This window comes from Superficieibacter electus (genome assembly GCF_002915575.1).
Taxonomy (GTDB): Bacteria; Pseudomonadota; Gammaproteobacteria; order Enterobacterales; family Enterobacteriaceae; genus Superficieibacter; species Superficieibacter electus.
The window spans coordinates 172,289-223,755 of record NZ_PQGD01000009.1; the positions used below are offsets into that span (position 1 = coordinate 172,289).

The 51,467-nt window shown below is 53.7% G+C and carries 53 protein-coding genes; 32 read left to right on the forward strand and 21 right to left on the reverse strand.

Annotation, left to right across the window (positions count from 1 at the left end; translation table 11 throughout):
* Positions 1-84: 84 nt before the first annotated feature.
* The 4 genes from lldP to trmL all read left to right on the forward strand — a co-directional run bounded on the left by lldP (position 85) and on the right by trmL (position 4,371).
* A complete protein-coding gene (lldP, locus tag CHU32_RS12895) occupies positions 85-1,740 on the forward strand; it encodes an L-lactate permease (RefSeq protein ID WP_103675925.1) in 1,656 nt (551 codons plus the stop codon).
* A complete protein-coding gene (lldR, locus tag CHU32_RS12900; protein ID WP_103750862.1) occupies positions 1,737-2,513 on the forward strand; it encodes a transcriptional regulator LldR in 777 nt (258 codons plus the stop codon). The genes lldP and lldR overlap by 4 nt, the downstream gene beginning before the upstream one ends.
* Complete coding sequence (lldD, locus tag CHU32_RS12905; RefSeq protein ID WP_103675927.1) at positions 2,510-3,700, forward strand: FMN-dependent L-lactate dehydrogenase LldD; 1,191 nt, start codon at positions 2,510-2,512, stop codon at positions 3,698-3,700. Before lldR ends, lldD begins: the two co-directional genes overlap by 4 nt.
* A gap of 197 nt (positions 3,701-3,897) precedes the next feature.
* On the forward strand, positions 3,898-4,371 hold the full coding sequence (trmL, locus tag CHU32_RS12910; protein ID WP_103675928.1) for a tRNA (uridine(34)/cytosine(34)/5-carboxymethylaminomethyluridine(34)-2'-O)-methyltransferase TrmL: 474 nt from the start codon (positions 3,898-3,900) through the stop codon (positions 4,369-4,371).
* A gap of 142 nt (positions 4,372-4,513) precedes the next feature.
* Here trmL and cysE read toward each other — a convergent pair whose 3' ends face one another.
* The 5 genes from cysE to CHU32_RS12935 all read right to left on the reverse strand — a co-directional run bounded on the left by cysE (position 4,514) and on the right by CHU32_RS12935 (position 7,681).
* Positions 4,514-5,332 carry a serine O-acetyltransferase gene (gene cysE, locus CHU32_RS12915; RefSeq protein WP_103675929.1) on the reverse strand — a complete coding sequence of 273 codons (819 nt, stop codon included), beginning with the start codon at positions 5,330-5,332 and terminating at the stop codon, positions 4,514-4,516.
* Positions 5,333-5,407: 75 nt separating this feature from the next.
* A complete protein-coding gene (gpsA, locus tag CHU32_RS12920) occupies positions 5,408-6,427 on the reverse strand; it encodes an NAD(P)H-dependent glycerol-3-phosphate dehydrogenase (RefSeq protein ID WP_103675930.1) in 1,020 nt (339 codons plus the stop codon).
* Positions 6,427-6,894: a protein-export chaperone SecB gene (secB, locus tag CHU32_RS12925; RefSeq protein ID WP_103675931.1), complete on the reverse strand. Its 468-nt coding sequence runs from the start codon at positions 6,892-6,894 to the stop codon at positions 6,427-6,429. Before secB ends, gpsA begins: the two co-directional genes overlap by 1 nt.
* A gap of 88 nt (positions 6,895-6,982) precedes the next feature.
* On the reverse strand, positions 6,983-7,234 hold the full coding sequence (gene grxC / locus CHU32_RS12930) for a glutaredoxin 3 (protein ID WP_103675932.1): 252 nt from the start codon (positions 7,232-7,234) through the stop codon (positions 6,983-6,985).
* 15 nt (positions 7,235-7,249) lie between these two features.
* Positions 7,250-7,681: a rhodanese-like domain-containing protein gene (locus tag CHU32_RS12935; RefSeq protein WP_103675933.1), complete on the reverse strand. Its 432-nt coding sequence runs from the start codon at positions 7,679-7,681 to the stop codon at positions 7,250-7,252.
* A 247-nt stretch (positions 7,682-7,928) separates the two neighbouring features.
* On the opposite strand from CHU32_RS12935, the gene gpmM reads away from it, so the two are divergent.
* The 3 genes from gpmM to CHU32_RS12950 are packed head-to-tail and all read left to right on the forward strand — an operon-like array spanning position 7,929 to position 11,702.
* Positions 7,929-9,476: a 2,3-bisphosphoglycerate-independent phosphoglycerate mutase gene (gpmM, locus tag CHU32_RS12940; RefSeq protein WP_103675934.1), complete on the forward strand. Its 1,548-nt coding sequence runs from the start codon at positions 7,929-7,931 to the stop codon at positions 9,474-9,476.
* A gap of 9 nt (positions 9,477-9,485) precedes the next feature.
* Positions 9,486-10,757, forward strand: coding sequence for a murein hydrolase activator EnvC (gene envC / locus CHU32_RS12945; protein WP_425444890.1), 1,272 nt, complete (start codon positions 9,486-9,488; stop codon positions 10,755-10,757).
* 3 nt (positions 10,758-10,760) lie between these two features.
* Positions 10,761-11,702, forward strand: coding sequence for a divergent polysaccharide deacetylase family protein (locus CHU32_RS12950; protein ID WP_425444891.1), 942 nt, complete (start codon positions 10,761-10,763; stop codon positions 11,700-11,702).
* A gap of 10 nt (positions 11,703-11,712) precedes the next feature.
* On the opposite strand, the gene CHU32_RS12955 is transcribed toward CHU32_RS12950, so the two are convergent.
* Positions 11,713-12,744 (reverse strand): glycosyltransferase, encoded by a 1,032-nt coding sequence (locus CHU32_RS12955; protein WP_281258329.1) that lies wholly within the window; start codon positions 12,742-12,744, stop codon positions 11,713-11,715.
* Positions 12,745-12,980: 236 nt separating this feature from the next.
* Here CHU32_RS12955 and CHU32_RS12960 point away from each other — a divergent pair, with 236 nt between their 5' ends.
* Positions 12,981-13,682, forward strand: coding sequence for a lipopolysaccharide core heptose(II) kinase RfaY (locus CHU32_RS12960; RefSeq protein WP_103675938.1), 702 nt, complete (start codon positions 12,981-12,983; stop codon positions 13,680-13,682).
* 175 nt (positions 13,683-13,857) lie between these two features.
* Here CHU32_RS12960 and tdh read toward each other — a convergent pair whose 3' ends face one another.
* Together tdh and kbl are read right to left on the reverse strand one after the other, a co-directional pair.
* Complete coding sequence (gene tdh, locus CHU32_RS12965) at positions 13,858-14,883, reverse strand: L-threonine 3-dehydrogenase (RefSeq protein ID WP_103675939.1); 1,026 nt, start codon at positions 14,881-14,883, stop codon at positions 13,858-13,860.
* 9 nt (positions 14,884-14,892) lie between these two features.
* Complete coding sequence (kbl, locus tag CHU32_RS12970) at positions 14,893-16,089, reverse strand: glycine C-acetyltransferase (RefSeq protein WP_103675940.1); 1,197 nt, start codon at positions 16,087-16,089, stop codon at positions 14,893-14,895.
* A 212-nt stretch (positions 16,090-16,301) separates the two neighbouring features.
* On the opposite strand from kbl, the gene rfaD reads away from it, so the two are divergent.
* The 6 genes from rfaD (at position 16,302) to CHU32_RS13000 (ending at position 22,755) form a co-directional block, all read left to right on the forward strand.
* The gene (gene rfaD, locus CHU32_RS12975) at positions 16,302-17,282 is read left to right on the forward strand and encodes an ADP-glyceromanno-heptose 6-epimerase (protein WP_103675941.1); all 981 of its coding nucleotides are present in this window, start codon (positions 16,302-16,304) and stop codon (positions 17,280-17,282) included.
* Between the two features lie 79 nt (positions 17,283-17,361).
* Positions 17,362-18,408, forward strand: a complete 1,047-nt coding sequence (rfaF, locus tag CHU32_RS12980) for an ADP-heptose--LPS heptosyltransferase RfaF (protein ID WP_103675942.1) — start codon at positions 17,362-17,364, stop codon at positions 18,406-18,408.
* A 3-nt stretch (positions 18,409-18,411) separates the two neighbouring features.
* Positions 18,412-19,377 carry a lipopolysaccharide heptosyltransferase RfaC gene (gene rfaC / locus CHU32_RS12985; RefSeq protein WP_103675943.1) on the forward strand — a complete coding sequence of 322 codons (966 nt, stop codon included), beginning with the start codon at positions 18,412-18,414 and terminating at the stop codon, positions 19,375-19,377.
* Position 19,378: 1 nt separating this feature from the next.
* A complete protein-coding gene (locus CHU32_RS12990; protein WP_103675944.1) occupies positions 19,379-20,638 on the forward strand; it encodes an O-antigen ligase family protein in 1,260 nt (419 codons plus the stop codon).
* A complete protein-coding gene (locus tag CHU32_RS12995; protein WP_176691649.1) occupies positions 20,613-21,596 on the forward strand; it encodes a glycosyltransferase family 2 protein in 984 nt (327 codons plus the stop codon). Before CHU32_RS12990 ends, CHU32_RS12995 begins: the two co-directional genes overlap by 26 nt.
* A gap of 148 nt (positions 21,597-21,744) precedes the next feature.
* Positions 21,745-22,755, forward strand: a complete 1,011-nt coding sequence (locus CHU32_RS13000) for a glycosyltransferase family 8 protein (protein WP_103675946.1) — start codon at positions 21,745-21,747, stop codon at positions 22,753-22,755.
* Between the two features lie 42 nt (positions 22,756-22,797).
* On the opposite strand, the gene CHU32_RS13005 is transcribed toward CHU32_RS13000, so the two are convergent.
* The 4 genes from CHU32_RS13005 to CHU32_RS13020 form a co-directional block, all read right to left on the reverse strand.
* Positions 22,798-23,736, reverse strand: a complete 939-nt coding sequence (locus CHU32_RS13005; RefSeq protein ID WP_103675947.1) for a glycosyltransferase family 8 protein — start codon at positions 23,734-23,736, stop codon at positions 22,798-22,800.
* 4 nt (positions 23,737-23,740) lie between these two features.
* Positions 23,741-24,538 (reverse strand): lipopolysaccharide core heptose(I) kinase RfaP, encoded by a 798-nt coding sequence (gene rfaP, locus CHU32_RS13010; protein ID WP_103675980.1) that lies wholly within the window; start codon positions 24,536-24,538, stop codon positions 23,741-23,743.
* A gap of 11 nt (positions 24,539-24,549) precedes the next feature.
* Entirely contained in the window at positions 24,550-25,623 is a 1,074-nt protein-coding gene (rfaQ, locus tag CHU32_RS13015; protein WP_176691650.1) for a lipopolysaccharide core heptosyltransferase RfaQ, read from the reverse strand.
* Positions 25,624-25,689: 66 nt separating this feature from the next.
* Positions 25,690-26,802: a glycosyltransferase family 4 protein gene (locus CHU32_RS13020; protein WP_103675949.1), complete on the reverse strand. Its 1,113-nt coding sequence runs from the start codon at positions 26,800-26,802 to the stop codon at positions 25,690-25,692.
* 448 nt (positions 26,803-27,250) lie between these two features.
* Here CHU32_RS13020 and waaA point away from each other — a divergent pair, with 448 nt between their 5' ends.
* Positions 27,251-28,528 carry a lipid IV(A) 3-deoxy-D-manno-octulosonic acid transferase gene (gene waaA, locus CHU32_RS13025; RefSeq protein WP_103675950.1) on the forward strand — a complete coding sequence of 426 codons (1,278 nt, stop codon included), beginning with the start codon at positions 27,251-27,253 and terminating at the stop codon, positions 28,526-28,528.
* Positions 28,529-28,536: 8 nt separating this feature from the next.
* Positions 28,537-29,016 (forward strand): pantetheine-phosphate adenylyltransferase, encoded by a 480-nt coding sequence (coaD, locus tag CHU32_RS13030; RefSeq protein WP_103675951.1) that lies wholly within the window; start codon positions 28,537-28,539, stop codon positions 29,014-29,016.
* A 1-nt stretch (position 29,017) separates the two neighbouring features.
* Here coaD and mutM read toward each other — a convergent pair whose 3' ends face one another.
* From mutM to radC, 4 genes are all read right to left on the reverse strand, one after another.
* Positions 29,018-29,827, reverse strand: coding sequence for a bifunctional DNA-formamidopyrimidine glycosylase/DNA-(apurinic or apyrimidinic site) lyase (mutM, locus tag CHU32_RS13035; protein ID WP_103675952.1), 810 nt, complete (start codon positions 29,825-29,827; stop codon positions 29,018-29,020).
* A 69-nt stretch (positions 29,828-29,896) separates the two neighbouring features.
* A complete protein-coding gene (gene rpmG / locus CHU32_RS13040; protein ID WP_003024094.1) occupies positions 29,897-30,064 on the reverse strand; it encodes a 50S ribosomal protein L33 in 168 nt (55 codons plus the stop codon).
* A gap of 20 nt (positions 30,065-30,084) precedes the next feature.
* A complete protein-coding gene (gene rpmB / locus CHU32_RS13045; RefSeq protein ID WP_002436699.1) occupies positions 30,085-30,321 on the reverse strand; it encodes a 50S ribosomal protein L28 in 237 nt (78 codons plus the stop codon).
* A 216-nt stretch (positions 30,322-30,537) separates the two neighbouring features.
* Positions 30,538-31,212, reverse strand: coding sequence for a RadC family protein (gene radC / locus CHU32_RS13050; protein WP_103675953.1), 675 nt, complete (start codon positions 31,210-31,212; stop codon positions 30,538-30,540).
* Between the two features lie 174 nt (positions 31,213-31,386).
* Here radC and coaBC point away from each other — a divergent pair, with 174 nt between their 5' ends.
* From coaBC to CHU32_RS13070, 4 genes are all read left to right on the forward strand, one after another.
* Positions 31,387-32,598: a bifunctional phosphopantothenoylcysteine decarboxylase/phosphopantothenate--cysteine ligase CoaBC gene (gene coaBC, locus CHU32_RS13055; RefSeq protein WP_103675982.1), complete on the forward strand. Its 1,212-nt coding sequence runs from the start codon at positions 31,387-31,389 to the stop codon at positions 32,596-32,598.
* Complete coding sequence (gene dut, locus CHU32_RS13060; protein WP_176691651.1) at positions 32,576-33,034, forward strand: dUTP diphosphatase; 459 nt, start codon at positions 32,576-32,578, stop codon at positions 33,032-33,034. The genes coaBC and dut overlap by 23 nt, the downstream gene beginning before the upstream one ends.
* A gap of 115 nt (positions 33,035-33,149) precedes the next feature.
* Positions 33,150-33,746, forward strand: a complete 597-nt coding sequence (slmA, locus tag CHU32_RS13065; protein ID WP_103675954.1) for a nucleoid occlusion factor SlmA — start codon at positions 33,150-33,152, stop codon at positions 33,744-33,746.
* A gap of 148 nt (positions 33,747-33,894) precedes the next feature.
* A complete protein-coding gene (locus tag CHU32_RS13070) occupies positions 33,895-34,911 on the forward strand; it encodes an SMP-30/gluconolactonase/LRE family protein (RefSeq protein WP_103675955.1) in 1,017 nt (338 codons plus the stop codon).
* Positions 34,912-34,945: 34 nt separating this feature from the next.
* Here the strand turns inward: CHU32_RS13070 and pyrE are convergent, their stop codons facing one another.
* Both pyrE and rph read right to left on the reverse strand, forming a co-directional pair.
* Positions 34,946-35,587, reverse strand: a complete 642-nt coding sequence (pyrE, locus tag CHU32_RS13075) for an orotate phosphoribosyltransferase (protein ID WP_103675956.1) — start codon at positions 35,585-35,587, stop codon at positions 34,946-34,948.
* Between the two features lie 64 nt (positions 35,588-35,651).
* Positions 35,652-36,368 carry a ribonuclease PH gene (rph, locus tag CHU32_RS13080; protein ID WP_103750863.1) on the reverse strand — a complete coding sequence of 239 codons (717 nt, stop codon included), beginning with the start codon at positions 36,366-36,368 and terminating at the stop codon, positions 35,652-35,654.
* Between the two features lie 124 nt (positions 36,369-36,492).
* Between rph and CHU32_RS13085 the strand changes: the two genes are divergently transcribed.
* Positions 36,493-37,356 carry a YicC/YloC family endoribonuclease gene (locus CHU32_RS13085; RefSeq protein WP_103675958.1) on the forward strand — a complete coding sequence of 288 codons (864 nt, stop codon included), beginning with the start codon at positions 36,493-36,495 and terminating at the stop codon, positions 37,354-37,356.
* Positions 37,357-37,565: 209 nt separating this feature from the next.
* Positions 37,566-38,183, forward strand: a complete 618-nt coding sequence (locus tag CHU32_RS13090; protein ID WP_103675959.1) for a trimeric intracellular cation channel family protein — start codon at positions 37,566-37,568, stop codon at positions 38,181-38,183.
* Between the two features lie 2 nt (positions 38,184-38,185).
* Here CHU32_RS13090 and ligB read toward each other — a convergent pair whose 3' ends face one another.
* The gene (ligB, locus tag CHU32_RS13095; RefSeq protein WP_133159243.1) at positions 38,186-39,847 is read right to left on the reverse strand and encodes an NAD-dependent DNA ligase LigB; all 1,662 of its coding nucleotides are present in this window, start codon (positions 39,845-39,847) and stop codon (positions 38,186-38,188) included.
* Between the two features lie 266 nt (positions 39,848-40,113).
* Between ligB and gmk the strand changes: the two genes are divergently transcribed.
* The 6 genes from gmk (at position 40,114) to CHU32_RS28030 (ending at position 46,488) form a co-directional block, all read left to right on the forward strand.
* Positions 40,114-40,737 (forward strand): guanylate kinase, encoded by a 624-nt coding sequence (gene gmk / locus CHU32_RS13105; protein WP_103675961.1) that lies wholly within the window; start codon positions 40,114-40,116, stop codon positions 40,735-40,737.
* A 53-nt stretch (positions 40,738-40,790) separates the two neighbouring features.
* Positions 40,791-41,066 carry a DNA-directed RNA polymerase subunit omega gene (gene rpoZ, locus CHU32_RS13110; RefSeq protein WP_031523238.1) on the forward strand — a complete coding sequence of 92 codons (276 nt, stop codon included), beginning with the start codon at positions 40,791-40,793 and terminating at the stop codon, positions 41,064-41,066.
* Between the two features lie 18 nt (positions 41,067-41,084).
* Positions 41,085-43,190 carry a bifunctional GTP diphosphokinase/guanosine-3',5'-bis pyrophosphate 3'-pyrophosphohydrolase gene (spoT, locus tag CHU32_RS13115; protein ID WP_103675962.1) on the forward strand — a complete coding sequence of 702 codons (2,106 nt, stop codon included), beginning with the start codon at positions 41,085-41,087 and terminating at the stop codon, positions 43,188-43,190.
* Between the two features lie 124 nt (positions 43,191-43,314).
* Positions 43,315-44,004, forward strand: coding sequence for a tRNA (guanosine(18)-2'-O)-methyltransferase TrmH (gene trmH / locus CHU32_RS13120; protein ID WP_103675963.1), 690 nt, complete (start codon positions 43,315-43,317; stop codon positions 44,002-44,004).
* Positions 44,005-44,007: 3 nt separating this feature from the next.
* Entirely contained in the window at positions 44,008-46,089 is a 2,082-nt protein-coding gene (gene recG, locus CHU32_RS13125; RefSeq protein ID WP_103675964.1) for an ATP-dependent DNA helicase RecG, read from the forward strand.
* A 15-nt stretch (positions 46,090-46,104) separates the two neighbouring features.
* A complete protein-coding gene (locus CHU32_RS28030; protein WP_133159242.1) occupies positions 46,105-46,488 on the forward strand; it encodes a hypothetical protein in 384 nt (127 codons plus the stop codon).
* Here CHU32_RS28030 and CHU32_RS13130 read toward each other — a convergent pair.
* A complete protein-coding gene (locus tag CHU32_RS13130; protein WP_103675983.1) occupies positions 46,442-47,290 on the reverse strand; it encodes a hypothetical protein in 849 nt (282 codons plus the stop codon). The two genes, CHU32_RS28030 and CHU32_RS13130, sit on opposite strands and share 47 nt — an antisense overlap.
* A 111-nt stretch (positions 47,291-47,401) precedes the next feature.
* Between CHU32_RS13130 and glpX the strand changes: the two genes are divergently transcribed.
* Together glpX and fpr are read left to right on the forward strand one after the other, a co-directional pair.
* Positions 47,402-48,412, forward strand: coding sequence for a class II fructose-bisphosphatase (gene glpX, locus CHU32_RS13135; RefSeq protein ID WP_103675965.1), 1,011 nt, complete (start codon positions 47,402-47,404; stop codon positions 48,410-48,412).
* Positions 48,413-48,507: 95 nt separating this feature from the next.
* On the forward strand, positions 48,508-49,254 hold the full coding sequence (fpr, locus tag CHU32_RS13140; RefSeq protein ID WP_103675966.1) for a ferredoxin--NADP(+) reductase: 747 nt from the start codon (positions 48,508-48,510) through the stop codon (positions 49,252-49,254).
* Here the strand turns inward: fpr and CHU32_RS13145 are convergent, their stop codons facing one another.
* Positions 49,255-49,674, reverse strand: coding sequence for a DUF805 domain-containing protein (locus CHU32_RS13145; protein ID WP_103675967.1), 420 nt, complete (start codon positions 49,672-49,674; stop codon positions 49,255-49,257).
* 113 nt (positions 49,675-49,787) lie between these two features.
* Between CHU32_RS13145 and CHU32_RS13150 the strand changes: the two genes are divergently transcribed.
* Positions 49,788-50,384, forward strand: coding sequence for a DUF1454 family protein (locus CHU32_RS13150; protein WP_103675968.1), 597 nt, complete (start codon positions 49,788-49,790; stop codon positions 50,382-50,384).
* Positions 50,385-50,491: 107 nt separating this feature from the next.
* Positions 50,492-51,259 (forward strand): triose-phosphate isomerase, encoded by a 768-nt coding sequence (tpiA, locus tag CHU32_RS13155; protein WP_103675969.1) that lies wholly within the window; start codon positions 50,492-50,494, stop codon positions 51,257-51,259.
* The last annotated feature ends 208 nt before the right edge of the window (positions 51,260-51,467 follow it).

A 51,467-nucleotide genomic window follows, 5' to 3' on the forward strand; every position in this document is an offset into this window, starting at 1 on the left:
GCAGGACCACTTTTACACAGAATGTGACGCAGCAATGAGCGCAGACTCACTGCGCTGGGTAGCGGTGGGCCTCAGGAGACCTGCATGAATCTTTGGCAACAAAATTACGATCCGGCCGGTAACATCTGGCTATCGAGCCTGATCGCCTCGCTTCCGATTCTCTTTTTCTTCTTTGCGCTGATAAAGCTCAAACTGAAAGGCTACATCGCCGCCACCTATACAGTGATTATTGCCCTGCTGGTGGCGTTATTCTTTTATAAAATGCCAGTCGATCGCGCGCTGGCGTCGGTGGTGTACGGCTTCTTCTACGGTCTGTGGCCCATTGCCTGGATCATCATCGCTGCGGTGTTTGTTTATAAGATTTCGGTGAAAACCGGCCAGTTCGACATTATCCGCTCGTCGATTCTATCGATTACCCCGGACCAGCGCCTGCAAATGCTGATCGTAGGGTTTTCATTCGGCGCGTTTCTCGAGGGGGCGGCGGGCTTTGGCGCACCGGTAGCCATCACCGCCGCACTGCTGGTCGGTCTCGGCTTTAATCCGCTGTACGCTGCCGGGCTGTGCCTGATAGTCAACACCGCACCGGTGGCGTTCGGGGCAATGGGTATTCCGATTCTGGTTGCCGGGCAGGTCACGGGGCTGGATAGCTTTGAGATTGGGCAGATGGTGGGCCGTCAGTTACCGTTCCTGACCATCATTGTGCTGTTCTGGATCATGGCGATTATGGACGGCTGGCGCGGCGTGAAAGAGACGTGGCCTGCGGTAATGGTGGCGGGCGGCTCGTTTGCAATCGCCCAGTATTTAAGCTCCAACTTTATTGGACCGGAGCTGCCGGACATCATCTCGTCACTGGTGTCGCTGGTGTGCCTGACGCTGTTCCTGAAGCGCTGGAAGCCCGTGCGTATTTTCCGCTTTGGCGACATGGGCGCGGCACAGGTCGATCCTTCTGTTGACCGTGTCCGTTATACGTCAGGGCAGATCCTGCGAGCCTGGTCGCCGTTCCTGTTCCTGACCGCAACGGTGACGCTGTGGAGCATCCCACCGTTTAAAGCCCTCTTCGCGCCCGGCGGCGCGATGTATGACTGGGTGATCAACGTTCCGGTGCCGTTCCTCGACAAGCTGGTCGCTCGTATGCCGCCTGTCGTCCACGAGGCAACCGCCTATGCCGCGGTCTATAAGTTTGACTGGTTCTCCGCCACCGGCACGGCGATCCTGTTTGCCGCATTGTTGTCTATCCTTTGGTTAAAGATGAAGCCGGGCGCGGCGCTGCACACATTCGGCAGCACGCTGAAAGAACTGGCATTGCCGATTTACTCAATTGGGATGGTGCTGGCTTTCGCGTTTATTTCCAACTACTCCGGGTTGTCGTCGACGCTGGCGCTGGCGCTGGCGCACACCGGCCACGCGTTTACCTTCTTCTCGCCGTTCCTCGGCTGGCTGGGGGTATTCCTGACCGGTTCGGATACCTCATCAAACGCGCTGTTTGCCGCGCTTCAGGCCACTGCCGCGCAACAAATCGGCGTCTCGGACATCCTGCTGGTTGCAGCGAACACCACCGGTGGCGTGACCGGCAAGATGATTTCTCCGCAGTCCATCGCCATTGCCTGTGCTGCGGTAGGGCTGGTCGGCAAGGAGTCGGATCTGTTCCGCTTTACCGTCAAACACAGCCTGATTTTCACCTGTATGGTGGGCGTGATCACCACGCTTCAGGCCTATGTTTTAACCTGGATGATACCGTGATAGTGATGCCAAAACGCCTGGCGGACCATGTTGCCGACCGTCTGCGGGCGATGATTGAAGAACAGCAACTGGAGGCGGGCATGCGTTTGCCCGCTGAACGCCAGCTCGCCGTACAGCTTGGGGTATCGCGCAATTCCCTGCGCGAAGCGATTGCCCGGCTTAACAGCGAAGGGCTGCTGTTAAGCCGTCGCGGTGGCGGGACGTTTGTCCGCTGGCAACATGAAAGCTGGTCTGAGCAAAATATCGTTCAGCCGTTAAAAACGCTACTGGCGGACGATCCGGATTACAGTTTCGACATTCTGGAAGCCCGCCACGCCATTGAGGCCAGCACCGCGGGGCACGCGGCGCTGCGTGCCACGACGGCGGACAAAGAGAAGATCAGGCTCTGCTTTGACGCCACGCTGGGCGAAGACCCGGATCTGGCCTCGCAGGCGGATGTCCGTTTTCATCTCGCGATTGCCGAGGCTTCCCATAACGTTGTGCTGCTGCAAACCATGCGCGGCTTCTTTGACTTGCTGCAGTCCTCGGTCAAACAGAGCCGCCAGCGCATGTATCTGGTGCCACCCGTTTTTGCCTGCCTGACCGAACAGCACCAGGCGGTGATGGACGCCATCCTCGCTGGTGACGCCGACGGCGCACGCAAGGCGATGATGGCGCACCTCAAATTCGTCCACACCACGATTAAACGCTTCGATGAAGATCAGGCCCGTCAGGCGCGAATTACCCGCCTGCCCGGCGATCAGAACGATAATACAAGGGAGACTAAATCATGATTATTTCCGCCGCCAGCGACTATCGCGCCGCCGCGCAACGCATCCTGCCGCCGTTCTTGTTTCATTATATCGACGGCGGCGCTTATGCCGAATATACCCTGCGCCGCAATGTGGAAGATCTGTCGCAAATTGCCCTGCGCCAGCGCGTGCTGAAAAATATGTCCGATCTGAGCCTTGAAACCACGCTGTTTAACGAAAAACTCTCTATGCCGGTGGCGCTGGCCCCGGTTGGCCTGTGCGGAATGTACGCCCGTCGAGGGGAAGTTCAGGCCGCGGCAGCAGCGGACGCGAAAGGCATTCCGTTTACCCTCTCCACCGTGTCCGTGTGTCCGATTGAAGAGGTCGCGCCAACCCTCAAACGCCCTATGTGGTTCCAGCTCTACGTCCTGCGCGATCGTGGGTTTATGCGTAATGCGCTGGAGCGGGCGAAGGCGGCGGGCTGCTCCACGCTGGTGTTTACCGTCGATATGCCGACGCCGGGCGCGCGCTATCGTGACGCCCACTCCGGTATGAGCGGTGCCAATGCCGCGCTGCGCCGCTACTGGCAGGCGGTAACTCACCCGCAGTGGGCGTGGGACGTTGGCGTTAATGGCCGCCCGCACGATTTGGGCAATATCTCGACCTATCTTGGCAAGCCGACCGGGCTTGAAGATTATATCGGCTGGCTGGCGAACAACTTCGATCCGTCTATCTCCTGGAAAGACCTCGAATGGATTCGCGAATTCTGGGACGGGCCGATGGTGATCAAGGGGATACTCGATCCGGACGACGCCCGCGACGCGGTACGCTTTGGCGCGGACGGGATCGTGGTTTCCAACCACGGCGGCCGTCAGCTTGACGGCGTGCTTTCCTCTGCACGCGCCCTGCCCGCCATTGCCGACGCGGTGAAAGGCGACATCGCTATTCTCGCCGACAGCGGCATTCGTAACGGCCTCGACGTGGTGCGGATGATCGCACTGGGTGCAGATACCGTACTGCTTGGTCGTGCGTATCTTTATGCGCTGGCGACGCACGGGCAGGCTGGGGTCGCCAATCTGCTGAATCTGATTGAGAAAGAAATGCGGGTAGCAATGACGCTGACCGGGGCGAAATCGATTCAGGAGATCACTGAGGATTCGCTGGTGCGCGAGCTGGGAAAAGACCTGCCCAACGCGCTTGCGCCACTGACGCACGGCGATGCGGCGTAATTCCCCTCACCCAGCCCTCTCCCTCAGGGAGAGGGAGCCGTCCGTATCCTGTACGCTGAAACGTCGCTCAACGTGGCCGGAAAATGCGCGATAGAAGAGTTCATAAAGAGGATATTCCGGCCAGCAATAAAAGGCGTATCTGGCTGCGGAAAAATGAAAATATCTGCTATTCTGCCCCCGCAATTTAAGGGGGCAGTATGCTGAACATCGTGTTATTCGAACCAGAAATCCCGCCGAATACGGGAAACATCATCCGTCTGTGCGCCAATACCGGCTTTCGTCTGCATATCATTGAGCCGATGGGCTTTGCGTGGGACGACAAACGCCTGCGCCGCGCCGGGCTGGATTACCACGAATTTACCGCCGTCACGCGCCATCACAATTATGCCGCCTTTGTTGAAGCACAAAAGCCACAGCGCCTGTTCGCGTTAACCACTAAGGGCACGCCGGCGCACAGCGCGGTGAGTTATCAGGACGGAGATTATCTGATGTTCGGCCCGGAAACACGCGGGCTGCCTGCCAGCATTCTTGACGCATTACCGGCGGAGCAAAAAATTCGTATTCCGATGATGCCGGACAGCCGCAGCATGAATTTGTCTAACGCGGTGTCGGTCGTAGTGTATGAAGCCTGGCGACAGCTGGGGTATTCGGGCGCGGTGTTGAGAAACTGATATTGGCCAGGGTGTACGTCATGCCGGGCGACACTGCGTTTGCCCGGCCTACAGAAGTGCCGTATGGTCCACATACCCCAGGTCCGGTAAGCGCAGCGCCACCGGGCAGGCGGATGTAATGAGCGAATGCCAGTGAGAAGCGTTAAATCCCGTCCCCGTACTCAAACCCGTTATGCGCACTAAAATGCTGGTCCATATCCATTGCCGGTTTATCCGACTCCGGCTTGCCGACGATAAGCGCCGGGACGCCTGCGGCGGTGGTATGCGGCGGTACCGGTTGCAATACCACGGAACCCGCGCCAATTTTTGCGCCGCGTCCAACTTCAATGTTGCCAAGGATTTTCGCGCCCGCGCCGATCATCACCCCTTCGCGGATCTTCGGATGGCGGTCGCCGCTGGTTTTACCGGTCCCGCCCAGCGTTACCGATTGCAGAATAGAGACATCGTTTTCAATGACCGCCGTCTCGCCAACCACAATCCCGGTCGCGTGATCGAGCATGATCCCGTGCCCAATGGTGGCCGCCGGATGAATATCCACCTGAAAAGAAACGGACACCTGATTTTGCAGGAAAATGGCGAGTGCCTGACGGCCCTGATGCCACAGCCAGTGGCCGATGCGGTACGCCTGCAACGCGTGAAAGCCTTTCAGGTAGAGTAACGGCGTGGAGTATTTATCCACTGCCGGGTCGCGAGTGCGCACGGCCTGAATATCGCAGGCGGCGGAGGCAATCATCTCCGGGTCTGCTGCGTAGGCCTCTTCCACCACCTCGCGAATAGCGATGGCGGGCATAATTGGCGACGCCAGCTTATTGGCCAGCATATAGCTTAATGCGCTGCCAAGGTTTTCATGCTTGAGTAACGTCGCGTGATAAAAACTGGCCAGCATCGGCTCGCAATCTGCCAGCGCTCTTGCTTCGGCTTTAATATTGTTCCAGACGATATCCAGTTCTTCACACGGCATTGCTGACTCCAGACGGATTAATACGATCGGCCAGTTCTCTGCTGGCCGTATCTGAGATAACGGTATTCCCTGTGGTTAGTTGCTGCTGCGCTCGTCCTTGCGCGACCGACCTAATAAGGTCAATGCTGCCTCGCGGGCATTTTTTCCGCAATACAATACCTGATAAATTTCCTCAGTTATTGGCATCTCTACCCCAAAGCGGTGCGCCAGCGCGCGGACTTCTTTGGTATTGCGGTAACCTTCAACCACCTGGCCTATTTTGTCCTGTGCGCCCTGCACATCCATGCCCTGGCCGAGCATCATGCCAAAACGGCGGTTACGCGACTGATTGTCAGTACAGGTCAGCACCAGATCGCCCAGGCCCGCCATGCCCATAAAGGTGGCAGGATCGGCACCCAGCGCTGCGCCCAGGCGCGACATCTCGGTCAACCCACGGGTGATCAGGGCGGTACGGGCGTTGGCACCAAAGCCAATACCGTCCGACATGCCTGCGCCAATGGCGATAACGTTTTTCACTGCCCCGCCCAGCTGTACGCCGATGAAATCCGGGTTGCTGTAGACGCGGAAGCTTTTTCCGCAGTGTAAAAGCTGCTGGAGATCGTCGGAAAAAACCGGATCGGTGGAAGCCAGGGAGATTGCCGTCGGCAAACCCGCCGCCAGCTCTTTCGCAAAAGTCGGACCGGAAATTACCGCCAGCGGAATAGCATCACCCAGCGCTTCACGGGCGACATCCTGCAACAGGCGTCCGGTTTCGGCTTCCAGCCCCTTCGTTGCCCATACCAGACGCGCGTCAGGGCGCATCAGCGGCTTGATCTGGCGCAGCACTTCACCGAAGACATGGCTCGGCACCACCACCAGAATATTGCGGCTGGCGGCCAGCGCAGCGGCCAGGTCGCTCTCAAGGCGCAGCGTGTCCGGGAAAGGGACATCGGGAAGAAACGCGACGTTGCAGCGATCGTGCTCCAGCATCGCGATATGTTTTGGATCGTGGCCCCACAGCACAACCTGGTGGCCATTTCTTGCCAGGGTAATGGCAAGAGCGGTGCCGTACGAGCCAGCACCGATCACCGTCATTGAAGCGTTACTTTCGCTCATCAGGCATCCTGATGTTCTTCAGTACCTTCGCCTGCCTGCTGCTGCAAATAGTTCATAAACAGCGCATCAAAGTTAACCGGCGCAAGGTTCAGTTGCGGGAACGTACCGCGGGAAACCAGGCTGGTGATGCATTCGCGGGCATACGGGAACAGAATGTTCGGGCAGTATGCGCCGAGGCAATGCGCCATCTGAGTGCCTTCAATGCCTTCAATGGAGAAAATACCGCCCTGCTGGACTTCGCACAGGAACGCGGTTTCTTCGCCGAGAGAGGCGGTAACGGTTACACGCAGTACCACTTCGTAAACACCTTCAGCCAGCTGGCTGGATGCGGTATCCAGATCCAGTTTAACTTCCGGCTGCCAGTCCTTTTGAAAAACGTGCGGCGCGTTAGGCGCTTCGAAAGAGATGTCTTTGGTATAGATACGCTGGATCTGAAAAGCCATCTCAGTATTATTTTGTTCTGACATGTGAAAAACCCTTAAGTGTTGTCCTTAAAATATACGTCATCCTTCCGATTGCATCCCTGATGCCATCCTGAATGATGTGGTGTATACGTTAGCGCAGCAGAGGCTCCAGTCCACCACGTGCGTCAAGCGCATACAAGTCGTCACAGCCGCCAATGTGCTGCGCATCAATAAAAATCTGTGGGACGGTGGTGCGGCCGCTGCGTTGGATCATTTCCTCGCGTTTGTGCGCATCGCCATCAATCGGCAGCTCTTCAAACGTCACGCCTTTGCTGTTCAGCAGCGCTTTTGCGCGGTGGCAAAACGGGCAGGTGGCTTTGGTGTAGATCTCAATATTGGCCATATTTGTCTCTCCGGGTTATTTGCCGCGTACCAGAGGCAGGTTTTCACCGCTCCAGCCAGCAACGCCTTCTTTCAGTACGAAGACTTTTTCATAGCCGGCTTTGGTCAGCGCACTCGCTGATTCCTGGGCCTGCATACCTGTACCATCTACAACAATAATGGGTTTGTCTTTGTGTTTATCAAGCTCGCCGACGTTATTTGCTTTGATGTCGGCAGGCAGCACGTTAACAGAACCGGCAATATGGCCCTTACGGAAGTCGTCACGCTGGCGCAGGTCTACCACAACGGCATCTTCTTTATTAATCAGACGGGTCGCTTCACCGCGCGTAATGGTCTTCACTTTAGAGGTGAGGCCTTTAAAAGTGGTGAACAGTACGGCCACCAGCAATGCCACCCATGCGATACACAGTATGGGGTGACGGCTAACAAATTGCATAATTTCTTGCATGGGGGTAACAACTCCCGACGTAGTGATTGAAAAACCAGGGAAGGAGTATACCTGCGCAGTGTGGCAAATACAGCCAGCGAGCGTGATGTTATGCATTTTCTGCGGCACATCACGGAAAAATTTGTCGCCTGTAACGCAATTGGGGAGCCATGCAGCCGCTTTCTTTGATCTTCTGCGGCTATTTAATCGATTCAGTTGAAGTAATATTAGGCAAATTTTTTTGGCTCATGAGCATGAGGTTGTCGCAATGTCGATGTCTAAAAAACCAATGGTATTGGTGATTCTGGATGGCTATGGTTATCGCGAAGATAAGCAGGATAACGCCATTTCCGCTGCAAAAACTCCGGTAATGGATGCCCTGTGGGCAAAACGGCCGCATACGCTGATCGACGCCTCCGGGCTGGAAGTGGGTCTGCCGGACCGTCAGATGGGCAACTCGGAAGTGGGTCACGTTAACCTTGGCGCAGGCCGCATTGTTTACCAGGACCTGACCCGCCTGGATGTCGAAATTAAAGAACGCACTTTCTTCGCTAATCCGGTCCTGACCGCAGCGGTAGATAAAGCCAGCGCCGCAGGCAAAGCCGTGCACATTATTGGCCTGCTTTCTGCAGGGGGTGTTCACAGCCATGAAGATCACATTCTGGCGATGGTGGAACTGGCCGCAGAACGCGGCGCAGAGAAAATCTACCTGCACGCTTTCCTCGACGGTCGCGACACGCCGCCACGCAGCGCTGAAGGCTCCCTGAAAACCTTTGAAGACAAATTTGCCGCGCTGGGTAAAGGTCGCGTAGCGTCCATCATTGGCCGTTACTATGCGATGGATCGCGACAACCGCTGGGATCGCGTTGAACAGGCGTATGACCTGTTGACCCAGGCTAAAGGCGATTTCCAGGCTGATACCGCTGTAGCTGGCCTTGAGGCTGCCTATGCGCGCGATGAAAACGATGAATTCGTGAAAGCCACTGTGATCCGCGCTGAAGGCCAGGCCGATGCGGCGATGCAAGACGGCGACGCGCTGATTTTCATGAACTTCCGAGCCGACCGTGCCCGTGAAATCACCCGCGCGTTTGTTAATGCCGATTTCGACGGCTTCGCCCGTAAGAAAAACGTGAAACTCGGTGATTTTGTCATGCTGACGGAATACGCGGCCGACATTAAAACCGCCGTCGCTTATCCGCCGTCTTCGCTGGAGAACACCTACGGCGAATGGATGGCGAAAAATGATAAAACCCAGTTACGCATCTCCGAAACGGAGAAATATGCGCACGTAACCTTCTTCTTTAATGGCGGCGTAGAAGAACCGTTTAAAGGTGAAGAACGCATTCTCATCAACTCGCCAAAAGTGGCAACTTACGATCTGCAACCGGAAATGAGCTCTGCCGAGCTGACCGAAAAACTGGTTGCTGCCATCGAAAGCGGTAAGTATGACACCATCATTTGTAACTATCCGAACGGCGACATGGTGGGTCATACCGGCGTGATGGAAGCCGCCATCAAAGCGGTTGAAGCGCTGGATCACTGCGTGGAGCAGGTGACGAAAGCGGTGGAGTCCGTTGGCGGACAACTGCTGATCACTGCTGACCACGGTAACGCAGAACAAATGCGCGATCCGTCTACCGGTCAGGCCCATACAGCCCACACCAACCTTCCGGTTCCTCTGATTTATGTCGGCGATAAAACCGTGACGGCAGTAGAGGGCGGCAAGCTTTCTGACATCGCGCCGACCATGCTGACGCTGATGGGAATGGAAATCCCGCAACAGATGACTGGTAAGCCGCTGTTCATCGTGGAATAATCCCTCCCCATGAGGGGAACGGTGATGTTTTCAAATAAACGGATCGTGACAGCGGTCAGATCCGTACTTTACGCCAGCGCACTGAGCGCTGGCGTATTGCTGTGCGCCTTTTCTGCCCACGCCGACGATCGCGACCAGCTAAAAAGTATTCAGGCCGATATTGCGGCCAAACAGCGTGCGGTGCAAAAACAGCAGCAGCAGCGTGCCGCGTTGCTTAACCAGCTCAAACAGCAGGAAGAAGCGATTGCCGCCGCCGCCCGTAAGTTGCGGGAAACCGAAAACAGCCTCGCCCAGTTGAATAAACAAATCGCCGACATGAACGCGTCCATCGCCCGCCTTGAACAGCAGCGCGCGGCGCAGGAACGCAATCTTGCCGCGCAGCTTGATGCCGCCTTCCGTCAGGGAGAGCACTCCGGTCTACAGTTCGTCCTCAGCGGCGAAGAGGGCCAGCGCGGGCAGCGTTTGCAGGCTTACTTTGGCTATCTGAATCAGGCGCGTCAGGAAACCATCGCCCAGCTCAAGCAAACTCGCGCCGAGGTCGACTCGCAAAAAGCCGAGCTTGAAGACAAACAAAGCCAGCAGCAAACTCTGCTTTACGAGCAGCGCGCTCAACAGGCAAAGCTTGAGCAGGCGCGCAACGAGCGTAAAAAAACGCTCACCGGTCTGGAGTCGTCCATTCAGCAGGGCCAACAGCAGCTAAGCGAGATGCGGGCCAACGAATCGCGGCTGCGTAACAGCATTGCGCGTGCGGCGGCGGCAGCGAAAGCCCGTGCCGAACAGGAAGCCCGCGAAGCGGAAGCCGTGCGCAACCGTCAGAAAGAAGCTACCAGCAAAGGCACCACCTATAAACCGACCGAAAGCGAACGCTCGCTGATGTCCCGCACCGGCGGGCTCGGCTCACCGCGCGGCCAGGCGTACTGGCCGGTACGCGGCCCTACCCTGCATCGCTATGGCGAGCAACTTCAGGGGGAGCTACGCTGGAAGGGGATGGTTATCGGCGCGTCTGAAGGCTCCGAAGTTAAAGCCATTGCCGATGGGCGCGTAATCCTCGCCGACTGGCTCCAGGGCTACGGTCTGGTGGTCGTGGTCGAACACGGCAAAGGCGATATGAGTCTTTACGGCTATAATCAGAGCGCGCTGGTCAGCGTAGGAACGCAGGTGCGTGCCGGTCAGGCAATTGCACTTGTGGGCAACAGCGGGGGTCAGGGCCGACCGTCGCTCTATTTCGAAATTCGCCGCCAGGGTCAGGCGGTCAATCCACTGCCGTGGTTGGGAAGATAAGTTTTGCTTCAGTTTCGTCGAATGATGATTTGTACCGCCATAATATTCACTGTTGTCGCACCGGTTTACGCAGGTAAACTCGCTATTGTGATTGATGATTTCGGCTACCGGCCGCAGACTGAAAATCAGGTGCTGGCCCTCCCTTCTGCCATTAGCGTCGCCGTGTTACCTAACGCACCGCACGCCCGTGAAATGGCGACCAAAGCGCACAATAACGGTCATGAAGTGCTAATCCATCTGCCGATGGCTCCGCTCAGCAAACAGCCGCTGGAAAAAGATACCCTGCGCCCGGAGATGAGCAGCGCTGAAATTGAGCGCATCGTACGTGAGGCGGTAGACGATGTTCCTTACGCCGTGGGGCTGAACAACCATATGGGCAGCGCCATGACCTCCAGCCTGTTCGGTATGCAGAAAGTGATGCAGGCGCTGAGTCACTATAACCTTTATTTTCTCGACAGCATGACCATCGGCAACAGCCAGTCAATGCGCGCCGCCAGCGGGACCGGCGTTAAAGTGATTAAGCGTAAGGTTTTTCTGGACGACTCACAAAAAGAGGCGGACATCCGCGTTCAGTTTACGCGTGCGGTTGAGCAGGCACGGCGGCATGGTTCGGCGATTGCTATCGGACATCCGCATCCGACCACCGTCCGCGTGCTGCAACAAATGGTCTATAACCTGCCGTCAGATATTACCCTGGTGCGCCCGAGTGACCTGCTGAACGAACCGCAGGTTGACACCTCGACACCAAATACCGCGCCGCCGAAAAATAACACGCCGGACACGCCGCGCAATCCATTCCACGGCGTGAAACTGTGCAAGTCGAAGCAGAAAACCGAGCCGGTGTACGCGACGCGCTTCTTCAGCGTGCTGAGTGAGAGCATTAGCCAGAGCACACTGGTACAGTATTTTCAGCACCAGTGGCAGGGCTGGAATCGCCAGAAATAAGGTCGTCCGCTTAGCGCAGATTCACCGCTTCGCGGGCGAGACGGCGGATGCACAGTTTACGGTCGCGCCATTTCCACAGTCGCGCCGACCATAACAGCGCCTGATACGCCAGCTTCGGACTGCGCACGCTCTTCACCATCCGCTTATACATGCCGGAGGTGAAAATCTCGGCAATCATCCGCTGGCGGATCATCGGGTCGCGCTCTTTGCGAACTGAATGACACACGCGCAACGCTTCGTAAACGATCTGCTGATGAAACTCAGGATAGATGGTAATCTTCCCGGCATAGTCGCGGTTCAGTTTCTCCAGCAGGCGGGTGATCTTCATATAATGACGCTGGTAGGCCAGATTTTTTTGCCCCTGACGTTTGAGGCGGCTTACCGAGGCGTCGTGCAGGAAGTATTTATACAGACACTCCTGGGTATAGCGCACGCGCCGGGCATTAAACATACACTCGGTAGACCATAAAATATCCTGGTGATGCAGGCCGGGTACGAAAGTTAGCCCGCACGCTTCCAGCATCTGACGGCGATAAACCCCCATCCAGACCACGTGCGTCCAGCGCCGGGAAGCCAGCGCCATCCGCAGCCAGTCCGGGCCGCTTAGCACATCCGTTGAACGCAGGCGGTCCAGCGGGATCGATTGCCAGCAGTCGCCGGTCGCGCTATCACACCAGTCGGCATTGCACTGCGCCACGTCCAGATTATCCTGCAACGCCATCGTCATTAGCGTTTCGTACATATGGGGATAAGTAAGATCGTCCGCATCGACGAACGCGACGTATTCCCCCGTTGCGGCTTCCATACCGCGATTACGCGCCACGGAGGCTCCGGCATTGGCCTGGGTAATAAGCTGAATATGCGGGTATTTTTCCGCATAGCGTTGCGCGATGTCGACAGAACAGTCCGTTGAACCATCATTAACAATAATAATTTCCAGAGCGCTCCAGCTCTGAGCCACCAGCGACTCCATACAGGCAGCGAAGGCCTCGCCCGCATTATAGAGAGGGATAATGACGCTAAGTTTGCCTGAGCGAATCATCATAGTAATTACCTGCTTAACAATGGATATGCGGCTACGTTTTACCCGTTATTCCTTAAGAAAGACTTAAGCGCTAAAGCGCTTTACGTATCCTCTTGATTTTCAGATTGAAAATAAATCCAGATTAAGAATAATCACTTATTGTTAAGTTTTGACGACAGCAGGCCGTTTCGGGTTAGGGTATAATCCTGCAAGTCATTATTACCCTTGCATGTAACCACCCGACCGGAAGTGATATGTCCATCGTTACCAGTAAAGAAAACGGCTTCACCATTTACGAGAAGGACTCAGGCGTCCGCTTTGGCGAGATAGTAAAACGGTATCTGGCTGGCGAATTGCCGTCGGTATCGTTGGGCAGTGGTAATGCGGACAGAACAGTGGCCGTTGTGGAATATGACGGTAAAAAATACATCCTTAAAAACGATCGCGAGAAAGATAAGCGCCTTGAGAAACGGCTACAGAATTATCTCTCCGGCCCGTTTTTCTCGAAGCTGATTTACGCCACCGATCGCGCCATTGAGCAGGGGTATACCGGAACGGCAGATCTCTATTATGTAGCGGAGAAAATGGTCGGCCGTGAATGTGAAAATGTGTTTACCCTTCATGAGTATATTGAAGGAACGCCGCTGAAAGCCATTGACGAATCGAATCGTGAGGAGATTAAAAATTGTATTCTGGCGCTGCATCGTGCAGGGCTGGCATCCAATGATATTCACGCCGGGAATTTCATTCGCACGCCGGAGGGGGATCTGAAGATTATCGATCTTTCCTGTCGCGGCAGTATGCGCGTATGCCAGGCAAACGATATTTTGACCCTGCGGAAAAAATACCATCTTGAGGTGGAAGGTCACGGTGCGGTGTATCGGCTGATCCGGCTAAAAGAGGATTTCCGTAAGCTTTCACGCCGGTTACGGGGCAAGTCTAAATCTCACGCCTGACGGGCGGCCCCACCGTAAAATGCCGGATGGCGCTACGCTTATCCGGCCTACAATCGGGGAAAAAACCACATCCACCCCACGTTAAACACCAAACCCGGCCCGCGTTAAACACCAAACCGTAGCCCCGGTAAGCGCAGCGCCACCGGGGACAAACGGCGCACTGTAGCGCCGGATATTAATCCCAGCTCAGGATCACTTTCCCGGAACGCCCGGAACGCATCTCGTCAAATCCCTGCTGGAACTCATCAATCGGGAAACGGTGGGTGATAATCGGTGACAGGTCGAGGCCCGACTGGATCAGTGCCGCCATCTTATACCATGTTTCAAACATCTCGCGTCCGTAGATGCCTTTGATAAACAGCCCCTTAAAGATCACTTTATTCCAGTCGATTGACATATCCGATGGTGGAATACCCAGCATGGCGATACGCCCGCCGTGGTTCATGGTGTCGAGCATAGAACGAAACGCTGGCGGCGCGCCGGACATTTCCAGGCCCACGTCGAAGCCTTCGGTCATCCCCAGCTCGGCCATGACATCGCTTAATTTTTCTTTAGAGACATCCACCGCGCGAGTGACGCCCATTTTACGCGCCAGTTCCAAACGGTATTCATTCACATCAGTAATCACTACGTTACGCGCGCCGACGTGTTTTGCCACGGCCGCAGCCATGATGCCAATCGGACCCGCGCCGGATACCAGCACGTCTTCGCCAACCAGATCAAACGACAGCGCCGTATGAACCGCATTACCGAACGGGTCAAAAATAGACGCCAGGTCGTCGGAAATATTGTCGGGAATTTTGAACGCGTTGAAGGCCGGGATCACCAGATACTCGGCGAAGCAGCCGGGACGGTTCACCCCCACGCCGACGGTATTACGGCACAGATGCGTGCGGCCACCGCGACAGTTACGACAATAGCCGCAGGTAATGTGCCCTTCGCCCGAAACGCGGTCGCCAATTTTAAAGCCTTTCACTTCCTGACCAATGCCGACTACTTCACCGACATATTCATGGCCGACCACCATGGGAACCGGGATGGTTTTTTGCGACCACTCATCCCAGTTATAAATATGCACATCGGTGCCGCAGATGGCGGTCTTGCGAATTTTAATCAGCAGATCGTTATGCCCGACGTCCGGTTTCGGTACGTCAGTCATCCAGATGCCTTCTTCCGCTTTCAGTTTCGATAACGCTTTCATCTTCGATCCTCAGGCAATCACGCCCAGTTGTTTACCGATGCGGGTAAAGGCTGCCACCGCACGTTCAATTTGTTCAGGCGTATGCGCCGCCGACATCTGAGTGCGAATACGCGCCTGGCCTTTCGGCACCACCGGATAGAAGAAACCGGTGACGTAAATACCTTCTTTTTGCAGTTCACGGGCAAAGTTCTGTGCCACTGTCGCGTCACCTAACATCACCGGGATAATGGCGTGATCGACCCCGGCCAGGGTAAAGCCTGCCGCCGACATTTTCTCGCGGAACAGACGGGCATTGGCCCACAGGCGGTCACGCAGTTCTGCGCCGGAAGCCAGCATTTCCAGCACTTTAATAGACGCGGAAACAATCGCCGGAGCCAGCGAGTTGGAGAACAGATACGGACGTGAACGCTGGCGCAGCCACTCAACCACTTCCTTACGCGCGGCGGTATAGCCGCCGGATGCGCCGCCGAGCGCCTTGCCCAGCGTCCCGGTGATGATGTCCACGCGGCCCATCACCTCGCAGTATTCATGCGTGCCACGACCGTTCGCGCCGACAAAACCGACCGCGTGGGAGTCATCCACCATCACCAGCGCATCGTATTTATCCGCCAGATCGCAGACCCCTTTCAGGTTGGCGATCACCCCGTCCATAGAAAATACGCCATCGGTGGCAATCAGCACGTGACGCGCCCCGGCCTCACGCGCCTCTTTCAGACGGGCTTCCAGTTCCTGCATATCGTTATTGGCATAGCGAAAACGCTTCGCTTTGCACAGGCGTACGCCATCAATAATGGAAGCGTGATTCAGCGCGTCGGAAATAATCGCATCTTCGGCACCCAGCAGCGTTTCAAACAGCCCACCGTTGGCGTCAAAGCAGGACGAATAGAGAATGGCATCTTCCATGCCGAGGAAATCTGCCAGTTTTTGCTCCAGCACTTTGTGGCTGTCCTGAGTCCCGCAAATAAAACGCACTGACGCCATCCCAAAGCCGTGAGAATCCATACCTGCTTTAGCGGCGGCAATTAGTTCAGGGTGGTTAGCCAGGCCAAGGTAGTTATTGGCGCAGAAGTTGATGACATGGCTGCCGTCGCCGACAGTAATATCCGCCTGCTGCGCGGAAGTAATGATCCGCTCTTCCTTAAATAATCCCTCCGCGCGCGCCGTTTCCAGATCGCCACTTAACTGCTGATAAAAATCCCCACGCATGACCACACTCCCGATTCGGTAAAATTTAGTACATATTACCCAAAGCTATACGTTGATACGAGATGACGCATCAGCAGATGCGATTTTTGCAGCATAAATCACGCGTAAGAAGGCGACTGTCGGTGAAAGCTGAAGACTGGACGTGGTAATGGTATGATAAAGCTATTCGTATCTGAGACGGTCTCAGTACCCACTATTTCAAAGGTTAACGTATGATCATTGTGACTGGCGGCGCGGGTTTTATCGGTAGCAACATCGTTAAGGCCCTGAATGATAAAGGCATTACCGACATCCTGGTGGTTGATAACCTGAAAGATGGCACCAAATTCGTCAACCTGGTTGACCTCAACATTGCCGATTACATGGATAAAGAAGACTTCCTTATTCAGATTATGGCGGGTGAAGAGTTCGGCGACATTGACGCCATTTTCCACGAAGGTGCCTGCTCTTCCACGACCGAGTGGGACGGCAAGTACATGATGGATAACAACTATCAATACTCCAAAGAAGTGCTGCATTATTGCCTGGAGCGCGAAATCCCGTTCCTGTACGCGTCTTCTGCCGCCACTTACGGTGGGCGCACCTCCGATTTTATCGAATCCCGCGAGTATGAACAGCCGCTGAACGTCTACGGCTATTCCAAATTCCTGTTTGATGAATATGTGCGTCAGATCCTGCCGGAAGCCAATTCGCAGATCGTCGGCTTCCGCTATTTCAACGTCTATGGACCACGTGAAGGGCATAAAGGCAGCATGGCGAGCGTCGCTTTCCATCTCAATACCCAACTGAACAATGGCGAAAGTCCGAAACTGTTTGAAGGCAGCGATGGCTTTAAGCGTGATTTCGTCTACGTCGGCGACGTAGCAGCGGTCAACTTATGGTTCCTGGAAAACGGTGTCTCCGGCATCTTTAACCTGGGTACCGGGCGTGCGGAATCTTTCCAGGCGGTGGCAGATGCAACGCTGGCGTTCCACAAGCAAGGCAGCATTGAGTACATCCCGTTCCCGGAAAAACTGAAGGGCCGCTATCAGGCATTTACCCAGGCCGATCTGACTAACCTGCGCGCGGCGGGTTACGATAAGCCGTTTAAAACCGTTGCCGAAGGCGTAACGGAATATATGGCCTGGCTGAACCGCGACAACACTATCTCTTCACAAAATCTTTCGAGCGGTATCAAGGCGGCAACGAAGTGAATCTCCGGGAGCTTACAAAAGTAAGTGACCGGTGTGAACGCAGGCAGCCAACGCTGAGACAGCTTGAAGGATGACGTGAATGAAAATACTGGTGATTGGCCCGTCCTGGGTAGGCGACATGATGATGTCGCAGAGTCTGTACCGCACGCTCCGGGCGAGCTATCCCCAGGCGATTATTGATGTGATGGCACCTGCATGGTGCCGTCCATTACTGTCGCGGATGCCGGAAGTGAATGAGGCAATCGCTATGCCGCTGGGTCACGGCGCGCTGGAGATCGGCGCGCGCCGTAAGCTCGGTCATAGCCTGCGCAGTCGTCATTACGATCGCGCTTACGTTCTGCCGAACTCGTTTAAATCGGCGTTAGTACCGTTCTTTGCCGGTATTCCGCTGCGCACCGGCTGGCGCGGCGAGATGCGCTACGGCCTGCTCAATGATGCGCGGGTGCTGGACAAGCAAGCCTGGCCGCTGATGGTAGAACGCTACGTGGCGCTGGCCTGGGACAAAGGCACAATGACCAGTGCGAAGGATCTGCCGCAGCCGCTGCTGTGGCCTGAACTTCAGGTCAGCGAGGAAGAAAAAACAACGACCTGTGAGGCGTTTACGCTCTCTTCAGAGCGTCCGATGATTGGTTTTTGTCCCGGCGCAGAATTTGGTCCGGCCAAACGCTGGCCGCACTATCATTATGCGGAGCTGGCAAAGCAACTTATTGATGAAGGCTATCAGGTGGTGCTGTTTGGCTCGGCAAAAGATCATGATGCGGGTAACGACATTCTCGCCGCGTTAAGCATAGAGCAGCAGGCCTGGTGCCGTAATCTGGCCGGGGAAACCCAACTTGAACAGGCGGTTATCCTGATTGCGGCCTGTAAAGCAGTGGTCAGCAACGATTCAGGGCTGATGCACGTCGCCGCCGCGCTCGACCGTCCGCTGGTGGCACTTTATGGCCCGAGCAGCCCTGACTTTACGCCGCCGCTTTCCCACAAGGCACGCGTCATTCGTCTGATTGAAGGCTATCACAAAGTACGTAAAGGGGATGCCGCCGAAGGGTATCACCAGAGCCTGATCGACATCACGCCACAACGTGTTCTCGATGAACTTAACGCACTGTTGCTGAATGAGGATGCCTGACGGATGCGGGTATTAATCGTTAAAACCTCATCAATGGGTGACGTTCTGCATACCCTGCCAGCCCTCACCGATGCCATGAATGCCCTGCCGGGCATACGTTTTGACTGGGTGGTGGAAGAAGGGTTTGCCCAAATCCCGTCCTGGCATGAATCCGTCGATCGCGTGCTGCCGGTGGCGATCCGTCGCTGGCGAAAAAGCTGGTTTACCGCCCCGACTAAAGCTGAACGCACGGCGTTTTATCGCCGTTTATGTGAGGTGCATTATGATGCCATCATTGATGCACAAGGGCTGGTAAAAAGCGCCGCACTGGTGACCCGCCTGGCGCACGGTGTTAAGCATGGTATGGACTGGAAGAGCGCCCGTGAACCGCTGGCGAGCCTGTTTTATAACCGTCGGCATTTCATCGCTAAACAACAGCATGCCGTCGAACGTACGCGGGAATTATTTGCCAAAAGCCTGGGCTATAGTCAACCGCAAACCCAGGGGGATTACGCTATTGCTCGCCACTTTTCGACTAATCTGAAAGAAGAGAGCGGGGATTATGCGGTATTTTTACATGCAACCACCCGTGATGATAAACATTGGCCAGAAGACCACTGGCGTGAGTTGATCGGCTTATTGCGTGATACCCATGTGCGCATCAAACTACCGTGGGGTGCTCCCCATGAGCAAGCGAGAGCGAAGAGACTTGCTGAAGGGTATGATTACGCGGACGTATTACCTCGTATGAGCCTCGAAGAGATAGCGCGGATGCTCGCCGGGGCGAAATTTGTGGTTTCTGTCGATACGGGTCTGAGTCATCTGACGGCAGCCCTGGATCGCCCTAACATTACGCTTTATGGGCCAACCGACCCCGGTTTAATTGGCGGTTACGGTAAAAATCAGCTGGCACTAACAGCACCAGGCCAGCAAACCAGCGAGATTACACCTGAGATGGTTTTTGCGCGTTTAACTAATCTGAGTGAATAAGATGACACTACAGGGAATGACTTTTTCTCCATTCGCCAGGAAAGCGTGTGAATGGACACTGTGTACTGGCTTACTGGCAACGCTTTTTACGCTACTGTTAGTTAATGTCGATGTAGCTTCAAAATTATTCAACGTCACCGCTTTGGTTTCCCTGCTTTATATAATTGCCATGAGAAAGTACCTCCCTTCGCAAAAAACACTCCTGGTACTGACGGGTGTTATTTTTCTGATAGGTATATATAACGTTCTCTGGCTGGAGATATTTAAGCCTGAAAAGACTGATTTTTCAGGCACCTATCGAGCCTATCTCTACGCTGCCCGTATGCTTATCTCAGGCGCATTCATCATTCTGGCATTTAGTTTAATCGCTCAAAACATGCGTCGTGCCATATTGTCAGGCCTGGCGGTGCTTCTTATTGCTGCAGCTATCTATGCAGGTATACAGGAATTTCAACAGCATTTACCACGGCCTTTGCTGGCGTTTAAAGTGGCTACCACAGCGGGCTATGCGATTGCGCTTATCGGCATCGTCTGCAGCGCCTGGCTCATTCAGTTAAAGCCTAAACTCTATCCATTAACCCTTGCTCTTATCTCCGCCTGCGTTCTGACTGCGCTGGCGCTCAATGAAACCCGGGCAGCCATGTTGACTTACCCGGTAATTATTTTGTTGATGCTGTTAGTGAATTACTCGCATTCAAGAAAAAAATTGCTAAAACGTGCTGCACTCTTTTTTGTGCTATTGGTGGTTTGCAGTGTGGTAATGAAAGATATCATCCAGCAGCGCACACAAAATTTGATGAGTGATATTACAAGTTATCAAAATAATAACAGTAATACTTCCGTTGGCGCACGCCTCGCCATGTATCAGGTGGGGTTGCAAACGATGAAGTTTAATCTTATCGGGCAATCCATTGAAGACCGTCGAACTGCTATCACGACCATGCTACAGCAACACCCGAACCTGTCAGGTGCGGCACCTTACGTGAACGTTCACTTACATAATGAGATTATCGAAACGCTGTCATTAAAAGGCGCAGTTGGGACGTTATTGCTGATTTTCCTTTATATTACGCTCATTTATTACTCAATCTATCACAAAAATATATCGCTTTTTGCTGTGACACTTGCGATCATGTTGTTCGGCCTTTCCGATGTCTTGCTCTATTCACGAGAAATGCCCATCGTTGCAACATCATGTCTCGCACTTTGCATATTATTACAACAGAATAAAGTTAATGATGAACGAAAAGCCTGTTCTTAGCATAATCATGGCGACCCACAACAATGGCACGTTGGCGTCAGATGCCATTATGTCTGTCGTAAATAATATGCCGCACAATTGTGAACTTCTTGTGATAAACGATGGTTCAACAGATGAGTCTGATCGGCTTATCCGGGAGCTGGTGCAACAATATAGTCACATACGTTATTATTACCAACCTAAAAGTGGCGTTTCTGTTGCACGCAATCGGGGCATCGACCTGAGTCAGGGTGACTATCTCGCGTTTATAGACGGGGACGACCTGTACAGTGAAAATTTCTTTAACGTCATAATGCCGATACTGGAAGAGCAACAGTATGACATTATTTCTTATGACAGTACGCGTGAGTTCGATGCCTTTACCGCGGCACAGAAGAGTGGTTTACAATACAAAGTAAATACTCACTATGCGGAAATTATCCAGAAGACATTCAAAGTATCTCACTGGCAGGTATGGAGTCGTATTTTCAGACGGAATATTATTGGTAACGATCGTTTTCCTGAAAATATCTCCTACTTTGAAGATGTTTCATTTACGCCTTTCCAGTACTTAAAAAGCCATAAACTTTGTAAAATTAATCAGATACTATACTATTATCGCAAAAACAGACTAAGCGTCACAGAAACACACCAGGAAAATGACATCATGGATATGTCGCACGCGCTGGATAAATTCATTGACCGTGTGCAGGGCCACCCTGAAACTGCCGATCTGACAACAATGGCAATGATGAATTGCTATATTGAGCTGAGAAAGAAAATCAGAAAGATGCGGGGCTATTATGATTATAGCCCTGAAGAGTTGCAGTTGATTGAAAAACTGAAAGCCGCGTGCCTCTATAAAAATATAGATAAAAAGCATAAAAAGTTTTATTTACGGATTAAACTTTATCAGTTCGACCTTTTCTATTCGCGTCTTAAATACAGATTGCTACCTCACTGGATGAGAAGAAATTAACGCGCCACAATGCAATCACCAGATAATTTTCTTATATAAATAAAGAGTTCCATGGAAGGAACAAAACCAGCATTGCTTTTACCGCATATAGTCATCCCTTTGATAACATGTTATCATTGGTCATGATATTTTCGTTACAGGTATAGTTATGTTTGGTAAGCAGCCCATCCTCAGCCAACAAACTTTTTCTGGCATTGCTGATGAATCATTACCGGCCAAACGGCTTAACATTGCCTATGGGGTCGATAAAAATTTCCTGTTCGGTGCCTGCATTTCAGTAACCTCGATACTCGAAAATAATAAAAATGTTCCTCTGGTGTTTCATATTTTCTCTGATTACACCGATGAAGAAACCTGCAAAAAATTAGAGCAATTAGCCGTTCATTATCAAACCACCATCATATTATATATTATCAATAATGATAGCCTTGCTGATTTTCCTTATACCGTGCGGTATTCTTATGCCGCATATTACCGCTTCCTTACCTGCGAATATCTCCAGTCCCGAACCGAAAGCCTGGTATATCTTGATGCTGACATTATTTGTAAGGGCAGTGTCGAACCGCTATTAAATCTGGATATAGAAGATAATATCGTTGCGGCAGTCATAGACGTCGAGATGATGCAGAAAAGGGCGGTGCAGATTTTTGGATTCGAACCTGACAGTTACTTTAATAGCGGTATGCTATATATCAATCTGAAAGCATGGCAGCAAAACAATATCCTGGAAAAACTCATCGCTACCTTTTCAGATGATACGCTCGCAGCGAAGCTAACCTTTCCCGATCAGGATGCACTCAACCTGCTGGTCAGGGGCAAAGTAAAATTCCTTTCCCGTGGATATAACGCGTTTTATAACTTTGACGACGAACCAAAAATTAAACGCGCCGATCGTTATAAAGAAATCATCAATGATGATACGGTGTTTATTCATTATGTGGGCGTCACTAAGCCCTGGTTTAGCTGGGCCAAAGATTATCCTGCCGTAAAATACTTTTCCCGTATCTATACGATTTCGCCGTGGCGTGACCACCCCTTGTACGATGCCAGAACGTTAAAACAGTATAAAAAGAAATCGGTGCACCAGAAATATCTTGGCCGTCGCTTTGAAGGTTTTAAAACGTATCTGACCTATACCTGGTTAAAAATGAAAAAGTAACAGGCATAAAAAAGCCACTGATGCTGTCACCAGTGGCTTTTCTTATTTCGTTACTTTCTTTTTAAGGTAGCCCGAGTAATAACGCAGCGCCTCTAAAAAGTGTCCTTTTTTTAATGCAGTACGTGCATAAACCCGGTAATCCGTTGCCCGCATCCGTCCGCTAAAACTACGTAAAGGAACGTCGCGCCAGACGGTAAAGTTGCGGTAGAAAAGATAAAGGTGCTGGCCGGTGCCCTGATGCTCCCGATACCAGGGCTTACGCCCGCCGGTAAAATGCATAATTACAGGTACAGATTCAGGGTGATAAATAAAGTTCTGCTGTTGCTCTTCATTCAGCAACGTATACAGCAGATTCCATTTTTTATCGATAAAAACCACATGATTTTCAAGAACAATATTTAACGCATCCTGATCAAGATACTTCAGCTGCCCTTTACGCTCGCGCAGGATATCCTGAGTTTTACGCTCTACCTCATGCGCCAGCCAGGCACTGCGGTTTATGTACAGAAAACCGGCATTGAAATAGCGGGAGTCATTCATACCAATCCGCAGACTGTTTTTGCGGTTAATTTCTGCCGAATTATCGGTGACCACCGCACAAACCACATGATCAATATTGATAGCCTGTAGCGCCGCCAGAGAGGAAAAACACAACGTATCCACATCCAGATACACAAACCGGTTTATATGTTCGGGAAGCAGGCGTGGGACCAGCAGCCGGATATAGGTCGATTTATTGATATGCGCTAATGATGATTGTCCGTCGTATTTTTCAAGATCGGCATCGTCAATTTTATAGACTGAGATATTACCCGCCTGCGCCCTGATTTTAGCAAGCTGGTCTTCGCTGACATCATAAGAGAAAACATGAAAATGGATGTCATTCTCCAGATTGTTATGATAGACCGACGCCAGAGATGTCGCTAAATATTCGATATAATTGCCGTCAGAGCAAAAAACGACGTGAATCGTGGATTCCATACCTTTATAACCCTTTCCGCAGCGTTCTTTCTTTGATTTTTTGCGCCCTGACCTGTGCACTGGCAATCAGGCTATGTTCGTCGCGCAGAATGTCACGCAGCGGCTTCGCAAAATAGATTTTCATAAAATACAAAACATCTGCCGTGGTTAAGCCAATCTCCAGCGATGAGAAATACAGCCCGATAAGATCTTTATTTCTCCAGCGCAGGGGAACGACAGGGCGGATTTGGGCGCGGTGCAGGTCGATAACCGAGAGCTTCGGCGTGTCACAGGCCGGTTCGTAAGGCAAATGCAGAAGAAAATGGCATAAATAGCAGTCGCGATGATTAACGCCCGCTGCGTGCATCTTTTTAACCATGGTAGCGAGGTGCGCGATGAGTTTTCTTTTCGCTTTATGGTCCGGCGGCTGGCTTTTCCATTGTGCGCAGTAGTCTTCCAGGCTAATGGTGTGGGTTAGTTCTTCGGTAATAATAAACGAGGTGATGGTCACCGGATTGGCACCCTTCATGCCAAAAGCCACGCCATGCATGGTGTCCACACCCACTTCGGCCAGACGATGAATGGCTTTCCATTCCCGGTCGGCACCCAGTACCGGCAGGCGAAACGACAGCAAGTTTTTGACAACCTCTTTGGTCGTGGTGCCGTAGTGTATTTTGATGAAATAACCGACATTATCGATTTCAAAACGCAGCGTTTTTCGGGTCTCAAGCGCCCGATAAACATGGCCGGTGAGCGTTTCTATTTCGTGGAAAGGATCTTTGCCCTGCCACAACGTTTTGAATGGTTCTTTTAATTCAACCATTTTCCCCACCATCATTCCGCATTATTGTTAAAAAGGGTCTTTGCCACAGGATACTGCGCCAGCATCCGATCTGCTGCGCTAATGACATCCTCAGCGGGAATACAGGTCAAATAGCGATAGCTTCGATCCAGATCTTTGCGTAGTGGCATGGGTTTGTAGTCGCCAGCCCAGATAAGCTCAAGCTTATCTGTCCAGGGGTGCCAGAAGCGGTGCTTAGTCGCGCCAAAAAGGCAGACCACTGGCGTATCAACCGCCGCCGCAATATGGCCAGGCGCAGAATCGACACCGATAAATAGCGCGGCGTGATCAATCAGTGCTGCCAGTTCAGGAAAAGAGGTTTTTCCGGCGAATTCCGTCACGGGTTTATAAGTACACTGGCGCACGATATCATCAATAATATCAGCATCTTCTTTGCCAGGTCCCGCCGTCAGGATCACATCGTAGCCCCTGCCCATCAGATGATCGATTACGGCGGCAAATTTGTCGTTATCCCAGCACTTAAATATCTGTCTGGCCGTAGGCTGAATCGCGACATACTCTTTCGTCACGCCCAGTTCATCCATTTTTGCTTTCAGTCGCTGCCAGTGCCGGATGTCATAGCGCATTGACGTTTGCGTATTAACAGGATCGATATCAAGCAGCGTCAGAATGGACACGTTTTGCGGCACAATATGATCGCCCGCATCAGGCAAAGTTTTATCAAACGCGTTCATCCAGAACGATGATTTTTGCCGGCCAAACGTAAAACCAATTTTTAGCCGGGCAGGAATGCAGCGGATGACAAAACCCAGCAATTTCTGACTTGAGAGATTCACAATCAGATCGTAGTGATTTTTACGCAGCGCGCTAATAGTATGAAAAATATTTGTAATTTTATTCAGCGCTGAGTTTTTCTTATCTGAGATACCGTAGATTTTGTGCAGATGCGGGTTTTCAGAGATGATTTGCACCGTAGAGTTATAAACCATCATATCGATTTCGGCATCAGGGTATTTCGCCTTTAACGCGCTGATTACCGGCGTTGTTAGCAGGACATCTCCCTGAAACTTCAATTTGATAATCAGAATTTTTTTAAATTTACTCATGATTTTCCAGATATTTTACGCAAACTTATGATGCTTATTATATGAGCATTTTATTTTTTAAACGGCCTACGCCATAACCATATCGGCCACTTTTTCTGGCAGACTATAGATATCCTGAGTATCGGCATAATGGCGGGCATTTTCTGCCCACTGGCATCTCTGCGTCTCGTCTGTCGCCGCCAGTGCTAAAGCCGCATTAAGTTGCTCCTGACTGAACGGCTCAGCGATAACCTTACCGCAACTGGCCTTATCAATGTAATGCGCATAGCCACAAACGGTGGTCGTCAATACTGGTAAACCTGCGGCAATCGCTTCCAGCAGCACAATACCGGCGGCTTCCTGATACGCAGGATGAATGAGGACATCCGCAGCCAGCATCAGGTTTGATATATCATTTCTGCCAGCATAAAACTGCACCTGATTTTTAACGCCCAGTTGAGTGGCCAGCGCTTCGAATTTGCCCGGTTTATCCTGCCCTACCACCATCAGCCTTGCTTTTGCTTTAATCGCTCCGGGCAGCGCGGCAAAGGCCCTGATACTGCGATCGACGCCCTTGCGGGAGAAATCCGATCCGACCTGCACCACCAAAAATTCGTCAGCACCGATGTTATTGTCGCGGCGAAAGGCGTCGCGGCAGTCTGAGGCATGGGCGCTGTATTTGCGATCGGGATAAATCCCCGGCGGCAGGATATGGAAACGTGAGTCTTCGGTGCCGTAATGCTTTTTAAAATCATTGATTTGTCGGTCGGTAAGCATCAGCAGTTCTGTTTTAGCGCCCTGGCGAAAAACCGCCTCTTCAAAAGCGGCAAAGTGGCGGTAGCGGGGGGTCAGCCTGTAAAAGAAACCTTTCTCTTTAGCGACTTTCTCGGCATAGCAAACATCAGCGGCATAGTAGATATCAAGGCCCGGCATTTTGTTGAAGCCAATAATCTTATCAACCGGATGCTGCTGCAAATGCTGGCGGACCCACTGATAATATTGCTTATTTTTACCATGATTGGTCGAAGACGTTGCCGGTACCGTCACAATCTCAAACGCATCCGGACGCTCTCCCTGCCAGGAAAGGACGTACACCCGAACTTGCGCACCGCGTTGCGAAACGGTTTTAGCGATGCGCAGAAAGTCACGCTGCAAGCCGCCAAAAGGGAAATATTTAAACAAGCAAAACGCGACGATCATGGTGACTCCCTGCCCACACTCATGGTAAAAGCACATAAAATTCAGTCAGATAAAGATCAAGCCACGGTAAGTCATGCAACCGGCAACCCCTGTTCCCGCGGGTACACACGTTACCGTTCAGGCTTATCGCTCTCCCGAACTATTTAGCGCAACAGTGTATCATTACTTGCCCTGCAAGCCGATATGAATGTTTTTTGACCTAAATCGAAAATAACATAAATAAAAACAACGTGATACATAATTATCCCATTCTACATTACCGTCTTCCTGACTGACGAATAATCCCGTCAGAGTGTTAAACTATTCCGGTAAAAATTAAAAAATACTGCAAGCGCCCGGCTTTTTTGTTGTGCTTTCCCCCCACCTAACCCAAATTCCGCAAAAGTAATGGCAAAGGCCCGGCTAAAAACTTAGAATCCCCAGCACATTCATTAGCCAACAACATCCTATGCTGCAATTGCTTTACACCGCACTGCTTTACCTTATTCAGCCGCTCATTTGGGTACGGCTTTGGGTGCGTGGTCGTAAAGCGCCGGCATACCGTAAACGGTGGGGCGAACGTTACGGCTTCTATCGTACACCGCTGAAACCTGGCGGCATCATGCTGCACTCGGTTTCCGTAGGCGAAACGCTGGCGGCAATCCCTCTGGTGCGGGCATTACGCCACCGCTACCCGGAGCTTCCGATTACCGTAACGACCATGACGCCGACCGGTTCCGAGCGCGTTCAGTCCGCGTTTGGTAAAGATGTTCAGCACATTTATTTGCCCTACGATTTACCAGACGCAATTAACCGCTTCCTCAATAAAGTCGACCCCAAGCTGGTGTTGATTATGGAAACCGAACTGTGGCCTAACCTGATTACGGCATTGTATAAACGTAAAACGCCGCTGGTCATCGCTAATGCCCGGCTTTCTGCACGCTCGGCAGCAGGCTATGGCAAACTGGGTAAATTCATTAAAACGCTGCTGCGCCGCATCACTCTGATTGCGGCGCAGAATGATGAAGATGGCGAACGTTTCATTCAGCTTGGCGCTAAACGTAACCAATTAACGGTAACCGGCAGCCTGAAGTTCGATATTTCCGTAACGCCGCAACTGGCAGCAAAAGCCATTACCCTGCGTCGTCAGTGGGCCCCACGCCGGCCGGTCTGGATCGCGACCAGCACACATGACGGGGAAGAGAGCGTGGTGCTGGCGGCGCATCAGGCGTTGCTGCAACAGTTTCCCGATCTCCTGCTGATTCTGGTGCCCCGTCATCCCGAGCGTTTCCCGGATGCGGTAAACCTTGTGCGTCAGGCGGGTCTGAGCTATATCACACGTTCTTCGGGCGAAGTCCCTTCCGGCAGTACGCAAGTGGTGGTCGGCGATACGATGGGCGAACTGATGCTGCTCTACGGCATTGCCGATCTGGCGTTTGTCGGCGGCTCGCTGGTCGAACGCGGTGGTCATAACCCTCTGGAGCCTGCCGCCCATGCCATTCCAGTGTTGATGGGTCCACACACGTTTAATTTTAAAGATATTTGCTCTCGTCTTGAGCAGGCGGACGGTCTGATTACGGTTCAGGATGCGCCTTCGCTGACCAAAGAAATTGCCTCGCTGCTCACGGACGAAGACTATCGTAATTACTATGGGCATCATGCCGTAGAAGTCCTGCATCAAAACCAGGGCGCGTTACAACGGCTTCTGCATCTGCTACAACCGTATCTGCCACCCAAAACGCATTGAGGGCTGTTATGCAAAGACGGGCGATTTATCCGGGAACGTTCGATCCCATCACTAATGGTCATATTGATATCGTCACCCGTGCCACCATGATGTTTGATCAGGTGGTGCTCGCCATTGCCGCCAGTCCCAGCAAAAAACCGATGTTTACTCTTGAAGAGCGCGTGGCGCTGGCGCAAGAGGCTACATCACATTTGCCGGGCGTTGAGGTGATTGGGTTTAGTGATTTAATGGCGAATTTTGCCCGCGAGCAGCAGGCAAATATCCTGATCCGGGGTCTGCGCGCGGTAGCGGATTTTGAGTATGAGATGCAGCTGGCGCATATGAATCGTCACCTGATGCCGGAGCTGGAAAGCGTCTTCCTGATGCCGTCAAAAGAGTGGTCATTTATTTCCTCAACGCTGGTCAAAGAAGTCGCGCGCCACGCGGGCGACGTGACGCATTTTCTCCCCGCCAGTGTTCACCAGGCGCTGATGGACAAGCTCAGTTAATCTATTTCTGGCACTGGCGACAATAAAATGTCGCCCGCTGCGCATGCTTTGCGGCCATAATCGGCGACCCACAAACATGACATGGCTCGCCTTTACGCCCGTAAACCTGTAGCTGCTGGGCAAAATAACCCGGTTTGCCGTCACTCTGTAAAAAATCCTTCAGCGTGGTTCCGCCCTGCTCTATTGAGCGCAGCAACACCGCTTTGATGACCCGTACCAGCAGTTCATATTCTTCACGTGACAGGGAAGACGCCAGCCGATCCGGATGAATTCCTGCAGCAAATAAGGATTCACTGGCATAAATGTTTCCCACGCCGACGACCAGCTTATTGTCCATTAGCCAGGGTTTGATGGCCGTTTTCTTCTTCGCACACTTCTGCTGCAGGTAATCGGCATTAAATGCATCGCTGAGCGGCTCCGGCCCCAGATGGACCAGTACGTTATGCCCTTCCAGCTCTTTGGTCCACAACCAGGCCCCAAAACGTCGGGGATCGGTATAGCGCAGCACCTTGCCGTTGCTCATGACCATATCGACATGGTCATGCTTTTCCGCCGGGCGCTCCTCCGGCAGAATGCGTAAACTGCCTGACATCCCCAGATGAATAATTATCCAGCCGTCCGGTAGCTCAAGAAGCAGGTATTTTGCGCGCCGCTGTACGCTGAGCACTGGTTTATCGCTCAGCGTATGGATTTCTTCTGACACCGGCCAGCGCAGACGCCCATTACGGACAATGACGTGAAGGATAGTCTCACCGACCAGATGTGGCTCAATACCACGACGGCTGGTCTCAACTTCAGGTAATTCAGGCATTTTTATGTTCTCCAGAGTCAGAAAACAGAAAACCCCGCCGAAGCGGGGTTTTCATACAATCCACTAAAATTATTTGATTTTAGCTTCTTTGTACAGAACGTGCTGACGGACAACGGGATCGAATTTTTTCAGTTCCAGTTTTTCCGGTTTAGTACGCTTGTTCTTCGTGGTGGTGTAGAAGTGACCAGTACCAGCAGAAGAAACCAGCTTGATTTTCTCACGAATACCTTTAGCCATGATTTATTTCCTCTAAGTACTTAGTACTTTTCGCCACGGGCACGCAGTTCAGACAGAACTGTATCGATGCCTTTTTTATCGATTACACGCATACCTTTAGCAGATACACGCAGGGTGACAAAACGCTTTTCGCTCTCAACCCAAAAACGGTGAGAGTGCAGGTTCGGCAGGAAACGGCGTTTAGTCGCGTTCAGTGCGTGGGAACGGTTGTTACCGGTCACCGGACGCTTGCCAGTAACTTGGCAGACTCGGGACATGTCTATTCTCCAAAAATCAAATTAGCTCGAGCTTCGTATGGGGTATTGACGCCTCGTCAGGCTGTAAAGCCTGGTCACGGCGGTTCTAAGTGAACTCGCGATTACCAGGCCCAAATGCCAAACCCGAGATTCTCAAAGGTGGCGTAGTATACGCTGACTCGACGGTGTGCTCAAGTCCCGAACAGACAAAGATCCCGATGGATCGCCCGATCCGGGCTAAATTAAGCCCCTTTCCGCAAAGGAAACGTACTCGCCACGTCCAATCACAAGGTGATCAAGTACGCGAATATCCATTAACTGACAGCAGCTTACCACACGTTCGGTGATCATCTTATCAGCTTTACTCGGTTCGGCGTTACCCGAAGGATGATTATGCGCAAGGATCACCGCAGCGGCGTTAACATTGATGGCTTCTCGTACAATTTCGCGCGGATGCACTTCAACATGGCTCAGGGTACCGGAAAACAGACGGCGATGTTTGAGTATCCGGTTCTGGCTATCAAGATAAATCGCCATAAAGACTTCACGATCCTCCCCGGTAAACTGGCTTTTTAAAAATTCCCGGGTCAAATCTGGACTGTAGAGGCCTTGCTTTTCCCGCAGTCGCTCGTTATAGCAGCGGCGGGACAGCTCTGCGATGGCCCTTAACTGACAATACTTGGCGACGCCGATGCCTTCTATATGCTCAAATTCCGACCAGTCTGCAGACATCAGTTGAGAAAGTGTATCGAAGTGTCGCAATAACTCCGTCGCCAGCGTCATGACATGCTTGCCTCGTGCGCCCGTGCGTAAAAACAGCGCCAGTAGTTCAACTTCACTGAGCGTTTCAACACCCAGACGCCGTAGCTTTTCACGCGGCATCTTTTCCTTTTCTTCTCTGGACAGCTTCATACGGCTTCTCCCTGTGCAACCGTGGCTATGCTGCCATAGCGACTTTCTCGCTTCGACCTGCGTTTTTGACTCTTGCGTAGCGCCTCGCAAAGTGAATGATCCCGGACCGCACGATACAAAAGGTTTGTGATAAAATGCCCAGCTTCTGGTGCAATCCAACAGGAAAGAATCATGATGAGCCTGGCCGGTAAAAAAATCGTTCTTGGCGTAAGCGGCGGTATTGCTGCCTATAAAACGCCAGAGCTGGTGCGTCGCCTGCGTGAGCGCGGGGCGGACGTGCGCGTGGCGATGACCGACGCTGCCAAAGCGTTTATTACCCCGTTAAGTTTGCAGGCCGTGTCAGGTTATCCTGTTTCCGACAGCCTGCTCGACCCGGCAGCCGAAGCGGCAATGGGGCATATTGAACTGGGCAAATGGGCCGATTTAGTCATTCTGGCTCCCGCCACCGCCGATTTACTGGCGCGCGTTGCGGCAGGCATGGCAAACGATCTGGTCTCCACCATCTGTCTGGCCACGCCAGCTCCCGTTGCGGTGGTGCCTGCCATGAACCAGCAGATGTACCGCGCCGCCGCCACGCAGCATAATTTAGCGGTGCTGGCCGACCGTGGGCTACTGGTCTGGGGGCCGGATAGCGGCAGCCAGGCCTGTGGCGATGTGGGCCCGGGGCGCATGCTCGATCCGCTCACGATTGTTGATATGGCCGCGGCGCATTTTTCGCCGGTCAACGATTTGCAACATCTGAATATTATGATTACCGCAGGCCCGACGCGGGAGCCGCTGGACCCGGTGCGCTATATCACCAATCACAGCTCAGGCAAAATGGGATTCGCCATTGCCGCCGCCGCCGCCAGACGCGGCGCAAAGGTGACATTGGTCGCCGGCCCGGTGTCACTGCCGACACCGCCCCTTGTCCAGCGAATTGATGTCACCACCGCCCTTGAGATGGACGCGGCGGTGCAGGCGCATGCCCAGCAACAGCATATTTTTATTGGTTGCGCTGCCGTGGCGGATTACCGCGCTGCCACTATCGCCGATGAAAAAATTAAAAAGCAAGGCGATGAATTAACAATAAAAATGATCAAAAACCCGGATATCGTCGCCGGGGTCGCCGCACTGACCGATCGTCGACCTTATGTGGTAGGGTTTGCCGCCGAAACGAATAATATGGAAGAATACGCCCGGCAAAAGCGAACCCGCAAAAACCTTGATTTAATCTGTGCAAACGATGTTTCGCTTTCCACTCAAGGGTTTAACAGCGACAGCAATGCCTTGCACCTTTTCTGGCAGGAGGGAGACAAAGTCTTACCGCTTGAGCGGAAAGCACTCCTTGGCCAATTATTACTCGACGAGATCGTGACCCGTTATGATGAAAAAAATCGACGTTAAGATTCTGGACCCGCGTGTGGGTGAGCAGTTCCCACTGCCTACCTATGCCACCTCCGGCTCAGCCGGCCTTGACCTGCGAGCCTGCCTTGACGACGCGCTTGAGCTGGCACCGGGCGCAACGGCGCTGCTGCCGACCGGTCTGGCAATTCATATTGCCGATCCATCCCTGGCGGCGGTGATGCTGCCGCGCTCCGGTCTGGGTCATAAGCATGGCATCGTACTGGGCAACCTGGTGGGCCTGATTGACTCCGACTATCAGGGACAGCTGATGGTCTCCATCTGGAACCGTGGTCAGGATCATTTCACCATTGAGCCAGGCGAGCGCATTGCCCAGATGGTGTTTGTCCCGGTCGTTCAGGCTGAATTTAATCTGGTGGAATCGTTTGACGCCACCGATCGTGGCGAAGGCGGCTTCGGCCACTCCGGGCGGAAATAACACGTAACGCATCCCACCGCGCAAAAAGGCTATAACATCACCGCAAACGCTAAGTTTGCGGTCGCTGTGTGGATGCTCGCCTGACTATTGTTTATTTTCAGGGGTATTTTGCAACATGGCAGAAAAACAAACTGCGAAAAGGAACCGTCGCGAAGAAATACTGCAATCTCTGGCGCTGATGCTTGAATCCAGCGATGGAAGTCAACGCATCACGACGGCGAAACTGGCTGCTTCGGTCGGCGTTTCTGAAGCGGCGCTGTATCGCCATTTTCCCAGCAAGACGCGCATGTTCGATAGCCTGATTGAGTTTATCGAAGATAGCCTGATTACCCGCATCAATCTGATCCTCAAAGACGAAAAGGACACGACTGCCCGTCTGCGCCTTATCGTTCAGTTAATTCTGGGATTTGGTGAGCGTAATCCGGGGCTGACGCGCATCCTGACCGGCCATGCGCTGATGTTTGAGCAGGACAGACTCCAGGGGCGGATCAGCCAGCTTTTTGAGCGTATTGAGGCGCAGCTGCGCCAGGTGCTGCGGGAAAAACGCATGCGGGAAGGCGAAGGTTACGAAACGGATGAAACCTTGCTTGCCAGCCAGATTCTGGCCTTCTGCGAAGGCATGCTGTCACGCTTTGTGCGCAGCGAGTTTAAATATCGCCCGACCGACGATTTTGACGCCCGCTGGCCGCTGATTGCCGCCCAGCTTCGGTAACGCTTTTCATGCAGCCTGTCACAGGCTGCATTCTTGACATGTTTGTAAAAAGTACCAGGTTAATTCGTTGAATTGCCAGATGCTTTCTGTCCTACCACGCTCATAGTATCCACTGAACTGTATCTTTTAGCGGCGACGGAGAGGTTCAATGGCGACATCACGGCGGGAATTATTAAAACTGAGCGGTCTTGCGACTGCCACATTACTGTTAAGCCAGAAAAGCATTGCCGGCTGGGCACCGTCCGGACGTTATCCCGATCCGCGCTTAGCGGCCGTTGACGATACCTTCCGCAAATATATGGTCGCCAGCGCGAAGGTGGAGCAAATCGCGACTGGCTTTCGCTGGGCAGAAGGCCCGGTGTGGTTTGGTGATATGCAAATGCTACTCTGGAGCGATATTCCCAATAACGCCATTATGCGCTGGGATGAAATCTCTGGTGAGACCAGCGTATTCCGTCGTCCCGCTAACAATGCCAACGGCCATGCCCGCGACAGACAAGGCCGCCTGATCAGCTGTGAGCACGATACCCGGCGGGTAACCCGCACTGAATATGACGGCACGATTACCGTCCTTGCCGACAGCTTCGAGGGTAAACCGCTCAATTCTCCTAACGATATCGTTGTAAAATCTGATGGCTCCATCTGGTTTACCGATCCGCCTTTCGGCATAACTGGTTTTTACGAAGGCCATAAAGCCGAGCCGCAGCTACCGCAAAACGTCTACAGGCTTGACCCGGCAAGCCGCAAACTGGAAGTGGTGCTGGGAGATGTGAAAGGCCCGAATGGCCTGTGCTTTTCCCCTGATGAAAAAATCCTTTACGTTGTGGAAAGCCGCGCCACGCCAAACCGGCTGATTCTGGCTTATGACGTGGTAAATAGTGCCCTGCAAAACAAGCGTGTCCATATTGACTGCGGTGGCGGCACGGCGGATGGCATTGCCTGCGACGTGGACGGTAATCTGTGGTGCGGCTGGGGCACCGGCACTGAAGAACTGGATGGCGTCCGGGTTTTCAACGTACAAGGTAAGCATATCGGCACCGTTCAACTACCAGAACGCTGCGCTAACCTGTGTTTCGGCGGCGAGCAGCGCAACCGCCTGTTTATGGCTTCCAGCACGTCGATTTACTCCCTGTTTGTGAATACACAGGGCGCGAAACTGATCTGAAAATGCCCCGGCAGCCATCCTGCCGGGGAATAATTTATACCCCGTACGCTTCCTGATAAGCACGCACCGACGCCAGATGTTCCGCCATCTCCGGCTTCTCTTCCAGATACGCAATCAGCTCTTTCAGGGTAATGATGGAAATGACCTTGCAACCATAGTCGCGCTCCACTTCCTGAATCGCGGAGATCTCGCCGCGTCCGCGCTCCTGCCTGTCGAGCGAGATCAGCACGCCAGCAAGCTGCGCGCCGTTCGCCTGAATAATCTCCATCGATTCACGAATCGCGGTTCCTGCGGTGATCACATCGTCGACCAGCATGACGCGCCCCTGAAGCGGGCTGCCCACCAGATTGCCGCCTTCACCGTGGTCTTTCGCCTCTTTACGGTTAAAGCAGTACGGCAGGTCGCGGTCGTGGTGCTCCGCCAGCGCCACGGCGGTAGTGGTCGCAATCGGAATGCCCTTGTAGGCAGGGCCAAACAGCAAATCGAAGTCAATGCCGGAATCCACCAGCGCTTCGGCATAGAAACGGCCAAGCAGTGCCAGGTCGCGCCCGGTATTAAATAGCCCGGCGTTGAAGAAATAGGGACTCTTGCGTCCGGATTTCAGCGTAAACTCGCCAAACTTTAATACCTGCTTGCTAAGCGCAAATTCAATAAACTGGCGCTGATACGGTTTCATGTCGCTACTCCTCCAGGTTTCATTTTTCAGGCGAAAAAAAGGCGACCTCTCAGTCGCCTTAACATCAATTTTCTACCGCCGCCTTCTGCGTGGCGACAATAGATTCTATCCCCCCTCGGGCCAGCGCCAGCAAGGTGAGAAGCTCTTCGTGAGTGAACGGCTCGCCTTCTGCCGTCCCCTGCACTTCAATAATACGACCATCTTCGGTCATCACTACGTTCATGTCGGTTTCCGCAGCGGAATCCTCAACGTATTCCAGATCGCAGACCGCTTCACCGCCGACAATACCTACAGAGACCGCCGCCACCATGCCTTTCAGCGGGTTGGTTTTCAGCTTACCGGCAGCCACCAGTTTATTCAGCGCATCGGCCAGCGCCACGCAGGCACCGGTGATCGACGCAGTACGCGTACCGCCGTCGGCCTGAATAACATCGCAGTCGAGGGTGATGGTGAACTCACCGAGCGCTTTTAAATCGACCGCTGCACGCAGCGCACGAGCAATAAGGCGCTGGATTTCCATGGTACGGCCGCCCTGCTTGCCCTTCGCCGCTTCACGGGCGTTCCGGGTATGCGTGGAGCGCGGCAGCATGCCGTACTCAGCGGTGATCCAGCCCTGCCCCTGACCTTTCAGAAAACGCGGCACGCCTTCGTCAATAGAGGCGGTGCACAGCACTTTGGTATCACCGAATTCGACCAGCACGGAGCCTTCTGCGTGTTTTGTGTAATTACGGGTCAGGGTGACGGGACGCACCTGATTGACGCTACGACCTGCTGGACGCATATGATTTCTCCGGCTTGAAACGAATGTGGCTGCGCATTATACGGACTTCCGGCGGTTATTCCTATCCTGCCAGGGCAGTGAAAGCTATAATCCCCTCATCTCTCCTTTAAAAACAGGAACGTTTATGATCCGCAGTATGACCGCTTATGCCCGCCGTGAAATCAAGGGCGAATGGGGCAGCGCCACCTGGGAGATGCGCTCGGTAAACCAGCGTTATCTGGAAACGTACTTTCGCCTGCCGGAACAGTTCCGAAGCCTTGAACCAGTCGTGCGCGAACGTATTCGTACCCGTTTGACGCGCGGTAAAGTCGAGTGCAGCCTGCGTTTTGAGCCGGACGCCAGCGCGCAAGGAGAGCTAATCCTTAACGAAAAACTGGCAAAGCAACTGGTTGCTTCCGCAAACTGGGTCAAAATGCAGAGTGACGAAGGGGAAATCAACCCGGTTGATATCCTGCGCTGGCCAGGTGTGATGGCCGCTCAGGAGCAGGATCTGGATGCTATCGCCAGCGAAATCCTCGCCGCGCTCGACGGTACGCTGGACGACTTTATTGTTGCCCGCGAAACCGAAGGTCAGGCTCTGAAAAGCCTTATTGAACAACGTCTGGACGGCGTTAGTGCCGAAGTCGCCAAAGTCCGCGCCCATATGCCGGAGATTTTACAGTGGCAGCGCGAGCGCCTGGTCGCCAAACTGGAAGACGCTCAGGTTCAGCTGGAAAATAACCGCCTTGAGCAAGAGCTGGTGCTGATGGCACAGCGCATCGACGTGGCGGAAGAGCTGGATCGCCTGGAAGCGCACGTCAAAGAAACCTGGAACATCCTGAAGAAAAAAGAGGCTGTAGGCCGTCGTCTGGACTTCATGATGCAAGAGTTTAACCGCGAATCGAACACGCTGGCCTCGAAGTCAATTAACGCTGAGGTGACGAATTCGGCGATTGAGCTGAAGGTGCTGATTGAGCAGATGCGCGAGCAGATCCAGAATATCGAGTAACGTTTGATTCTGATGGCCCGCCAAGGCGGGCCACTTTAAATTTTCTAAGCCAAAAAAACCGATAAGAAATCTCCTACTCCCATAAAATAAGGCCCGCTAGTTCTCCTGCCATTACTTTTTCTAAGTCTTATCACCTCACCTTAGAAAATCTCAATCGTGACGCAGCGCACAAATCGTTACCCTTTCGCCATCAATTTCAGGGGGCGTCTGTGTTACTACATATTCTTTATCTCATTGGTATCACCGCTGAAGCCATGACGGGCGCGCTGGCTGCCGGGCGTCGTCGCATGGATACGTTTGGCGTGATCATTATTGCCACAGCGACCGCACTTGGCGGTGGGTCGGTGCGCGATATTCTGTTAGGCCACTATCCTCTGGGCTGGGTGAAAAACCCGGAGTACGTGATTATTGTCGCGACGGCTGCGGTGCTGACGACCATTATGGCCCCGGTAATGCCCTATTTACGTAAACTTTTTCTGGTTCTGGATGCATTGGGACTGATCGTTTTCTCCATCATTGGTGCCCAGATAGCGCTGGATATGGGAGAAGGACCAATTATCGCCACCATCGCTGCTGTCGTGACCGGCGTATTTGGCGGCGTACTGCGCGACATGTTCTGTAAACGCATTCCGCTGGTCTTCCAGAAAGAGCTTTACGCTGGCATATCGTTTTCCGCCGCCGTGCTTTATGTTGCGCTGCAACATTACGTGAGTAATCACGATATCGTGGTTATCACCACCCTGCTGTTTGGCTTTACCGCCCGCCTGCTGGCGCTGCGCCTGAAGCTGGGTTTACCGGTGTTTTACTACAAACACAGCCCGCACTGACTTCAGAACCCGGCTATTTTCTGGCTGGCGAGCCACTGCGCCAGCCGGGAAATAGCCGGATGGTGTATTGCGTCCACCATGCGCTGCGCCCGCGTGCTTCCCATGCCCGGAAGACGCTGCCAACCGAGCTCATCCCGCGCCACTATGTCTTCCCAACGACTATCTGCCAGCCCGCCTAATGCCGCTCTGCTGAGCGGTAAACCCAATGCCGTCACCCACCGTTTAAAAGGCTGCTGACGAACCAGATTGAACTGATGCCAAAGCTGTGCGGCGCGCGTGGGCGTCATCCCCGGCGTATTGCCCAACTGCTCTGGCGTCAGCACCATCCAGGAGAAGATATGCGTAAAAGTGTGCGCCTGATGCAGCGTCTGCCAGCCTGCGCGACCCAGGCCATTAATATCAAAAACCGCTTTCGACCCCAGCCATTCAAGCCGCGCTAAAAACTGCTCCTCACAGCCGGGGGCAGCGTAAAAACACGTCAGCGCATTATATTTCTGCACAGGCGGCGTCGGTTTTGTGCGCTGCAAAGACCGCCAGACCACGCTATCAATGCGAGGTATTCCCTGTCCGGCAAGACTGATCAAGAGTTGATCGCCAGGCGCAATATCCAGCATTTGCCAGCGCGCAAGGGAGCCAATATTCACCCTCTGCACCTGTTTATCATCCAGCTTTACTGGCAGGAGCTGCGCCACGACCGCAATTTTTCCGGTGCGGCCCACCGTAAAATTAATGGCTTTAACCTCGGCAACCTGCGAAGCAGGTGTGTATTTCCAGGCTGCCACCCAACTGCCCTGCGTGGGTAGCCAGTATTTACCCTCCGGCTCGATGGCAGAGCGAATCACCACGCCATCGGTAACAAACGGCAGAGGCGTGGTAAACCAGTGTTCACGCCATTCAGCTACCTCTTTCGGGCGCGTCACTTTCTGTGAATAACGTTGAGTCAGAGGAAACCCTGCCTGGCGTAACAGCGTCAGGCGGTGGTCCATGTTTTGCGGTCCATCAGGCCACGCCCAGATAAACACGCCCAACTGTGACAGCGCCTGGCTTTCCCCGTGCTGCATCAACGCCCCGGCGACTTTAGCGCGCGCATTCATACCGCCCATCTGTTTTTGAATGTGGTTATCCCGTTGCAGGAAGATTTCCCCCTGCAACACGCTTTCCGCCAGCGCTCCCGTCACTGTTTGCGGGATGGCAGGTATACGCCGTGCTTTCTCTGTCCAGTCTTCCCCTTTCAGGCCATCGCCGCGACTGATGGCCTGCTGCAAGCGTCCGTGATGATAAACCAGCGTTACCGCCACGCCATCGACTTTAGGCTGTACCCAGAGATCGCGCTTGCCCGCCATCCACTGGCTCACCGCGCGTGCATCCGCCAGTTTCTGGACTCCCGTATGGGCGACCGGGTGCATTACGCCGGACGTCACGCCGGGTGGCGAACTTTCATCTTGTTCCCCATAGCCAAAACAGCGTTGCCACTGCGTCAGGCGTGCTGAAAGTTGATCGTAAACACCATCGCTCACTTCACTTGCGCCCTGCCGCCAGTAATTCTCGTTCCAGCGCGCGAGTTGTGCTGTAAGCCGGGCAATTTCCCGTTCCGCTCGTGCGGGAGCCCAGGCAGGGCACGTCGCCTCAGCTCCCGTGACCATCATGATTAACAGCAGTAGCATCCTTTTCACTTTCTCTCCTCCTTTTGCGCTGTACCCGTGTTTTATTCTTAGCCAAAAAAGGTTGCCACCACGCAATGCTAAATCTACGGCAAAGCTTCCGGAGAAAATGAGAAGTTGCTGCAACAGGCAGTGAAAACGGGAAGGCAGTACGCAAAATGCAAGAATCTGGCGCAAAAAGTGTGACGAAGACTACGTCACGCAGCGCCGACGTGTATAATAGGCTCGTATGTAAGCTCACTTCTGTTTAACACATACATAAGATTCTCATGGCTCAAGGCACGCTTTATATTGTTTCTGCCCCCAGCGGCGCGGGTAAATCCAGCCTGATTCAGGCTTTGCTAAAAACCCAACCGTTGTACGATACTCAGGTTTCCGTTTCGCACACCACGCGCGCACCGCGTCCGGGCGAAGTCCACGGAGAGCATTACTTCTTTGTCAATCATGATGAATTCAGAACCATGATTAGCAATAATGCCTTTCTTGAGCATGCAGAAGTGTTTGGCAATTACTACGGCACCTCCCGCGACGCCATTGAGCAAGTGCTGGCAACCGGCGTAGATGTCTTTCTGGATATCGACTGGCAGGGCGCGCAGCAAATCCGCGAGAGAATGCCACAGGCGCGCAGTATTTTTGTCCTGCCGCCGTCTAAACTTGAACTGGATCGCCGCCTGCGTGGTCGTGGCCAGGATAGCGAAGAGGTTATTGCAAAACGCATGGCCCAGGCCGTTGCAGAAATGAGCCATTACGCCGAATATGATTATCTTATTGTGAATGATGATTTCGACACCGCCATCGGCGATCTGAAAACCATCATTCGCGCTGAACGTCTGCGTATGAGCCGCCAGAAACAGCGACATGACGCTTTAATCACCAAACTGTTGGCAGACTGAACTCACTTTCAGTATCATGCCCAGTCCATCATCACCTGTGGAGCATTTTAAGTATGGCACGCGTAACTGTTCAGGACGCTGTAGAGAAAATTGGTAACCGTTTTGACCTGGTACTGGTCGCCGCGCGTCGCGCTCGTCAGATGCAGGTAGGCGGAAAGGACCCACTGGTAGCGGAAGAAAACGATAAAACTACCGTCATCGCGCTGCGCGAAATCGAAGAAGGCCTGATTAACAACCAGATCCTCGACGTGCGCGAGCGCCAGGAACAGCAAGAGCAGGAAGCCGCTGAATTACAAGCCGTTACCGCTATTGCTGAAGGCCGTCGTTAATCACAAAGCGGGTCGCCCTTGTATCTGTTTGAAAGCCTGAATCAGCTGATTCAAAACTACCTGCCGGAAGACCAAATTAAGCGTCTGCGGCAGGCGTATCTCGTTGCACGTGACGCTCACGAGGGTCAGACACGTTCAAGCGGTGAACCTTATATCACGCACCCGGTAGCGGTGGCCTGCATTCTGGCCGAGATGAAACTCGACTATGAAACGCTGATGGCTGCTCTCCTGCATGACGTGATTGAAGATACCCCCGCCACCTACCAGGACATGGAACAGCTGTTTGGCAAAAGCGTTGCCGAGCTGGTGGAAGGGGTCTCTAAGCTTGATAAGCTTAAATTTCGCGATAAGAAAGAGGCGCAGGCCGAAAACTTTCGCAAGATGATCATGGCGATGGTGCAGGACATCCGCGTCATTCTCATCAAACTCGCTGACCGCACGCATAATATGCGTACGCTGGGCTCATTGCGCCCGGACAAACGTCGCCGTATCGCCCGTGAAACCCTCGAAATCTATAGCCCTCTGGCACACCGGTTAGGTATTCATCACATCAAGACCGAGCTGGAAGAGCTGGGCTTTGAAGCGCTGCACCCAAACCGCTATCGCGTGATTAAAGAGGTGGTGAAAGCGGCACGCGGCAATCGTAAAGAGATGATCCAGAAAATCCTCTCTGAAATCGAAGGGCGTTTGCAGGAAGCAGGTATTCCCTGTCGCGTTAGCGGTCGCGAGAAACATCTGTACTCGATTTATTGCAAAATGGTGCTTAAAGAGCAGCGTTTTCACTCGATCATGGACATTTACGCGTTCCGCGTAATTGTTCAGGATGCCGACACCTGCTACCGCGTGCTGGGCCAGATGCACAGTCTGTACAAGCCGCGTCCAGGCCGCATGAAAGACTATATCGCCATTCCGAAAGCGAACGGCTATCAGTCTCTGCACACCTCAATGATCGGCCCGCATGGCGTACCGGTGGAAGTACAGGTACGTACTGAAGACATGGATCAGATGGCGGAGATGGGTGTCGCCGCACACTGGGCGTATAAAGAGCACGGCGAGACCAGCACCACGGCGCAAATCCGCGCCCAGCGCTGGATGCAGAGCCTGCTTGAGCTGCAGCAGAGCGCCGGTAGCTCATTTGAATTTATCGAGAGCGTTAAATCCGATCTCTTCCCTGATGAGATTTACGTTTTCACCCCCGAAGGCCGCATTGTTGAACTGCCTGCCGGCGCGACGCCAGTCGACTTCGCCTATGCGGTACATACCGATATCGGCCATGCCTGTGTTGGCGCACGCGTCGACAGGCAGCCGTATCCGCTGTCGCAGCCGCTGACCAGCGGGCAGACCATTGAGATTATTACTGCGCCGGGTGCGCGTCCTAACGCGGCATGGCTGAACTTTGTCGTGAGCTCGAAAGCACGCGCTAAAATTCGCCAGTTGCTGAAAAATCTCAAACGTGATGACTCGGTAAGCCTGGGCCGTCGTCTGCTCAATCATGCACTGGGCGGCAGTCGTAAGCTGGCCGAGATCCCGCAGGAGAGTATTCAGCGTGAACTTGATCGCATGAAACTCGCTTCACTGGACGATTTACTGGCAGAAATTGGTCTGGGCAATGCCATGAGCGTCGTGGTGGCGAAAAACCTGCAACAGGGCGATGCGACCATCACCGCCCAGCCGGGTAGCGGACATCTGCCGATCAAAGGCGCAGACGGCGTGCTGATTACCTTTGCTAAGTGCTGCCGCCCCATCCCGGGCGATCCGATCATCGCGCACGTCAGCCCCGGTAAAGGTCTGGTTATCCACCACGAGTCCTGTCGTAACATTCGCGGCTATCAGAAAGAGCCGGAGAAGTTTATGGCGGTGGAGTGGGATAAAGAAACCGAGCAGGAATTTATCACCGAGATCAAGGTGGATATGTTCAACCATCAGGGCGCGCTGGCGAACCTGACGGCGGCGATTAACACCGCGTCCTCGAACATCCAGAGCCTGAACACGGAAGAGAAAGATGGCCGCGTGTACAGCGCGTTTATCCGCCTGACCGCGCGCGACCGCGTGCAGCTGGCGAATATCATGCGCAAAATTCGCGTGATGCCGGACGTGATTAAAGTCACCCGCAACCGAAATTAGTGTTAAACACAATATCATTCGAATTGCAGTAGGGCGGCAAGCGAATGAATCTCCGGGAGCGTACAAAAGCAACCGGGGTGCATGAGTGCCGCCAACGCAGAGGTATTTGAAGGATGACGTGTTTATGAATCCAGAACGTTATGCGCGTATACGTGAGATGCTCGCCAGACGACAGCCCGATCTGACGGTCTGTATGGAGCAGGTGCATAAACCTCATAACGTCTCGGCGATTATCCGCACCGCTGACGCCATCGGCGTACATGAAGTCCACGCCGTCTGGCCAGGCAACCGGATGCGCACCATGGCGTCCGCCGCCGCAGGCAGCAATAGCTGGGTTGAGGTGAAAACTCACCGCACTATTGGCGACGCCGTTACTCATCTGAAAGGCAATGGTATGCAGGTTTTAGCGACCAACCTTTCCGACAAGGCCGTTGATTTCCGCGAAATTGATTATACCCGCCCCACCTGCATCCTGATGGGCCAGGAAAAAACCGGCATCACCCAAGAAGCGTTAGAACTGGCTGACCAGGACATTATTATTCCGATGGTCGGCATGGTGCAGTCGCTGAACGTTTCTGTCGCTTCGGCATTAATCCTCTATGAAGCGCAGCGCCAGCGGCAAAACGCGGGCATGTACCAGCGCGAGCGCAGTACGCTGTCAGAAGAAGAGCAGCAACGCCTGCTGTTTGAAGGCGGCTATCCGGTGCTGGCGCGGGTGGCGAAGCGTAAAGGCCTGCCTTATGCGCGGGTCAACGAGCAGGGCGAGCTTGACGCTGACGCCGCATGGTGGGCAACCATGCAGGCCGCAGGATAAATCATGCAGGGCCGGTTGCTGGACGCCATCCCGCTTAACACGCTGACCGGCGTGGGCGCAGCGCAAAGCAGTAAGCTGGCGAAAATCGGCCTGCATACCGTGCAGGATCTGCTGTTACACCTCCCGCTACGCTACGAAGACCGCACTCAACTTTATCCTATCGGTGAACTGCTGCCGGGCATTTATGCCACCGTGGAAGGTGAAGTGCTGAACAGCAATATCACCTTTGGCGGTCGCCGGATGATGACCTGCCAGATCAGCGACGGCTCCGGCATCCTGATGATGCGCTTTTTCAACTTCAACGCGGCGATGAAAAACAGCCTCGCTACCGGTCGGCGCGTACTGGCCTATGGCGAAGCGAAGCGCGGAAAATACGGCGCGGAGATGATCCACCCGGAATATCGCGTACAGGGCGATCTCAGCACACCGGAGCTTCAGGAGACGCTGACGCCGGTCTACCCTACGACCGAGGGCGTTAAGCAGGCAACGCTACGTAAGCTGACCGATCAGGCGCTGGATCTACTGGATACCTGCGCCATCGCCGAACTGTTACCACCGCAGCTGGCACAAGGGATGATGACCCTGCCGGAAGCGCTGCGGACCCTGCACCGTCCGCCGCCGTCATTGCAACTGGCCGATCTTGAAACCGGGCAGCACCCGGCGCAGCGACGCCTTATTCTGGAAGAATTGCTGGCGCACAATCTCAGCATGCTGGCACTGCGGGCAGGTGCACAGCGCTATCATGCCCAACCGCTCAGCCCGCAGGATGAACTGAAAACGCGTTTTCTTACCTCCCTGCCCTTTAAACCGACCGGTGCACAGGCGCGGGTGGTGGCGGAAATTGAAAAAGACATGGCGCTGGACTTCCCAATGATGCGTCTGGTGCAGGGTGACGTTGGCTCCGGTAAAACGCTGGTTGCCGCCCTCGCCGCACTGCGCGCCATCGCTCACGGCAAGCAGGTGGCGCTGATGGCCCCGACCGAACTGCTCGCCGAACAGCACGCCAACAACTTTCGCAGCTGGTTTGAGCCGCTCGGCATTAACGTCGGCTGGCTGGCGGGCAAGCAAAAAGGCAAAGCGCGGCTTGTCCAGCAGGAGGCGATTGCCGCCGGACAGGTGCAGATGGTGGTGGGAACGCACGCTATCTTTCAGGAACAGGTACAGTTCAACGGGCTGGCGCTGGTGATTATCGATGAACAGCATCGCTTTGGTGTGCATCAGCGGCTGGCACTGTGGGAGAAAGGCCAGCAGCAAGGGTTTCATCCTCATCAGTTGATCATGACCGCCACGCCGATCCCGCGCACGCTGGCGATGACCGCCTATGCCGATCTTGATACCTCAGTCATCGACGAACTACCGCCAGGCCGCACCCCGGTGACGACTGTCGCCATTCCCGATACCCGGCGCAGCGATATCATCGATCGCGTGCGCAATGCCTGCACCACCGAAGGCCGTCAGGCGTACTGGGTCTGTACGCTCATTGAGGAGTCTGACCTGCTGGAAGCACAGGCCGCAGAAGCGACATGGGAGGAGTTAAAGCTGGCGCTGCCCGAGCTGAACGTCGGCCTGGTGCATGGGCGCATGAAACCCGCCGAAAAGCAGGCGGTCATGGCAGCGTTCAAACAGGGCGAACTGCACTTGCTGGTCGCGACAACGGTGATTGAAGTGGGCGTAGATGTTCCTAACGCCAGCCTGATGATTATCGAAAACCCGGAGCGTCTGGGGCTGGCTCAGCTCCATCAGTTACGCGGACGGGTCGGGCGCGGCGCGGTAGCCTCCCACTGCGTACTGCTTTATAAATCCCCGCTGTCGAAAACCGCGCAAAAACGGCTACAAGTGCTGCGCGACAGTACCGACGGTTTTATCATCGCGCAAAAAGACCTCGAAATTCGCGGTCCGGGCGAACTGCTGGGTACCCGTCAGACCGGCAATGCCGAATTTAAAGTTGCCGACTTATTGCGCGATCAGGCGATGATACCCGAAGTTCAGCGTCTGGCGCGGCATATTCATGAACGTTACCCGCAGCAGGCCGTAGCGCTGATTGAGCGCTGGATGCCGGAAACGGAACGTTATTCGAATGCGTAAAAAGGAATTTAACGAATGGCAGACGTGCAATGGAATAGCGTTCCTGCGGAATATGTGGACGCATGGCGGCAGTTGTACAGTGCGGCATCCCCTGAAGAGGGCATTCATTTATCACAGGTCTGTCCTGTTTGCGGAGAAACGGCGCTTTGCCGCTATTTTTCGCTGCGTAAGCCACAACCTGTATTGTCGCTGGGCATAATGTATCAAGGTCCTGGCAGCTATTGGGAATGGTGTACCGCCTGCCACACATTTGAACATATGTCCGGCTACGTCCCCGGCTGGTGGAATATAACGCTCGAAAATCTCGATCATGCGTTATTGACTGCCATCCCTGACCTGATTGATGCCGCAATCAACACGCCAGCTCTGTCAGCACATCCTCAATCTGAATTTCAATAATCTCAGCCGCATCAAGCGCATCGCGGGCAATGCGTGCCGCAATGTCCTCTTCCGGTTCGCCGCGCAATTTTTCCGCCGCCGCCTGAACCCCTTCCAGGATCGTCTGTGGGGTTAATGCCTCGCACAGGAACGCCCAATTCTCCTGCGACCAGCCGTCAGTATGGCTTAACGGATGGTGCCAGCCGCAGCCGCACCCTCCCTTTGACCCGAGGATATTGTCATCACCGGAATAGATGAGATGGGCGGCGTATTGCAGGGCGCATACCGCTTTGCCGACGGAATCCAGCGACCACCAGCGGGACCAGATGATGCGCATTACCGGCGCGGTGCCGCCAATATCATTAAACGCAGGCAGCCATGAGAGCAAAACGCCAAAACCGCGCTCGTTATCCATTCGCGCCAGCATCGTGTCAACGATAAACGCGCGCACCTGCTGACGCTGGCTGGCATCCATCATTTCCCGCCACAGATAAGGTCGCCGCAGCGCCCGGAATAATGATTCTTCGAAATGATCGCCGTAGCCAATGGTTAAGAGTGTTTCACGCCATTTAGCCAGGCACAGGGGAAATAAATAGCGGAACAGCTCTGGCTGCATTGGTTCGTTATAAACAAGGTTCAACACGTAATAGCCGCTCAACTGATGTCCGGTGATGTCCCGCCAGTCCGTCGCCGCCAGCGCCTGAAGTTCTTTGTCTGCATAGTCGAACTCAGGCTCCCACACGTGCCGAACGGGTGGTTCATCGCCAAATATCGCCCGACAACGCTCCTCTACCGTCAACGCTTCTTTCCTGTTTTTACGCAACATAGCACCTCCCTGGCGTACTGTACGAAAGAGTACACCTTGCGCCAGTAGGGTTGTCCATACGCATTGTGATAAACTTCGCGCAATTTTTCTTCTTAACATGAGTTGGCAATGAGACGGGAACTGGCAATCGAATTTTCGCGCGTCACCGAAGCGGCGGCGCTGGCAGGCTATAAATGGTTAGGGCGTGGCGACAAAAACACCGCTGACGGCGCGGCGGTCAACGCCATGCGTATTATGCTTAACCAGGTCAATATTGACGGCACCATTGTGATTGGCGAAGGTGAAATTGACGAAGCGCCGATGCTCTATATTGGCGAGCGCGTCGGTACCGGACAGGGCGACGCGGTAGATATCGCGGTTGATCCCATTGAAGGCACCCGCATGACCGCCATGGGCCAGGCGAACGCGCTGGCGGTGCTGGCGGTCGGTGATAAAGGCAGCTTCCTGAACGCGCCGGATATGTATATGGAAAAGCTGATTGTGGGACCCGGGGCAAAAGGCGCTATCGACCTCAATCTGCCGCTGGCCGATAACCTGCGCAATATCGCCGCTGCGCTGGGCAAACCATTAAGTGAATTGACGGTCACCATTCTCGCCAAACCACGTCATGATGAAACCATTGCCGAAATGCAAAAACTCGGCGTGCGTGTATTTGCGATCCCGGATGGTGATGTTGCGGCCTCTATTTTAACCTGTATGCCGGACAGCGAAGTTGACGTGCTCTACGGCATCGGCGGCGCGCCGGAAGGCGTGGTGTCGGCGGCGGTGATCCGTGCGCTGGATGGCGATATGAATGGTCGTCTGCTGGCACGCCATCATGTGAAAGGCGACAACGAAGAGAACCGCCGTATCGGTGAGCAGGAACTGTCTCGCTGTCAGGCAATGGGCATTGAGGCCGGGAACGTGCTGCGACTTGATGACATGGCGCGTAACGATAATGTGATTTTCTCTGCCACCGGTATTACCAAGGGCGACCTGCTTGAGGGCATCAGCCGCAAGGGCAACATCGCCACTACCGAAACGCTGCTGGTGCGCGGTAAATCACGGACTATCCGCCGCATTCAGTCTATTCACTATCTGGACCGTAAAGATCCTGACATTCAGCAGCACATTCTCTGAAATCATTTGTCCTGAAGAGCTTTCCAGCCCGCCGGGGCTGGAAATATTGGCGTCAGGCGGCGAAGATAAAGTAACGAAATCGACAGGAGAAGAACATGGCGGACTGGGTAACAGGCAAAGTAACCAAAGTAGAATACTGGACCGATGCGCTGTTTAGCCTCACCGTTCATGCTCCCGTTCAGCCCTTCACTGCCGGACAGTTCACCAAGCTGGGGCTGGAGATCGACGGCGAACGCGTGCAACGTGCGTACTCCTACGTTAACGCGCCGCATAATCCCGATCTTGAATTTTACCTGGTCACCGTGCCTGAAGGGAAACTCAGTCCACGACTGGCGGCACTAAAACCGGGTGATGAGATCCAGCTGGTCAGCGAGGCAGCAGGGTTCTTCGTACTGGAAGAAGTTCCTGACTGCCAGACGCTGTGGATGCTGGCAACAGGGACGGCGCTCGGCCCGTATCTTTCTATTCTGCAGGAAGGGAAAGACCTGGAGCGTTTCCAGAATCTGGTGCTGGTGCATGCGGTGCGCTATGCGGCAGATCTCAGCTATCTTCCTCAAATGCTGGAGTTACAGCGCCGTTATGAAGGCAAACTGCGTATTCAGACCGTGGTGAGCCGGGAAACTGTCGCCGGTTCGCTGACCGGACGCGTTCCGGCGCTTATCGAAAGCGGCGCGCTGGAAGAGGCGACGGGGCTGACGCTGACGCCTGAGACCAGCCATGTGATGCTGTGCGGCAATCCGCAGATGGTGCGCGATACCCAACAGATGCTAAAAGATACCCGGCAGATGACCAAACACCTGCGCCGTCGTCCGGGTCATATGACCGCTGAACACTACTGGTGATCAGCGAAACTTAACGTCCTGCGTATCCTTACCGTATTTGTTCTCGCCCTGGGTGCCCATAAACGCACCCAGTTCGATTAACATCATGACCATCACCAGCGTGGGAATAAAACGGCCGACTACCCACTGCCAGACACCCGGCAGAACCGCCCAGTTTCCCGCCAGCAACATCCACGCCAGAATCAGTAACAGCGCCCACAGGCCCGATTTACCGCGATCGTGCAGGCGCTTGATCACCACGGTAGCGGTAGGCCATTGCAGGCATACCAGCGCAAACGCGGCGATTTGCATATCAATAAGATTGCTGCCTGCAAGCGTAAACAGGCAAAACATTGCCACCAGCCAAATGACAATCCAAATCCAGAAATCCCGGCGGCCAATCCGCCCTTTAATTGAAAACAACCACTGCTGTAGGGTCATGCACGCGTCCTTATTATGGTAATGCGCGTAGTTTACCCTGAAGTTGTCAGTTTTTGACAAGTCCAGCGGTTATCGCTTTAATCGTGAGCAGATTTGTGAAAAGGCGAACGTTAATGAAGAGTTGGGGAATACTGATTTTACTCCTGCAGGCGTGCTTTACTGTCAGCACACCCGCGCTGGCAGAGGAGGCCACCGGCGTGACAGCCCCCTATTTGCTGGCGGGTTCGCCCACGTTTGATCAATCTATCAGCCAGTTTCGGGAAGCGTTTAATACCAACAACCCCGGCCTGCCGCTGAATGAATTCCGCGCCATCGAAGGCGTAAAAGATCGCGCTAATTTGACCCGCGCCGCCAGTAAGATCAACGAAAATTTATATGCCTCTACCGCCCTTGAACGCGGGACGTTGAAAATCAAATCCATGCAGATAACCTGGCTGCCGATTCAGGGGCCGGAGCAAAAATCAGCGAAAGCGAAAGCCCAGGAGTATATGAGCGCAGTGTTACGTGTCTTTATCCCAACGTTGACCAGAACACAAAGCCTGCAAAAGTTGCAAAAGCTGCTTACGGCAGGCAAAGGGCAGCATTATTACGCGCAAACCGAAGGGGCTATACGCTATGTTGTCGCCGACAACGGCGAAAAAGGGCTGACCTTCGCTGTTGAACCGATTAAGCTGACGTTATCTGATAGCAGCGAAGGCGACAATAAATGACGAAAAGCAAAGCCTTTGCCATGATGAATCTCTATACTGACTCACAGACCATGCTGCCCTGAGGGGCGGCAATATTCCCTAACTCGCTTACAGCGTGGAGAATTAAAATGCGACATCCTTTAGTGATGGGTAACTGGAAACTGAACGGCAACCGCCACATGGTAAACGAACTGGTAGCTAACCTGCGTAAAGAGCTGGCTGGCGTGACCGGTTGTGGCGTTGCGATTGCGCCGCCGGAAATGTATATCGATCTGGCAAAACAGGCCGCTGCAGGCAGCCACATTGTGCTGGGCGCGCAGAACGTCGACCTGAACCTGTCCGGCGCATTCACCGGTGAAACCTCTGCCGAAATGCTGAAAGATATCGGCGCAAAATACATCATCATCGGTCACTCTGAGCGTCGTACTTACCATAAAGAATCTGACGAACTGATCGCCAAAAAATTTGCCGTGCTGAAAGAGCAGGGTCTGATCCCGGTTCTGTGCATCGGTGAAACCGAAGCAGAAAACGAAGCGGGCAAAACTGAAGAAGTGTGCGCGCGTCAGATCGATGCCGTTCTGAAAACCCAGGGTGCAGCAGCCTTTGAAGGCGCGGTCATCGCTTACGAGCCAGTGTGGGCGATCGGTACCGGTAAATCTGCCACCCCGGCCCAGGCCCAGGCGGTTCACAAGTTCATCCGTGATCACATTGCTAAAGCCGATGCGAAAGTGGCAGAGCAGGTTATTATTCAGTACGGCGGTTCTGTAAACGCCTCTAACGCTGCCGAACTGTTCACTCAGCCGGACATCGACGGCGCGCTGGTTGGCGGTGCCTCTCTGAAAGCTGATGCTTTTGCAGTGATTGTGAAAGCAGCCGAAGCGGCGAAACAGGCGTAATCGCCGTTGTCGTCAGTGCCGGGTGGCGGCTTTGCCTTACCCGGCATAGATAAATGGATACGGGTAATCGTCCCCTGTAGGCCCGGTAAGCACAGCGCCACCAGGCAGGGCTGACCACCCTCACCCCGGCCCTCTCCCTGAGGGAGAGGGAGCACTCCGTACACCCCGTAGGCCCGGTAAGCGCAGCGCCACCGGGCAGGGCTGACCA

Excerpts from the sequence above, each read along its gene's own strand:
- rfaF (WP_103675942.1), top strand. The coding sequence starts at position 17,362 with ATGAAAATACTGGTGATTGGCCCGTCCTGGGTAGGCGACATGATGATG.
- coaBC (WP_103675982.1), top strand. The coding sequence starts at position 31,387 with ATGAGCCTGGCCGGTAAAAAAATCGTTCTTGGCGTAAGCGGCGGTATT.
- radC (WP_103675953.1), bottom strand. The coding sequence starts at position 31,212 with ATGAAGCTGTCCAGAGAAGAAAAGGAAAAGATGCCGCGTGAAAAGCTA.
- CHU32_RS28030 (WP_133159242.1), top strand. The coding sequence starts at position 46,105 with ATGGCAGACGTGCAATGGAATAGCGTTCCTGCGGAATATGTGGACGCA.
- lldP (WP_103675925.1), top strand. The coding sequence starts at position 85 with ATGAATCTTTGGCAACAAAATTACGATCCGGCCGGTAACATCTGGCTA.
- rpmB (WP_002436699.1), bottom strand. The coding sequence starts at position 30,321 with ATGTCCCGAGTCTGCCAAGTTACTGGCAAGCGTCCGGTGACCGGTAAC.
- rfaC (WP_103675943.1), top strand. The coding sequence starts at position 18,412 with ATGCGGGTATTAATCGTTAAAACCTCATCAATGGGTGACGTTCTGCAT.
- mutM (WP_103675952.1), bottom strand. The coding sequence starts at position 29,827 with ATGCCTGAATTACCTGAAGTTGAGACCAGCCGTCGTGGTATTGAGCCA.
- CHU32_RS13145 (WP_103675967.1), bottom strand. The coding sequence starts at position 49,674 with ATGACCCTACAGCAGTGGTTGTTTTCAATTAAAGGGCGGATTGGCCGC.
- trmL (WP_103675928.1), top strand. The coding sequence starts at position 3,898 with ATGCTGAACATCGTGTTATTCGAACCAGAAATCCCGCCGAATACGGGA.
- CHU32_RS13085 (WP_103675958.1), top strand. The coding sequence starts at position 36,493 with ATGATCCGCAGTATGACCGCTTATGCCCGCCGTGAAATCAAGGGCGAA.
- grxC (WP_103675932.1), bottom strand. The coding sequence starts at position 7,234 with ATGGCCAATATTGAGATCTACACCAAAGCCACCTGCCCGTTTTGCCAC.
- tdh (WP_103675939.1), bottom strand. The coding sequence starts at position 14,883 with ATGAAAGCGTTATCGAAACTGAAAGCGGAAGAAGGCATCTGGATGACT.
- slmA (WP_103675954.1), top strand. The coding sequence starts at position 33,150 with ATGGCAGAAAAACAAACTGCGAAAAGGAACCGTCGCGAAGAAATACTG.
- CHU32_RS12960 (WP_103675938.1), top strand. The coding sequence starts at position 12,981 with ATGTCCATCGTTACCAGTAAAGAAAACGGCTTCACCATTTACGAGAAG.
- gpmM (WP_103675934.1), top strand. The coding sequence starts at position 7,929 with ATGTCGATGTCTAAAAAACCAATGGTATTGGTGATTCTGGATGGCTAT.
- CHU32_RS13020 (WP_103675949.1), bottom strand. The coding sequence starts at position 26,802 with ATGATCGTCGCGTTTTGCTTGTTTAAATATTTCCCTTTTGGCGGCTTG.
- rpoZ (WP_031523238.1), top strand. The coding sequence starts at position 40,791 with ATGGCACGCGTAACTGTTCAGGACGCTGTAGAGAAAATTGGTAACCGT.
- CHU32_RS12955 (WP_281258329.1), bottom strand. The coding sequence starts at position 12,744 with ATGATTCGCTCAGGCAAACTTAGCGTCATTATCCCTCTCTATAATGCG.
- fpr (WP_103675966.1), top strand. The coding sequence starts at position 48,508 with ATGGCGGACTGGGTAACAGGCAAAGTAACCAAAGTAGAATACTGGACC.
- trmH (WP_103675963.1), top strand. The coding sequence starts at position 43,315 with ATGAATCCAGAACGTTATGCGCGTATACGTGAGATGCTCGCCAGACGA.
- CHU32_RS12935 (WP_103675933.1), bottom strand. The coding sequence starts at position 7,681 with ATGCAAGAAATTATGCAATTTGTTAGCCGTCACCCCATACTGTGTATC.
- gpsA (WP_103675930.1), bottom strand. The coding sequence starts at position 6,427 with ATGAGCGAAAGTAACGCTTCAATGACGGTGATCGGTGCTGGCTCGTAC.
- rpmG (WP_003024094.1), bottom strand. The coding sequence starts at position 30,064 with ATGGCTAAAGGTATTCGTGAGAAAATCAAGCTGGTTTCTTCTGCTGGT.
- rfaP (WP_103675980.1), bottom strand. The coding sequence starts at position 24,538 with ATGGTTGAATTAAAAGAACCATTCAAAACGTTGTGGCAGGGCAAAGAT.
- CHU32_RS13070 (WP_103675955.1), top strand. The coding sequence starts at position 33,895 with ATGGCGACATCACGGCGGGAATTATTAAAACTGAGCGGTCTTGCGACT.
- CHU32_RS13150 (WP_103675968.1), top strand. The coding sequence starts at position 49,788 with ATGAAGAGTTGGGGAATACTGATTTTACTCCTGCAGGCGTGCTTTACT.
- ligB (WP_133159243.1), bottom strand. The coding sequence starts at position 39,847 with ATGCTACTGCTGTTAATCATGATGGTCACGGGAGCTGAGGCGACGTGC.
- gmk (WP_103675961.1), top strand. The coding sequence starts at position 40,114 with ATGGCTCAAGGCACGCTTTATATTGTTTCTGCCCCCAGCGGCGCGGGT.
- CHU32_RS13005 (WP_103675947.1), bottom strand. The coding sequence starts at position 23,736 with ATGGAATCCACGATTCACGTCGTTTTTTGCTCTGACGGCAATTATATC.
- envC (WP_425444890.1), top strand. The coding sequence starts at position 9,486 with ATGAGGGGAACGGTGATGTTTTCAAATAAACGGATCGTGACAGCGGTC.
- rfaD (WP_103675941.1), top strand. The coding sequence starts at position 16,302 with ATGATCATTGTGACTGGCGGCGCGGGTTTTATCGGTAGCAACATCGTT.
- tpiA (WP_103675969.1), top strand. The coding sequence starts at position 50,492 with ATGCGACATCCTTTAGTGATGGGTAACTGGAAACTGAACGGCAACCGC.
- CHU32_RS13000 (WP_103675946.1), top strand. The coding sequence starts at position 21,745 with ATGTTTGGTAAGCAGCCCATCCTCAGCCAACAAACTTTTTCTGGCATT.
- waaA (WP_103675950.1), top strand. The coding sequence starts at position 27,251 with ATGCTGCAATTGCTTTACACCGCACTGCTTTACCTTATTCAGCCGCTC.
- rfaQ (WP_176691650.1), bottom strand. The coding sequence starts at position 25,623 with ATGAGTAAATTTAAAAAAATTCTGATTATCAAATTGAAGTTTCAGGGA.
- coaD (WP_103675951.1), top strand. The coding sequence starts at position 28,537 with ATGCAAAGACGGGCGATTTATCCGGGAACGTTCGATCCCATCACTAAT.
- pyrE (WP_103675956.1), bottom strand. The coding sequence starts at position 35,587 with ATGAAACCGTATCAGCGCCAGTTTATTGAATTTGCGCTTAGCAAGCAG.
- lldD (WP_103675927.1), top strand. The coding sequence starts at position 2,510 with ATGATTATTTCCGCCGCCAGCGACTATCGCGCCGCCGCGCAACGCATC.
- secB (WP_103675931.1), bottom strand. The coding sequence starts at position 6,894 with ATGTCAGAACAAAATAATACTGAGATGGCTTTTCAGATCCAGCGTATC.
- CHU32_RS12990 (WP_103675944.1), top strand. The coding sequence starts at position 19,379 with ATGACACTACAGGGAATGACTTTTTCTCCATTCGCCAGGAAAGCGTGT.
- CHU32_RS12995 (WP_176691649.1), top strand. The coding sequence starts at position 20,613 with ATGATGAACGAAAAGCCTGTTCTTAGCATAATCATGGCGACCCACAAC.
- rph (WP_103750863.1), bottom strand. The coding sequence starts at position 36,368 with ATGCGTCCAGCAGGTCGTAGCGTCAATCAGGTGCGTCCCGTCACCCTG.
- cysE (WP_103675929.1), bottom strand. The coding sequence starts at position 5,332 with ATGCCGTGTGAAGAACTGGATATCGTCTGGAACAATATTAAAGCCGAA.
- dut (WP_176691651.1), top strand. The coding sequence starts at position 32,576 with ATGATGAAAAAAATCGACGTTAAGATTCTGGACCCGCGTGTGGGTGAG.
- glpX (WP_103675965.1), top strand. The coding sequence starts at position 47,402 with ATGAGACGGGAACTGGCAATCGAATTTTCGCGCGTCACCGAAGCGGCG.
- recG (WP_103675964.1), top strand. The coding sequence starts at position 44,008 with ATGCAGGGCCGGTTGCTGGACGCCATCCCGCTTAACACGCTGACCGGC.
- kbl (WP_103675940.1), bottom strand. The coding sequence starts at position 16,089 with ATGCGTGGGGATTTTTATCAGCAGTTAAGTGGCGATCTGGAAACGGCG.